The 57,671-nt window shown below is 33.4% G+C and carries 48 protein-coding genes and 1 riboswitch (2 of these 49 running past the window's edge); of the genes, 22 read left to right on the forward strand and 26 right to left on the reverse strand.

Translation table 11 applies throughout. From position 1 onward, the window contains the following. The 5 genes from B0A66_RS08885 to B0A66_RS08905 all read right to left on the reverse strand — a co-directional run. Nucleotides 1–793: the start of a TonB-dependent receptor gene (locus B0A66_RS08885; protein WP_089049493.1), read on the reverse strand. Its footprint begins 1,985 nt before the window's first position; 793 of the gene's 2,778 nt are visible here — the first part of the coding sequence; its start codon is at nt 791–793; the stop codon falls past the left edge of the window. A 5-nt stretch (nt 794–798) separates the two neighbouring features. Next, nucleotides 799–1,545, reverse strand: coding sequence for a hypothetical protein (locus B0A66_RS08890; protein WP_089049494.1), 747 nt, complete (start codon nt 1,543–1,545; stop codon nt 799–801). 180 nt (nt 1,546–1,725) lie between these two features. After that, the gene (locus tag B0A66_RS08895; RefSeq protein ID WP_089049495.1) at nt 1,726–3,861 is read right to left on the reverse strand and encodes a polyribonucleotide nucleotidyltransferase; all 2,136 of its coding nucleotides are present in this window, start codon (nt 3,859–3,861) and stop codon (nt 1,726–1,728) included. 175 nt (nt 3,862–4,036) lie between these two features. Next, on the reverse strand, nt 4,037–4,303 hold the full coding sequence (rpsO, locus tag B0A66_RS08900) for a 30S ribosomal protein S15 (protein WP_041516556.1): 267 nt from the start codon (nt 4,301–4,303) through the stop codon (nt 4,037–4,039). 164 nt (nt 4,304–4,467) lie between these two features. Next, nucleotides 4,468–4,923, reverse strand: coding sequence for a GAF domain-containing protein (locus B0A66_RS08905; RefSeq protein WP_089049496.1), 456 nt, complete (start codon nt 4,921–4,923; stop codon nt 4,468–4,470). A 71-nt stretch (nt 4,924–4,994) separates the two neighbouring features. Here B0A66_RS08905 and xrtF point away from each other — a divergent pair, with 71 nt between their 5' ends. From xrtF to B0A66_RS08935, 6 genes are all read left to right on the forward strand, one after another. Next, nucleotides 4,995–5,531, forward strand: a complete 537-nt coding sequence (gene xrtF, locus B0A66_RS08910) for an exosortase family protein XrtF (RefSeq protein WP_089049497.1) — start codon at nt 4,995–4,997, stop codon at nt 5,529–5,531. Continuing rightward, complete coding sequence (locus B0A66_RS08915; RefSeq protein WP_089049498.1) at nt 5,521–5,967, forward strand: exosortase F system-associated membrane protein; 447 nt, start codon at nt 5,521–5,523, stop codon at nt 5,965–5,967. The genes xrtF and B0A66_RS08915 overlap by 11 nt, the downstream gene beginning before the upstream one ends. A gap of 45 nt (nt 5,968–6,012) precedes the next feature. Then, nucleotides 6,013–6,411 (forward strand): HYC_CC_PP family protein, encoded by a 399-nt coding sequence (locus B0A66_RS08920; protein WP_089049499.1) that lies wholly within the window; start codon nt 6,013–6,015, stop codon nt 6,409–6,411. A gap of 115 nt (nt 6,412–6,526) precedes the next feature. After that, complete coding sequence (locus tag B0A66_RS08925) at nt 6,527–8,533, forward strand: TonB-dependent receptor plug domain-containing protein (protein WP_089049500.1); 2,007 nt, start codon at nt 6,527–6,529, stop codon at nt 8,531–8,533. A 29-nt stretch (nt 8,534–8,562) separates the two neighbouring features. Continuing rightward, entirely contained in the window at nt 8,563–8,904 is a 342-nt protein-coding gene (locus B0A66_RS08930) for a heavy-metal-associated domain-containing protein (protein WP_089049501.1), read from the forward strand. A 131-nt stretch (nt 8,905–9,035) separates the two neighbouring features. After that, nucleotides 9,036–9,716, forward strand: a complete 681-nt coding sequence (locus B0A66_RS08935) for a DedA family protein (protein WP_089049502.1) — start codon at nt 9,036–9,038, stop codon at nt 9,714–9,716. Between the two features lie 187 nt (nt 9,717–9,903). Here the strand turns inward: B0A66_RS08935 and rodA are convergent, their stop codons facing one another. The 6 genes from rodA to purH all read right to left on the reverse strand — a co-directional run bounded on the left by rodA (nt 9,904) and on the right by purH (nt 17,170). Beyond that, nucleotides 9,904–11,139 (reverse strand): rod shape-determining protein RodA, encoded by a 1,236-nt coding sequence (gene rodA / locus B0A66_RS08940; protein ID WP_089049503.1) that lies wholly within the window; start codon nt 11,137–11,139, stop codon nt 9,904–9,906. 15 nt (nt 11,140–11,154) lie between these two features. Beyond that, the gene (mrdA, locus tag B0A66_RS08945) at nt 11,155–13,125 is read right to left on the reverse strand and encodes a penicillin-binding protein 2 (protein ID WP_089049504.1); all 1,971 of its coding nucleotides are present in this window, start codon (nt 13,123–13,125) and stop codon (nt 11,155–11,157) included. Further along, nucleotides 13,122–13,628: a rod shape-determining protein MreD gene (locus B0A66_RS08950; protein ID WP_089049505.1), complete on the reverse strand. Its 507-nt coding sequence runs from the start codon at nt 13,626–13,628 to the stop codon at nt 13,122–13,124. Before B0A66_RS08950 ends, mrdA begins: the two co-directional genes overlap by 4 nt. After that, complete coding sequence (mreC, locus tag B0A66_RS08955; protein ID WP_089049506.1) at nt 13,621–14,445, reverse strand: rod shape-determining protein MreC; 825 nt, start codon at nt 14,443–14,445, stop codon at nt 13,621–13,623. Before mreC ends, B0A66_RS08950 begins: the two co-directional genes overlap by 8 nt. Before the next feature lie 112 nt (nt 14,446–14,557). Continuing rightward, nucleotides 14,558–15,586 (reverse strand): rod shape-determining protein, encoded by a 1,029-nt coding sequence (locus B0A66_RS08960; RefSeq protein WP_008466528.1) that lies wholly within the window; start codon nt 15,584–15,586, stop codon nt 14,558–14,560. Nucleotides 15,587–15,643: 57 nt separating this feature from the next. Further along, a complete protein-coding gene (gene purH, locus B0A66_RS08965; RefSeq protein WP_089049507.1) occupies nt 15,644–17,170 on the reverse strand; it encodes a bifunctional phosphoribosylaminoimidazolecarboxamide formyltransferase/IMP cyclohydrolase in 1,527 nt (508 codons plus the stop codon). Nucleotides 17,171–17,334: 164 nt separating this feature from the next. Here purH and B0A66_RS08970 point away from each other — a divergent pair, with 164 nt between their 5' ends. After that, nucleotides 17,335–18,582 (forward strand): ABC transporter permease, encoded by a 1,248-nt coding sequence (locus tag B0A66_RS08970; RefSeq protein ID WP_089049508.1) that lies wholly within the window; start codon nt 17,335–17,337, stop codon nt 18,580–18,582. Between the two features lie 135 nt (nt 18,583–18,717). On the opposite strand, the gene accD is transcribed toward B0A66_RS08970, so the two are convergent. The 3 genes from accD to tamL all read right to left on the reverse strand — a co-directional run bounded on the left by accD (nt 18,718) and on the right by tamL (nt 23,341). Then, nucleotides 18,718–19,572, reverse strand: coding sequence for an acetyl-CoA carboxylase, carboxyltransferase subunit beta (gene accD, locus B0A66_RS08975; protein ID WP_089049509.1), 855 nt, complete (start codon nt 19,570–19,572; stop codon nt 18,718–18,720). An 84-nt stretch (nt 19,573–19,656) separates the two neighbouring features. Next, the gene (gene fbaA / locus B0A66_RS08980; RefSeq protein ID WP_055097190.1) at nt 19,657–20,724 is read right to left on the reverse strand and encodes a class II fructose-bisphosphate aldolase; all 1,068 of its coding nucleotides are present in this window, start codon (nt 20,722–20,724) and stop codon (nt 19,657–19,659) included. Nucleotides 20,725–20,785: 61 nt separating this feature from the next. Then, entirely contained in the window at nt 20,786–23,341 is a 2,556-nt protein-coding gene (gene tamL / locus B0A66_RS08985) for a translocation and assembly module lipoprotein TamL (protein ID WP_089049510.1), read from the reverse strand. A 37-nt stretch (nt 23,342–23,378) separates the two neighbouring features. Between tamL and B0A66_RS08990 the strand changes: the two genes are divergently transcribed. Further along, nucleotides 23,379–24,107 (forward strand): RNA methyltransferase, encoded by a 729-nt coding sequence (locus B0A66_RS08990; protein ID WP_089049511.1) that lies wholly within the window; start codon nt 23,379–23,381, stop codon nt 24,105–24,107. A 9-nt stretch (nt 24,108–24,116) separates the two neighbouring features. Here the strand turns inward: B0A66_RS08990 and porT are convergent, their stop codons facing one another. From porT to B0A66_RS09010, 4 genes are all read right to left on the reverse strand, one after another. Further along, nucleotides 24,117–24,824, reverse strand: coding sequence for a type IX secretion/gliding motility protein PorT/SprT (porT, locus tag B0A66_RS08995; RefSeq protein ID WP_089049512.1), 708 nt, complete (start codon nt 24,822–24,824; stop codon nt 24,117–24,119). Between the two features lies 1 nt (nt 24,825). Then, nucleotides 24,826–25,557: a bifunctional demethylmenaquinone methyltransferase/2-methoxy-6-polyprenyl-1,4-benzoquinol methylase UbiE gene (gene ubiE, locus B0A66_RS09000; protein ID WP_089049513.1), complete on the reverse strand. Its 732-nt coding sequence runs from the start codon at nt 25,555–25,557 to the stop codon at nt 24,826–24,828. A 609-nt stretch (nt 25,558–26,166) separates the two neighbouring features. Further along, a complete protein-coding gene (locus B0A66_RS09005) occupies nt 26,167–26,649 on the reverse strand; it encodes a dihydrofolate reductase (RefSeq protein ID WP_089049514.1) in 483 nt (160 codons plus the stop codon). Nucleotides 26,650–26,660: 11 nt separating this feature from the next. Beyond that, on the reverse strand, nt 26,661–27,008 hold the full coding sequence (locus B0A66_RS09010; RefSeq protein WP_089049515.1) for a 2TM domain-containing protein: 348 nt from the start codon (nt 27,006–27,008) through the stop codon (nt 26,661–26,663). Nucleotides 27,009–27,249: 241 nt separating this feature from the next. Here B0A66_RS09010 and B0A66_RS09015 point away from each other — a divergent pair, with 241 nt between their 5' ends. Next, nucleotides 27,250–27,546 carry an isoamylase early set domain-containing protein gene (locus tag B0A66_RS09015; RefSeq protein ID WP_089049573.1) on the forward strand — a complete coding sequence of 99 codons (297 nt, stop codon included), beginning with the start codon at nt 27,250–27,252 and terminating at the stop codon, nt 27,544–27,546. Between the two features lie 31 nt (nt 27,547–27,577). On the opposite strand, the gene B0A66_RS09020 is transcribed toward B0A66_RS09015, so the two are convergent. The 4 genes from B0A66_RS09020 to B0A66_RS09035 form a co-directional block, all read right to left on the reverse strand. Continuing rightward, the gene (locus B0A66_RS09020) at nt 27,578–28,429 is read right to left on the reverse strand and encodes a thymidylate synthase (protein WP_089049516.1); all 852 of its coding nucleotides are present in this window, start codon (nt 28,427–28,429) and stop codon (nt 27,578–27,580) included. Between the two features lie 186 nt (nt 28,430–28,615). Continuing rightward, nucleotides 28,616–29,239 carry a bifunctional nuclease family protein gene (locus B0A66_RS09025; protein ID WP_089049517.1) on the reverse strand — a complete coding sequence of 208 codons (624 nt, stop codon included), beginning with the start codon at nt 29,237–29,239 and terminating at the stop codon, nt 28,616–28,618. A gap of 167 nt (nt 29,240–29,406) precedes the next feature. Next, a complete protein-coding gene (locus B0A66_RS09030) occupies nt 29,407–30,375 on the reverse strand; it encodes an electron transfer flavoprotein subunit alpha/FixB family protein (RefSeq protein WP_089049518.1) in 969 nt (322 codons plus the stop codon). Between the two features lie 143 nt (nt 30,376–30,518). Beyond that, entirely contained in the window at nt 30,519–31,265 is a 747-nt protein-coding gene (locus B0A66_RS09035) for an electron transfer flavoprotein subunit beta/FixA family protein (RefSeq protein WP_089049519.1), read from the reverse strand. 482 nt (nt 31,266–31,747) lie between these two features. Between B0A66_RS09035 and B0A66_RS09040 the strand changes: the two genes are divergently transcribed. The 4 genes from B0A66_RS09040 to B0A66_RS09055 all read left to right on the forward strand — a co-directional run bounded on the left by B0A66_RS09040 (nt 31,748) and on the right by B0A66_RS09055 (nt 38,816). Beyond that, entirely contained in the window at nt 31,748–32,725 is a 978-nt protein-coding gene (locus B0A66_RS09040; RefSeq protein ID WP_089049520.1) for a pyruvate dehydrogenase complex E1 component subunit beta, read from the forward strand. A 67-nt stretch (nt 32,726–32,792) separates the two neighbouring features. Then, complete coding sequence (locus B0A66_RS09045; RefSeq protein ID WP_089049521.1) at nt 32,793–35,294, forward strand: DUF5686 and carboxypeptidase-like regulatory domain-containing protein; 2,502 nt, start codon at nt 32,793–32,795, stop codon at nt 35,292–35,294. 423 nt (nt 35,295–35,717) lie between these two features. Next, complete coding sequence (locus tag B0A66_RS09050) at nt 35,718–36,248, forward strand: inorganic diphosphatase (RefSeq protein WP_089049522.1); 531 nt, start codon at nt 35,718–35,720, stop codon at nt 36,246–36,248. Between the two features lie 114 nt (nt 36,249–36,362). Next, nucleotides 36,363–38,816, forward strand: coding sequence for a sodium-translocating pyrophosphatase (locus B0A66_RS09055; RefSeq protein WP_089049523.1), 2,454 nt, complete (start codon nt 36,363–36,365; stop codon nt 38,814–38,816). A gap of 72 nt (nt 38,817–38,888) precedes the next feature. Here B0A66_RS09055 and B0A66_RS09060 read toward each other — a convergent pair whose 3' ends face one another. Together B0A66_RS09060 and B0A66_RS09065 are read right to left on the reverse strand one after the other, a co-directional pair. After that, a complete protein-coding gene (locus B0A66_RS09060; protein ID WP_089049524.1) occupies nt 38,889–39,503 on the reverse strand; it encodes a deoxynucleoside kinase in 615 nt (204 codons plus the stop codon). Then, nucleotides 39,503–40,315 carry a hypothetical protein gene (locus B0A66_RS09065; protein WP_089049525.1) on the reverse strand — a complete coding sequence of 271 codons (813 nt, stop codon included), beginning with the start codon at nt 40,313–40,315 and terminating at the stop codon, nt 39,503–39,505. The genes B0A66_RS09060 and B0A66_RS09065 overlap by 1 nt, the downstream gene beginning before the upstream one ends. 234 nt (nt 40,316–40,549) lie before the next feature. On the opposite strand from B0A66_RS09065, the gene B0A66_RS09070 reads away from it, so the two are divergent. The 3 genes from B0A66_RS09070 (at nt 40,550) to B0A66_RS09080 (ending at nt 46,501) form a co-directional block, all read left to right on the forward strand. Beyond that, a complete protein-coding gene (locus B0A66_RS09070; protein ID WP_089049526.1) occupies nt 40,550–41,455 on the forward strand; it encodes a GLPGLI family protein in 906 nt (301 codons plus the stop codon). 39 nt (nt 41,456–41,494) lie between these two features. Continuing rightward, a complete protein-coding gene (locus tag B0A66_RS09075; RefSeq protein ID WP_089049527.1) occupies nt 41,495–44,182 on the forward strand; it encodes a TonB-dependent receptor in 2,688 nt (895 codons plus the stop codon). 90 nt (nt 44,183–44,272) lie between these two features. Then, nucleotides 44,273–46,501 (forward strand): hypothetical protein, encoded by a 2,229-nt coding sequence (locus B0A66_RS09080; RefSeq protein WP_089049528.1) that lies wholly within the window; start codon nt 44,273–44,275, stop codon nt 46,499–46,501. Between the two features lie 62 nt (nt 46,502–46,563). Here the strand turns inward: B0A66_RS09080 and B0A66_RS09085 are convergent, their stop codons facing one another. Continuing rightward, the gene (locus B0A66_RS09085; protein ID WP_089049529.1) at nt 46,564–48,327 is read right to left on the reverse strand and encodes a DUF4153 domain-containing protein; all 1,764 of its coding nucleotides are present in this window, start codon (nt 48,325–48,327) and stop codon (nt 46,564–46,566) included. 161 nt (nt 48,328–48,488) lie between these two features. Next, on the reverse strand, nt 48,489–49,739 hold the full coding sequence (gene metK / locus B0A66_RS09090) for a methionine adenosyltransferase (RefSeq protein ID WP_089049530.1): 1,251 nt from the start codon (nt 49,737–49,739) through the stop codon (nt 48,489–48,491). Between the two features lie 532 nt (nt 49,740–50,271). On the opposite strand from metK, the gene B0A66_RS09095 reads away from it, so the two are divergent. The 6 genes from B0A66_RS09095 to B0A66_RS09120 form a co-directional block, all read left to right on the forward strand. Then, the gene (locus tag B0A66_RS09095) at nt 50,272–53,118 is read left to right on the forward strand and encodes a TonB-dependent receptor plug domain-containing protein (protein WP_089049531.1); all 2,847 of its coding nucleotides are present in this window, start codon (nt 50,272–50,274) and stop codon (nt 53,116–53,118) included. A gap of 440 nt (nt 53,119–53,558) precedes the next feature. Continuing rightward, on the forward strand, nt 53,559–53,738 hold the full coding sequence (locus B0A66_RS09100; protein ID WP_089049532.1) for a hypothetical protein: 180 nt from the start codon (nt 53,559–53,561) through the stop codon (nt 53,736–53,738). Nucleotides 53,739–53,795: 57 nt separating this feature from the next. Further along, entirely contained in the window at nt 53,796–55,100 is a 1,305-nt protein-coding gene (locus tag B0A66_RS09105) for an O-acetylhomoserine aminocarboxypropyltransferase/cysteine synthase family protein (RefSeq protein WP_089049533.1), read from the forward strand. 91 nt (nt 55,101–55,191) lie between these two features. Continuing rightward, nucleotides 55,192–56,280, forward strand: coding sequence for a homoserine dehydrogenase family protein (locus tag B0A66_RS09110; protein ID WP_089049534.1), 1,089 nt, complete (start codon nt 55,192–55,194; stop codon nt 56,278–56,280). 629 nt (nt 56,281–56,909) lie between these two features. Beyond that, nucleotides 56,910–57,110: a hypothetical protein gene (locus tag B0A66_RS09115; protein ID WP_089049535.1), complete on the forward strand. Its 201-nt coding sequence runs from the start codon at nt 56,910–56,912 to the stop codon at nt 57,108–57,110. Nucleotides 57,111–57,309: 199 nt separating this feature from the next. Continuing rightward, a riboswitch (SAM riboswitch) is annotated at nt 57,310–57,418 on the forward strand. 78 nt (nt 57,419–57,496) lie between these two features. Then, on the forward strand, nt 57,497–57,671 hold the beginning of the coding sequence (locus tag B0A66_RS09120; RefSeq protein WP_244283419.1) for an alpha/beta fold hydrolase. The gene runs 809 nt beyond the window's last position; 175 of the gene's 984 nt are visible here — the first part of the coding sequence; it begins with the start codon at nt 57,497–57,499; its stop codon lies off the right edge, out of view.

Genomic DNA, 57,671 nt, shown 5'->3' on the forward strand with positions numbered 1-57,671 from the left:
CTAAGCCAGAAACAGTTGTTTCTGTTGCTCTTTGGCCTTTCTTTTTAATAACAACTTCGTCTAACTGATTTGATTTGTCATTAATATTAAGATCTAAATTTCCATCGTCATACAGAATTACCGTTTTCGAAATTTCTTTATGGCTTAGTGATTTAATTTCTATAATATTCAGACCTCTTGGTAATTGTAAGCTATATTGACCATCTACATCAGTAGATGTACTGATGTTTTTGTTTTTTACCTTTATATAAATACCAGGTTCCGTTTTGTTGGTTTCTTCATTTCGTATCGTTCCGGTAAGTTTGAAGCTTTTTTTAGAAGACTCTTTATTTTCTTTACCTATAAATATAACAGAAGATTTTTTAGTAACACTGTAGCTATTCAAAGAATCGTATTGCTGATAAAAAACAGGATTGTCAGGATTATTATTCGAATTGCTTTCTGCTGGAGAATCTGAAAAATAATTCGCAGGTAAATCGCTATGAATGATATTGTTTAAGGTCAGGATTACTTTGTTTTTTACAACAATAAAATTTAGATCAGTTTTGTTTAGAATTTTATCTAGAACTTCGTCAACGGTTACATTTGTGTAAGTGCCCGAAACAAGTGTTTTGTTAGACTCTAGCCAAACTGGATCAAAGTAAAACTTATAAGATGTAGCCGATTCAATTGCTTTTATTGCTGTCAATAAGGTATCATCCTTAAATGTAACCGATATTTTGTCATTTGAATTTTGAGCAAATGAAAAATTAAATGATGTCAAAATGAATAAGGCGAGTATAATTTTTTTCATTAATCTTAGTTATTTTGGTTAGAAAGAGAGTTGTAAATAAATTTCATTAAATTGGTCATGAATTTATTTAAATCAGACTTTTTAACTTCTCTATTCATTATGTAAAACTCGTTGATTTGTTTTTTCTTGTCCGGAAAGATTTGGATAATTTCACTTTTACTATTTACCGTATACAGCTTTTTATGGTAGGCTAACAGGTAATTATTGCTGCGTTTGAATTTGTAGAATATGCCATCTTCCTTGACTATTTTTTGCATTAATTTGCTATGCTTGATGAAAAAAACAAAATCCTCGCTGCTTTCTGAGGTTTCATAATAGCCGGTTGTTAAGTTAGGCGAATTATATTGCCCTTTTTTTAGTTTTACAAAATTGCGATCGTATAATGAAAAAGCGTCTACTTTTTCAGTGACAAGGCTTATTCCGATATGTTCAGAGGCTCCGTATGGATTTAATACAAGTATATCACGATAGATGTCATACTTTAGTGCAGTTTCGTAATAAGTCTGCCCTTCAAAAGTTAAAGTTCCTTTTGTAAATACATCTTCATCAAAATAAAGCGTATTGTCGTCCAAAGTCTTGTACGGATTGGTATGAAGTGCTCCGTTATTGATGTCAAGATTTTGTTTGCCAAGTGTTGTGTCGAACCAGTTATAAAGTGATGTATTATTGTTGGTTTGGCTATGGATGTTGTAAATATTTAAAGATAATCCAAATAAAATAAGGAATGCAGATTTTTTTTGATAATTTTTCAAAGGATTGATTGGTTTTTTTGATTTGTTTTGGATGATTCCAAAAGTATCAAAAAAAAGTTATTTGTATAACATTTATCTGTTAAAATGTAATAATATGTTTATGATTTAAAATTAAAAACGCCAATTCAAATTTTGAATTGGCGTTTTCTATAAATAAACCTTTAGTAAACTAAGATCTGATTACTCTTTTTTGTCCTCACGTGGAGGTCTTGGAATAAGTGCTTTTCTTGACACTTTTTCTTTTTTAGTTTTAGGATCTACTCCTAAGTATTTAACTTGAAATACATCGCCCATGTTTACTACATCAGTAACATTTTCAGTGCGTTCCCAAGCTAATTCAGATACGTGAAGTAATACTTCATTTCCTGGTGCAGCAGCATATTCTACTACAGCTCCAAAGTCAAGCATTTTAATTACTTTAACTTCGTAAGCTTCTCCCATTTGTGGTTTGAAAGTAATAGATTGGATTTTTGCCAATACCGCTTCAATTCCAGCAGGATCTGTACCTAAAATTTCGATAACACCTTGCTCATCAACTTCGTTGATTACGATAGTTGTACCAGTAGCTTTTTGTAATTCCTGAATTACTTTTCCACCAGGTCCAATTAATGCTCCAATAAAGTTTCCAGGGATAGTTCTCGTGATGATTTTTGGAGAATGTGCTTTCACGTCTGCTCTTGGAGCAGCAATAGTTTCAGTTAATTTTCCTAAAATGTGTAAACGTCCTTCGCGTGCTTGCCCAAGAGCTTGCTCCATGATGTCGTAACGTAAACCATCAATTTTGATATCCATTTGACAAGCTGTAATACCGTCTGCAGTTCCGGTTACTTTAAAGTCCATATCTCCTAAGTGATCTTCATCTCCTAAGATATCTGACAATACAGCAAATTTCTCACCGTCAGTAATTAATCCCATAGCAATTCCAGAAACTGGTTTTACCATTTGAATTCCAGCATCCATTAATGCCATTGTTCCAGCACAAACAGTTGCCATTGAAGAAGAACCGTTAGATTCTAAAACTTCAGAAACAACACGAATTGTATAAGGACAATCAGCAGGAATCATATTTTTTAATGCTCTTTGAGCCAGGTTACCGTGACCAACTTCTCTTCTTGAAGTTCCTCTTAGTGGTTTTGCTTCACCAGTTGAGAAAGGAGGGAAGTTATAGTGTAAGTAGAACTTTTCTTCACCTTGTTCAGATGGAGAATCAATTTGGTTTGCTTCTCTTGAAGTTCCTAAAGTTACTGTAGCTAATGCTTGAGTTTCTCCACGTGTAAATAATGAAGATCCGTGAACTCTTGGTAAATAATCAGTTTCGCACCAGATTGGTCTAATGTCTGTAGTTTTTCTACCATCTAAACGAACACCTAATTCTAAAACGACATTACGAACAGCTTCTTTGTTCGTTTTGTAGAAGTATTTAGAAACTAAATCTCCATCAGCGATTAATTCTTCTTCAGTAAATAAAGCTTTAACTTCTTCTTTTACTTCAGCAAATGCAGCGCTTCTTTCGTGTTTCGCAGAACCAACTTTTGCGATAGCATAAATTTTATCGTATGCTGCAGCTTTTACTTTTTTGTAAATTTCTTCGTTTTCTTTCTCACCTTCGTAAGTACGAATTTCTTTTTTACCAAAAGCAGCTTGTAAGCGGTACTGTGCTTCGATTTGAACTTTTATAGCTTCGTGAGCAAATTTGATAGCTTCTACCATTTCTGCTTCTGAGATTTCTTTCATTTCTCCTTCAACCATTGCAACTGAATCCAAAGAAGCTCCAATCATCATGTCGATATCAGATTTTTCTAAGTCTTCTCTGCTTGGGTTAATCACAAATTTTCCGTCGATACGTGCAACACGTACTTCAGAAATTAAGTTGTGAAAAGGAATGTCTGAAACAGCTAATGCAGCAGATGCAGCTAAACCAGCTAAAGCATCAGGCATAACAGTTTCGTCATGAGACATTAATTGAATCATAACTTGTGTTTCAGCATGGTAATCGTCTGGGAAAAGCGGACGTAAAACACGGTCAACTAATCTCATTGTTAATACTTCGCTATCGCTTGGACGTGCTTCTCTTTTAAAGAAACCTCCTGGAAAACGACCAGCTGCTGCAAATTTTTCGCGGTAATCTACCGTTAATGGTAAAAAGTCAACCGCTGGGTTAGCGCTACGTGCTGATACTGCTGTTGCAAGTATCATTGTATCGCCCATTCTCACTACTACAGAACCATCAGCTTGTTTTGCTAAGCGTCCTGTCTCGATTGTGATGCTTCTGCCATCACCTAAATCGATTTTTTCTACAAATAATTGTGGAATCATAAATTTTTTCCTTATTGGTTATACAATGGGTTTTAGTTGTGTTGTAGTTGTTGTGTGTAGTTGTTGTTTCTAAAACCCAATGAAAAACCAAACTTTTTTTCTTTTAAAAATGCTTGTAATCTTAATAATATGTAAAAACAAAAAGAGGCACTTTCGCACCTCTTTTCTATATTGATTATTTTCTGATATTCAATACTTTGATAATCTCACGATATCTGTTGATCTCTTTCTTTTTCAAGTAATCTAACAACGATCTTCTTTTACCTACTAGTAATACTAATGAACGCTCAGTGTTGTAATCATGACGATTTTTTTTCAAGTGCTCAGTTAAGTGACTAATTCTGTAAGTAAACAATGCGATTTGAGCTTCTGCTTTTCCAGTGTTTGTTGCTTCACCGTGTTGTGCAAAAATCTCTTCTTTCTTTTCTTTAGTTAAATACATTCCAATATTATTTAATGATTTTTATGTATGTCGTACATCTTTTGTAAGACCGTGCAAAATTACATATTTTTTTTGAAAAAATAAATTTATAGAATGAAAAAATTAAAGATTAAATAATTTAGACCTAAAATACTATTTTTTCGGCTTTAAAAATGCCTCTTTTTTTAATATAATTTAGCAACTTCTTGATTAACAAACTCCAGAAATCTTTCGTCAGCTTCAGTAAACGGATCGATAACATGGCTGTCAATATCAATTTGACCAATGTTTTGCCCGTTAACAAATAAAGGAACAACAATTTCTGATTTTACGGTAAAGCTGCAGGCAATATAATTGTCTTGGGCAGCAACATCAGGAACTACAAAGTTAGCATTGCTCTCTGCAACCTGACCACAAATTCCTTTTCCAAAAGGGATAACGGTATGATCCGTTTCAGCACCAACATAAGGTCCTAAATGCAATGTTTTGTTTTCGTGATTGGCAAAATAAAATCCTACCCAGTTATAATATTCTATATTTTCGTTTAATAATTGACAAATTGCCAATAATTTTTCGTCTCTAACTATATTTGTATCAGCAATAATAGCGCTTACTTTTGGTTGTAATTCCTGAAATGTCATAATGTGAAATTTTTATACAAAAGTATTTAAAGCTGAACTTAAAAAATACATAAATTTGAAAAAAAAATCCTTTGAAAAAATATTTAATACAATTTAAACCTTTTCTGATTTTTATAGGTACTTTTTTCAGTGCATATATTATCCTTACATTAGTTTATAAGCTTTACTTAAACAGTTTTGATGCCAATGATATAGATGGTATAAGTACTATTGTAGGCTATAATGTCGATCAGCTAATGCAAGCTTTTAATTGTGATATTATGACACGTAAAAGTACAACACATCCATGTATTGAGGTATGGTACAATAAAACGTATATCGTTAGAATTGTTGAAGGTTGTAATGCTGTTAGCGTTATTATATTATTTATTTCTTTCGTTATTGCTTTTTCAGGAAAATTTAAAACGACTCTCTTTTTTATTTTATTTGGAGTTTTACTAATTTACGTTTTAAATGTAGCCCGTATTGCTTTGTTGGCAGTGCTATTATATCATTTTCCTCAGAATGAACACATTTTACATGGTGTTCTCTTTCCGTTGATTATTTATGGGTTTGTTTTTATTTTGTGGGTAATCTGGATCAATAAATTTTCTAAATATGCTAAATAGGATAAAGGAGCAAAAAGTCAAGGTGTTCGTAACAGTTGTAGTTGTGATATGCTTTGGGTTTATTAGAGCTTTTGAAAAACAGCTTTTTTACGATCCTTTTTTAGATTATTTTGATTCTGATTTTAAAGGTGCTCCTTTTCCTGAAGTTGATGCTTTTAAACTTTTTGGAGGACTTTTGTTTCGTTATCTTTTAAATAGTATTCTTTCAATTGTATTAATTTACTCATTGTTTCGGGATATTGATATGTTTAAGTTTAGTATTCTCTTGTATTTCTTTTTTTTAGTATTGCTTTTCGGAATGTTTTTTTTAATTCTGGAATTTTATCCTGAAGGGAATTGGCTTCTTTTTTATGTGAGAAGATTTATAATTCAGCCCATATTTGTACTATTATTTATTCCTGCATTTTATTATCAGCAAGAAAATTTAAAAAAATAACTTATTTTTTAGATTTTTCTCATCTCATTTCAATAATTTTGTAAAATGAGTATGAAAAAGTGCACAGTATTATTTTTAGCGGTCCTATTGTTGGTTTCCAACATTGGGTTTGCTTTTGATGTGCATTATTGTGGAGGCAAAATTGCTTCGGTATCTTTGAATACTACCGCTTCTGCAGCTCCTGAAAAGAAATGTTGTGGTAAAGCAGAGAAAAAATCATCTTGTTGTAAAGACAAAGTGGTTCATTTTGAAAAAAAATCAGATGACGCTACTTTAAAGATATTCTTTTTTCAATTAGCCTTTCCAGCTGTAATTCAGGAATTCAACCCGATTGTTTTTTTAGCGATTCCAAATTTCAAAAAAAATCAAATCATTTCGTATTACTCTGATGCGAATGCGCCCCCCTTATTTAAGTTATACAGTCAATACATTTTTTACGCCTGATTTTAATGTTTAGAGTTCAAGTTCTTTAAGAACTTGTGATGTGCTATTTGATAGTTTCTAATTTGTTTAGAAAAAATCAGATGCAAAAATCTATTCAACATTAAAATCTTTTTTTATGCAAAAAAATATAATGCTTTTCGTTATGTTTTTGCTTTCTGTTTCTGTTTTTTCGCAAGAAGATTTAGAGGAAGTAAAAATTGTTAAAAAGCAAAAGGGAATTAAAAAATCCTATACGTTAACAGCAAATACAACTGTTATTACAAGCAAAGAACTGCTTAAAGCAGCCTGTTGCAACTTGGCCGAAAGTTTTGAAACCAATCCGTCTATAGATGTAAATTTTTCTGACGCTTTAACCGGTACAAAACAAATAAAAATGCTTGGGCTAACTAGTCCTTATTTAATGATTACTGAGGAAAACATTCCTTCAGTTCGAGGAGCTTCTCAGGCTTATGGATTGTCCTTTACACCGGGAACCTGGATCGAAAGTGTTCAGATAACAAAAGGTGCAGGAAGTGTTATTAATGGTTATGAAAGTATTTCGGGACAAATAAATACCGAACTTTTAAAACCTATAAATGATATTCCGTTTTTTCTTAATGCTTATGGTTCGACAGATTCCCGTTTTGAATTGAATACTCATTTCAATAAAAAACTATCTGATAAATGGTCTACGAGTTTATTTCTGCACGGAAATGCCCGTGTTGCCAAAAACGACATGAACAATGACGGTTTTTTAGATAATCCACTTGGCAAGCAGGTTAATATTTTGAATCGATATCAATTTTATGATGCGGAAAGTGGTTTGGTGAGTTTTATCAATTTCAGATATATGAATGATAAAAAACAAACAGGTGAAGTAAATTTTGATCCTGATCGAGATCGCGGAACGACCAATTCCTGGGGTTCGGAAATCAATACAGAACGTTTTGATGTTTCTACAAAAATTGGATATGTTTTTCCGGATATGCCTTATCAGAGTATTGGTTTTCAAAATGCTTTTAATACGCACAATCAAAACTCTTATTTTGGTTTAAATCAGTATGACATTAAACAAAATAGTTTTTATTCGAATTTAATTTTCAATTCGATTATTGACAATACGATGAATAAGTTCACAACCGGATTAAATTTTAGTTATGATCAGTATCAGGAGTTTGTTAATGTAAATGATTACAGCAGAATTGACAATTCCGTTGGAGCATTCTTTGAATACACTTATGATAATACAGACAATTTTAGTGTGATTTTAGGAGGAAGAGTTGATAATCATAATCGTTTAGGTGTTTTTGTAACACCGCGTTTACACATGCGATACAATCCGTGGAAAAATGGTGTGATTCGTTTCTCTGCAGGAAGAGGAAAGCGCTCGGCCAATATTTTTGCTGAAAACCAGCAGCTTTTTGCAAGTTCACGAACTTTTTCGATTTTAGATAATTACGGAAAAGTGTATGGATTAAATCCGGAAATTGCTTGGAATTATGGAGTGAGTTTTTCGCAGAAATTTAAAATTTTCAATAAAAATGCCGATGCAGGTTTTGATTTCTATAGAACCGATTTCCAAAATCAGGCCGTTGTAGATGTAATGCAAAGTCCGCAGGAAGTTCTTTTCTATAATCTAAAAGGAAAATCTTTTGCGAATAGTTTTCAGTTTGAATTTAATTACGAGTTAATTCATAATTTAAATTTAAGAACAGCTTACAAGTACTACGATATTCAAACAGATTACTTAAAAGGAACATTTCAGCGACCTCTTCAGGCAAAACATCGTTTTTTAGGGAATTTGGAATACGAAACCAATTTAAAAGATGATAAACAATGGAAGTTCGATTACACGCTTAATTGGTCCGGAAAACAACAATTGCCGTATACAGCAAGTAATCCTTCTCAAGATCAATTCCCGGAATTTTCGCCTTCTTATGCAGTTATGAATGTTCAGGTAACACGAGTTTTTTCTCCTGTTTTTGAGGTATATATAGGTGGAGAAAATATTGGAAATTACAAACAACAAAAAGCAATCTTAGGAGCAGATGATCCCTTTGGTCCAAACTTTGATGCCTCAATTGCGTATGCACCTATTTTTGGACAAATGTATTACGCGGGATTACGATTTAAAATAAAATAAGAAATTTATAAACTTTAATATTAGACAAAATGAACAAGATAATTTTAATTGCAATGATTAGTTTTTTAGGATTTTCAGCTCAGGCTCAAACTAAAAAGAATAAGAACTTAAAGTATACTACAGAAGTAAACGGTAATTGCGAACAGTGTAAAAAACGTATTGAAAAAGCGGCTTACGCAGTTCCGGGAGTTAAAACAGCTTCTTGGGATGTGAGTACACATCAGCTTGCTGTTATTTTAAATGAAGAGAAATGTTCTCCAGCTGATTTAAACGCTGCAATTGCTAAAGCTGGACATGATACTAAGGAAGTTAAGGCGACTCAATCTGATTATGATAATCTACATAGTTGTTGCAAGTATGATAGAGAATAATAACTTAAGCCCGGGTTTTTTTAACCTGGGCTTTTTTAATAGTTAATTTATCTTTAAAATACCGTATTTTATTGTTGTTTGACCAAATTATTGTTAATTTCACCAGCTAACAAATGTAACCAAACCATTTTATGAATAATTTTGATTGGACCCAGTTAATCAACCCTGAATTTTATATTACTTTTACTATCGGAGGTGTCCAAATTGGGTTATATATTGTCTTGTTTATAGTATTTGCCGAGACAGGACTTTTTGCAGGATTTTTTCTACCAGGAGATAGTTTACTTTTTCTAGCTGGTATTTACAGCAGGGATTTAGTTCAAAATGTAGTTTACATTCCAAGTAACTTTTTAAATGTACTATTACTTTCTACATTGGTTGCTGTAATGGGAGTTTTAGGGAATATGACCGGCTATTGGTTTGGTTCAAAAAGCGGTTATTATTTATTTAAAAAAGAAGATTCTTTCTGGTTTAAGAAAAAATATTTGTTACAATCTAAAGATTTCTTTGAAAAATATGGTGGTAAGGCTATTATTTATGCTCGTTTCCTTCCTATTTTCAGAACATTTGCTCCAATCATCGCAGGTATCGTTTCAATGGATAAAAAGAAGTTTATGTTCTATAACGTGTTAAGTTCTTTCCTGTGGTCCTTTATATTGATATTTTCCGGACATTATTTGTATGGAATATTTTTAAAGCAAGGGATAGATCTTAAACACCATATAGAGTATATCATCATCATTATAGTTATTATTTCTACTTTTCCGGTACTATTAAAGCTTTTAAAAAAGACTCCAAAAGAGAAAATATAATTACAACTTACAATGCATAAAAAAAGTCCGAAGTTTTAAACTTCGGACTTTTTTTTTAGTATTCAGTGTTCAGTTAAAAATTGTTCAGTAAACTGATCACTAAAAAGCTGAACACTGAACACTTTTATATACTTTTATGTAGTTTCAGATAGTCGTAGATGTTTGCCCTTTATAGGATATGTTAATCTTACCACTCATTTACTTTGTTGGCATCCATTTTTAAGAAAATGAAGAGTAGAATAGTGAATCCCCAAAGTCCGGAGCCTCCGTATGAAAAGAAAGGAAGCGGAACTCCAATGGTAGGGAAGATTCCAACAACCATCGCTATATTTACGAAAAAGTGAGTAAACAAAATTCCGGCAACACAGTAGCCGTAAACCCTGCTAAACTTTGTCTTTTGTCTTTCGGCGAGATAAATTACTCTTAAAAGAAGTCCTGCAAAAAGAACGATAACAACCAGTGAACCTGCAAATCCCCATTCTTCACCAACAGTTGTAAAGATGTAATCGGTATGCTGCTCTGGTACGAATCCACCTTTTGTCTGAGTTCCTTCAAGAAAACCTTTGCCAACCCAGCCTCCAGAACCAATAGCGATCTCAGATTGATTGGTGTTGTATCCAATACCTTTCATGTCGACAGTCTTTCCTAATAAGATATTAAAACGGTCTCTATGGTGTTTTTTAAATACATTATCAAATACATAGTCTACAGAGAAAACGAATGCTGAAATGAGACCTAAGAAAGCAAGACTTAAAAGAATGTTGCGGTCTACGGCTCTTCCTTTAAAATGTATAATTAATAAAATAGAAAGCGCAATTAATATTACTACGTAAGGTTCTAAAACAAGTGTAAGCACAAATAATACTACAGCAATAAATCCAGTCCATACATACCAGGAAGGTAGTCCTTCTCTAAACAATACAATAATAAAAATACTGTATATCAAGGCGCTTCCGGGATCGGGTTGCGGTAATATTAAAAGTACGGGCAAAAACACGATTGCTAAAGCCTGAATCTGTCGGTTGGTTTCTTTTAAATTGATTTGACTATCACTTAAAAATTTTGCTAATGCCAGTGCAGTTGCAGCCTTTGCAAACTCCGATGGCTGTATGGTGAAGCTTCCAATAGCATACCAACATCTTTGACCTGCAATTGTTTTTCCGAACAAGAATAACCCTGCAAGCGATAGTAACGATACACCAAAAATGATACTGGCGTATTTTTCATAAAATTTTCCATCAACAAAAAGCACAACAAATATTAAAGGAATAGTACATCCAATAAATATTAATTGTTTTTGATAAGTACCGTCTGTAGATAATAAAGAAGAAGAATATATATTTAGCCAGCCCAGTACTACTAAGGCTATATAAATAAAGATACTTATCCAGTCAATATTATTTTTTACACTTTGATTTTTCATTTGAAATAATCTTTGTTAGTTCTTTTTAGTGGTGTCTACAGCAGTTTTTTTAATTTCTTCTTTTGGAGTTTTAACGACCGTTTTAGGAGTGACAATTTTAGCTCTTAAAACAGAGTCCATAGGAGTTGATTCTATGGCGCTGGCTTCTTTTATACCACCTAATTTTGCATACTCGCTAATTAAACTTTTATTTAAAACCCGAACTTCTAAATCAGTTCTCGAAATTTTCTTTTTAAGATATTTTTCTATCATTAAGCTGGCAATTGGTCCTGCAACTGTCGCACCAAAACCTCCATTTTCAATCATGATTGCAATGGCAATTTTAGGATTGTCTTTAGGGGCAAACGCTACAAATATAGAGTGATCCTTTAGTTTTGTTCTAACACCATTAATTTTTGCATAGTTTTCGGCAGTACCTGTTTTTCCGCAAATATCAATTCCTTCTACTCTTAATGCATAAGCCGTACCTTTGTTATAAACGTCAAACAAACCACTTATAACGGGAGGAAAGTACTTCTTATCGATAGTAGTTTCGTGTTTTGTTGTAAATTTTGCATCTATATTTTTACCTTCAATTTTTTTAATGATGTGAGGAGTGTAATAATATCCCTGATTTGCTACTGTTGCCATCATATTGGCAAGTTGGATAGGAGTCATTAAAACTTCTCCCTGACCAATCGAGTTAGAGACAATGGTTGTGCTTCTCCAGCCGCCGTTTGGGTATATTTTTTTATACGTTTTAGAAGTGGGAATGTTTCCTTTTTTACCTGTTGGTAAATCGTATCCCATAAATTGTCCTAAACCAAAACTTTTTACGTGATTGCTCCAAACGTCAACAGCTTGTCCTGGATTTGCAAATTTGTTGATAGTCAACATATATGCTTGTGCAAAATAGGTATTACAAGAATTGTAGATACCATTGTGCAATTGATGGGGACCAGAACCGTGACATTTCATAAAACGTCCTCTACCGTAACTAAATCCATGATGACACATAAATGTAGTTTGTTCATTTACAACTCCTTCCTGAAGCGCAACTAAACCGGTAAGGATTTTAAATGGAGAACCAGGTGGGTATTCTGCAAGAAGTCCTCTGTCGTATAAAGGTTTTGCGATAGAATCATGATATAAAAGCGTGTAGTTTTTAGATCTTTGTCTTCCAACTAAAATACCCGGATCGTAAGACGGTGCTGTAACTAATGCTAGAATTTCTCCTGATTTAGGTTCAATGGCAACAATTCCACCTCGTTTATTGATCATTAATTCTTCACCATACTTTTGAAGCTCGGCATCGATAGTTAAATTAATATCTTCGCCCGCTACTGCAATAGTATCGTATTTTCCATCTTTATAAGAACCAATTTCTCGGTTGTATTTATCTTTCTGAATGTATTTTACACCTTTTATACCACGTAGAATTTCTTCGTAACTTTCTTCTACACCTTGTTTTCCAATTAAATCTCCACTATTGTAGTACGGATTTTGAGAAATAAGTTTGTCATTTACCTGTGTGATAAAACCAAAGATGTTTGCGCCATAATCTACTTCGTAATCACGAAGTGATCTTTTCTGAAAATAGAAACCTTCATATTTTCTTATTTTCTCCTGAAAAGCCGCAAACTCAGATTTATTAAGTTGTGATAAAAATACAGAAGGTAATCGGGGACTATAAACTTTTGCCTTGGCAACTCTTTTATAATATTCTTCTTTTGTGATGTTTAACAATGCACAAAATTCCGCCACATTAAGATCTTTTTTAATGTCACGCGGAATAACCATAATGTCATAAGATGCCTGGTTGGCAACTAATAATTTCCCATTTCGATCATAGATATAACCTCTTTCCGGATAATCATAAGCCTTTTTTATCGCATTATTATCTGATTTTAACTTAAAGGAATCATCGATAATTTGCAAATAGAATATCCTGATCACTAGCAATGATGCTGCAATAATAATTAAAGAGGGCAGCAGAATTTTTCTCATCGTCTATTGGGCTTAATAAGATATATTATAATGATTGAAATAATTATGGTAAAAATTGAACTAAACAAAGTTCGGAGTAAGACGTCTACAATAAATCTAAACTGAAACGCTAAAAGCACAAATAGTATAATATGATGCAATACTACCGATACTAAAATAAACGAAAATCTTTCCGGAGTAAGAGAGTCATTTAATTTTATTGTTTGATATTCGTAACTCAGTCCAAATGAAAATTTAAAAATGTATGGTCTGTAATAAGCAAGAATCACGCAGGCTGTAGCATGAATTCCGCCCGAGTTACAAAACATATCCATGGTTAATCCCAGTAAAAAACTAGAAAAAATAAGACTTGATCTGTTACTGTTAACAGGATAAAGAATGATAAATAAAATGTAAGGAAAAGGGCTTATGTAACCTAAGAAATTCATGTTGTTGAAAATAACAACCTGAATTGCCAGAAACACAATAAATCGAAAAATATTGACTAACAATGCGCTATTCATCTTTTCCCTTTTTTTCTAAATTAATCACTTCTTCTCTGTCCTTGCTTTTAATAATGTATACGTGTCCTAAGTTCGTCATGTCATTAAACAGTTTAACGTTTATAACATAAAAACTTGTTTTGTCCTGAATATATATTTTATCAATGGTTCCAACATTAATTCCTTCTGGGAAAATTACAGATTGTCCTCCGGTAACAATGGTGTCACCTTTTTTAATCGAAGCCAATCTTGGAACATCAACTAACTGAACAAATCCTGTACTTTTGCCATCCCAGGTTAAAGAACCAAAATGGTTTGATTTTTTTATTTTCGCATTAATCTGCGATTTCATATTCAAAATACTAACTACAGTAGAATATCTTGGTGACGTATTATCTACCACACCAATAATACCTAAACTATTAATTACACCCATATCTTGTTTAACTCCGTCATTTCTTCCGGAATTTAATGTGATGTAATTTTCGTGCGTATTGTACGAATTATGAATAACTTTTGAAACAATGATATCAGCAGGTTTTACTCCTTTTATACTATCAGCCAAAGGTATTTTTGTGGTGTCTTCTTTGTTAAATAAAAGACTTTTTAATCTTGCGTTTTCAAGTACCAGCTCGTCATTTTCGGTTCTTAAATTCAAATATTCGTTTACGTGATTGATTCTTTCATAAACACCTCCGCTTAAAAAATTAGCTGAACTGATTACTCTGCTTCGATGAAAAGAATGGGATTGAATTGTTAGTGCCAACGAAATACCTAAAAGCAGCAAAAACAGCAATCGATTACTGTTTCTTATAATAAAATTAAAAATTTGCTGCATTTCTTGTTTGGTTATTTTGTTTCAGGATATGCTTTTGTGTTCCAATTTTATTAGAGTCAAATGATTTAATTTGACTCTAATAAAAATATATTGTTTATAATGTTCAGCTATCTTATTTGATTAAGATACTTTTGAATTTCGCAATGTTTTTAAGAGCCATTCCTGTACCACGAACTACTGCTCTTAATGGATCTTCAGCAATGTAAACAGGTAAATCTGTTTTTTGAGAAATACGTTTATCCAAACCTCTTAGCATTGATCCTCCACCAGCTAAATAAATACCAGTGTTATAGATGTCTGCTGCTAATTCAGGAGGAGTCTGAGATAATGTTTCCATTACCGCGTCTTCAATACGCTGAATAGATTTGTCTAAAGCTTTAGCAATTTCACGGTACGAAACATCTACTTGTTTTGGTTTACCCGTAAGCAAATCTCTACCTTGAACAGACATATCCTCAGGAGGTCCGTCTAAATCTTCAATAGCTGCTCCAATTTGAATTTTAATTTTTTCTGCAGTACTTTCTCCCACAAATAGATTGTGTTGTGTACGCATATAGTAAACGATATCATTGGTAAAAACGTCACCTGCAATTTTTACAGATTTGTCACATACAATTCCGCCTAATGCAATAACTGCAATTTCGGTTGTACCACCTCCAATATCAACAATCATATTTCCTTTTGGTTGCATGATATCAATACCAATACCAATTGCAGCTGCCATAGGCTCATGAATTAAGTAAACTTCTTTTCCGTTTACTCTTTCACAAGATTCTTTTACAGCTCTCATCTCCACTTCGGTAATACCAGAAGGAATACAAACGACCATTCTTAAAGCTGGCGTAAACATTCTTTTCTTTAATGCCGGTATACTTTTAATGAACATATTGATCATTTTTTCTGAAGCATCAAAATCTGCAATTACACCATCCTTCAATGGCCTTATGGTCTTGATGTTTTCATGTGTTTTACCTTGCATCATATTAGCTTCTTTACCAACAGCAATGATCTTGCCTGATACTCTATCACGCGCTACTATGGAAGGACTATCAATAACAACTTTATCATTGTGAATGATTAAAGTGTTTGCGGTACCAAGGTCTATCGCGATATCCTCAGTCATGAAATCAAAAAATCCCATAAGTCTTTATAAGGGTTAAAAATGTTAAAAATTATTTATCGAACAAAGTTAAACAAATTAATGTTTAAAATGACGTGTTCCCGTAAATACCATTGCAAGATTATTTTCATTGCAGTAATTAATACTTAACTCGTCTTTGATTGAACCTCCAGGCTGAATTACAGCAGTGATTCCGGCTTTCTTTGCTAATTCTACACAATCCGGAAATGGGAAAAATGCATCACTCGCCATTGAAGCGCCAGTTAAATCAAATCCAAAAGCTTTTGCTTTATCTACAGCTTGTACTAAAGCATCTACTCTTGATGTCTGACCTGTTCCAGAAGATATTAAAGTTCCGTTCTTTGCAAATACAATTGTATTTGATTTTGTGTTTTTACAAATTTTAGATGCAAATATCAAATCTTCTATTTCCTGTGCAGTAGGCTCAGTAGTTGTAACGGTTTTTAAATGTTCTTTATTATCCGTAATATTATTTTTATCCTGAATTAACAAACCATTAAGACATGTTCTTACTTGTCTTGACGGTAATTCAATTTCATTTTGTACTAATATTATTCTGTTTTTCTTTTCTTGTAAAACGGCAATTGCTTCATCATCATACGCAGGAGCAATAACTACTTCGCAGAATAATTTATTTATTTCTTCTGCAGTTGCCAGATCGATTTTAGTATTTGCAATCAAAACACCTCCAAAGGCAGATGTTGGATCACAGGCTAAAGCCGCTAAATACGCTTCGCTAATTGTTTTTCTTGAAGCTAACCCACAAGCATTATTATGTTTTAAAATAGCAAATGTTGGTCCGTCTGTTTTGAACTCATTAATCAAGTTTACTGCAGCGTCAACATCTAGTAAGTTGTTGTAAGATAACTCTTTTCCGTGAACTTTTTTGAACATTGCATCAAAATCTCCAAAGAAAAATCCTTTTTGATGAGGGTTTTCTCCGTATCTCAATACTTGACCATCAGCAATGCTTTCTTTGTAAATCGTCTCATCTGTATTGAAATAATTAAAGATAGCACCATCATAATGAGAAGAAACATGAAAAGCTTTAGTAGCAAACAATCTTCTGTTTTCTAGAGTTGTAGCTCCATTTTGCTCTGTGATTAAATCTAAAAGTAAGCTGTATTCGTTTACAGAAGCAACAATTACAGTGTCTTTGAAATTTTTTGCACCGGCACGAATTAATGAAATCCCACCAATGTCAATTTTTTCTATAATATCCTGCTCGCTTGCACCAGAAGCAACAGTTTTTTCAAAAGGATACAAATCAACAATTACTAAATCAATTTGAGGAATGTCAAATTCTTTCATTTGCGCAACGTCACTTTCGTTGTCCTGACGATTTAAAATTCCACCAAAAATTTTCGGATGTAACGTTTTAACTCTTCCTCCAAGAATTTCAGGAAAAGAAGTAATATCTTCAACCGGAACTACTGGAATTCCAAGGTTTTTAATGAAATCTTCAGTTCCTCCTGTAGAGTAAAGTGTTACGTTTTGCTCGTGTAATTTTCTAACGATTGGCTCAAGTCCATCTTTAGAAAAAACAGATATTAATGCCGATTGTATTGTTTTAGTTGTGCTCATTGTGTAGTTATGATTTTCAGACTGCAAAAGTAGTTTTTTTAAATATTATTTTAAAGAAATTAATGTAACATTATCTTAAAAATAACTACTCATCAGTAAGTTAATTTTTATTAGGTTTTTGATTTTAATTTATTGAATTTTACTTTGTTGAAAAAAACGAATATATGCTGGTTTATCTAAGGTTATTGAAAGAAAGTCTGAGCTTTGCAATAAATGCTCTGCGAAATAATAAATTACGTACACTACTCTCCTTGTTGGGCGTAACGATTGGTATTTTTTCGATTATTGCAGTGCTTGCTGCAGTTGATTCTTTAGATAGAAAAATTTCTAAAGATTTGAGCAGCTTAGATAAAAATACAATTTATTTAATGAAATATTGTTTTGGACCTTCAGAAATTCCACAATGGAAGAGAGAGCAGTTTCCAAATGTAAAATATGATGAATATATTAGTTTAAAAAATTCGCTTACTAACACAGATCAGGTTGCTTATCAGTTTTTTGTAAATAAAGAAACTATAAAATACGATTCTAAAACGGTGAGTGATGTAAATATTGTTCCGGCATCTAATGAAATTGTAGAAATTGAAGGTTTGAATGTTGATAATGGACGTTTTTATACTGAATCTGAATCAAATTCCGGAACGGCAGTAATTGTCTTAGGATATGATATTGCTGAAGGGCTGTTTGGAGGATCAGAACCGGTTGGAAAAAGCATTCGGTTATACGGACAACGTTTTACCGTAATTGGTGTAATAGCGAAGCAGGGAGCAGGTTTTTTTGGTGATAGTAATGATACTTCGGTTTATATACCCACAAACTTCTTACGTCGTATGTATGGGGACAATGATGCCATGACTCCTGTTATTGTATTAAAACCGGTAAAAGGTGTCGATATGGATGCTTATAAAGCTCAGGTTGCTCAAAAACTACGAGCAATCCGTGGAATGAAAGCAGGGGAGATGGATAACTTTTTTATTAATGTACTTTCTGGTTTTACAGATTTTATCGATGGAATTCTGGGGCAGATGAATGTTGTAGGATGGGTGATTAGTGGATTCTCTCTTTTGGTAGGAGGTTTTGGAATTGCCAATATTATGTTTGTTTCTGTGAAAGAACGTACCAATTTAATTGGGATTCAAAAATCATTGGGAGCTAAAAATCGTTTCATCTTATTTCAATTTTTATTCGAAGCTGTAATTCTGTCTGTTATTGGTGGAATCATTGGCTTGTTGTTGGTCTGGGGTATTTCTCTTGCTTTAACTCAATTACTCGATTTTGAGTTTGTTTTAAGTCTTGGAAATATCTTACTAGGAACTGGAATTTCAGCCATAATTGGACTAATCTCAGGTATTCTGCCAGCTATTTCAGCGGCAAATCTTGATCCTGTTGAGGCTATTAGAACTGGAATGTAGTTTTTTTTTAAGCTTCTGAGAGACTGAGTTGCAAAGGTTCTGAGTTTTTTATTTCAAATGATAATGCTATTTAAAAATAAAAAATCCCATTCGCTGTAAAGCCAATGGGATATTGTGTTTTTAGAAGTTTGAAAACTATCTAATTGTATTGTTTTGAATCAAATCGATATAAAGATTGATCTTATCTTTCAATTCTTTTCTAGGCGTGATAAAGTCTAAGAATCCGTGCTCTAAAAGAAACTCAGCGGTTTGAAAACCTTCTGGTAAATCTTTTCCCGTAGTATCACGTACAACACGAGGACCTGCAAAACCAATCAAAGCACCTGGTTCAGAGATGTTGATATCTCCTAACATTGCGTATGATGCAGTTGTTCCTCCTGTAGTTGGATCAGTACATAAAGAAATGTATGGTAAACCAGCTTCGGCAAGCTGTGCTAATTTTACAGATGTTTTTGCTAATTGCATTAATGAATAAGCAGCTTCCATCATACGAGCTCCACCAGATTTAGAAATCATTACAAAAGGCAATTTGTTTTTGATAGCATGATCAATACCTCTTGCGATTTTCTCCCCTACAACCGCTCCCATAGATCCACCAATAAAGGCGAAGTCCATACAGCAAATTACAAGTTCTTTTCCTTTAGATTTTCCAACTCCTGTACGAACAGCGTCTTTAAGATGAGTTTTTTCCATTACATCTTTCAATCGCTCTGCATATTTTTTTGTATCCACAAAATGCAAAGGATCTTTTGACGTCATGTTTTTATCTAACTCAACAAATTCATTGTTGTCGAATAAAATTTCGAAATAGGTTGCGCTTCCAATTCTAACGTGAAAATCATCTTCAGGACTAACAAATAAGTTTCGGGCTAATTCATCAGCATCAATAATTTTTCCAGTAGGAGATTTGTACCACAATCCTTTCGGAACGTCCATCTTATCTTCTGTAGCAGTTGTAATCCCTTTTTCTTGTCTTTTAAACCAAGCCATTTTTTTTAGATTTTAGATTTTAGACTGTAGATTTTAGATTTTAGAGTCCAAGGAATCTAAAATCTAAAATCTGAAATCTAAAATTTATAGTGTATTTACGTTATTCAAGTCAGCAAAAGCTTGCTCAAGTCTTGTATTGAATGTTACTTCACTTTCACGTACCCATTTTCTTGGGTCATAATATTTTTTGTTAGGAACATCAGAACCTTCTGGGTTACCAATTTGAGTTTTTAAATAGTCAATGTTTTTAACCATATAATCACGAATTCCTTCAGTGTATGCAAATTGTAAATCTGTATCAATGTTCATTTTGATAACTCCGTATCCAATTGCTTCTCTGATTTCTTCAAGTGTAGAACCTGAACCTCCGTGGAAAACGAAATCTACCGGGTTAGCACCAGTGTTGAATTTGTTTTGAACGAAATCTTGAGAATTTTTAAGGATTTTTGGAGTTAATTTTACGTTTCCTGGCTTGTAAACACCGTGAACGTTTCCAAAAGCAGCTGCAATTGTGAATTTTGGACTTACTTTAGATAATTCTTCGTAAGCATAAGCTACTTCTTCTGGTTGAGTATATAATTTAGAGCTGTCAACATCAGAGTTGTCTACACCATCTTCTTCACCACCTGTAATACCAAGTTCGATTTCTAATGTCATACCCATTTTGCTCATTCTTGCTAAGTACTCTTTGCAGATTTCAATGTTTTCTTCGATTGGCTCCTCAGACAAATCGATCATGTGAGAACTGAATAAAGGTTTTCCTGTTTCTGCAAAATGTTTTTCAGAAGCATCTAATAAACCGTCGATCCAAGGTAATAATTTTTTAGCGCAGTGGTCTGTATGTAAAATTACAGTTGCACCGTAAGCTTCTGCTAAAGTGTGAATATGTTTTGCTCCTGCAATTCCACCAGCGATTGCTGATTTCTCGTTTGCGTTAGACAATCCTTTTCCAGCGTTAAATTGTGCTCCTCCGTTTGAAAATTGAATGATAACTGGCGCATTTAGTTTCGCTGCAGTTTCAAGAACTCCATTGATAGTACTAGACCCCGTAACATTTACTGCCGGAAGTGCAAATCCTTTTTCTTTTGCATAATTAAAAATTTCCTGTACCTGATCACCTGTAGCTACTCCCGGTTTGATATTGTGTGCCATGTTTAATTTGTTTTATAGTTGATTTTAGTTTTTAGGTTGCAAAAATAAGAATTAATTAGCATTAGAACGGATAATTTATTCCAAAATTTAAAACCGAACGTCCAAAATTATATTCTCTGAACCATCTTTCATCTGCTGCACGTCCCGGATTATGGGTCTTAAACCCTAAATCTAATCGAATAACAAAGAAGCTTAAATCGTATCGTAAACCAAATCCTGTACCTAAAGCAATTTCTTCTAAATCGTTTACGTTGGAGAATTTTGCCTTCTCATCGATAACATTATCGAGTACATTCCAGATATTTCCGGCATCTGCAAAGATAGCTCCTTTAACATCGCCAAATATTTTGAAACGAAATTCGGCACTAAATGCAATTTTCATATTGGCCTCGTTAAAATCGTTCATTGCATTAGTGCTTCCGGGACCTAATGAGTAGGGTTGCCAGGCACGATTATCATTTGAACCTCCTCCATAATAACTTCGAGAGAACGGAATATAATTTGAATTACCAAACGGAATTGCAATTCCGAAAAAGCTTCTTACTGCCAGTACTTTTTCTTTACCAAAATCCCAATGTTTAATATAGTCAAATTCAGCTTTAACATATTCAGAATATTCCAGATTTAATAATTCATAATTGTCTCTGGAATTTTTAGGCAGACTGGCAATATTTGAAAAAGCTGTTAGTAAAGTTCCTGCAGATTCTACTTTAGTTTTAAACTGATAAAAAGTATTATCAGCCAAATCTTTTTTGGTTGTTTTGGTAAATGTATAACTTGTTGACAGGATAAAGTCATTTTCTGTCAAACGCATTCTTCTTTCTTCAATACTTTCTATGGTTCGGAAATCCGGATCATTTGGAGTCAATGCTGTATTGCCGCTAGTAACATCACTTGTAAAACCGCTTGTTCCTTCAGAAATAATCAGGTCGCCATTTTCGTTTAAGTTAGCGGGGTTATTATTGTAAAAACTAGCCAGGCTATTTAGTTCGCGGTAAGACGATGTATATACTCTGTAATAATTGGCGGGATTTAAGTTACGAACAAACTGAACATTTAGTAAATCAAGTTTTGCAGTATTATTTCGTTTTGGAGACCAGTTATAGGCGATTCCTCCGGTAAAGTTTTCTTTATCTAAACCAATATTGCGTTGTTTTGTAAAACCTGACGTAATGCTGGTAGATGGAATCATACTTTTTGGAATGATTTTTTCAGTTCCAAAAGGCAGTAAGATTCTTGGGAAGTTTAATTTCAAGTCAACTCCATATTCAGAAACATTGAAGAAATTATTGTTTGGATTTGCCATGTCCTTGGAAGAACCAATGTTTAAACGGGTAGAGATTTCTAAAGTTTCTGCACGATTAAATACGTTACGGATTGTTTCTGAAATACTGGCACCTATTCCAAATTCCTGAATGTTAGAATGCGTTACATCCAAAGAGGTTCCGAAGCTGTATTTTTTTCGGGGTGTTAAATAAACATTTGCAATTAGCGATTGTGCCGTTGGATCACGTTTGTCTATTTCATATTGTATAGATGGATAGTTAAAAATCTTTAAATTATTTAAATATCTTGATGTAAGAGTTGTTCTAAAATCGGCGAAGGTGCTTCCTTTAGAAACGAATATCGCATCTGTTATTGCTCTGGGTTTGTATTTTAATTTCTTATAACTGTACAAGTTGAAGTTGTTGTATGTTGTACTGTCGGTAATTTTAGATTTGGCATTAGTAGGAGAGTAATCCGTATAAATGTTCACATCACTAATTTTATATAGTTTAAAAGGCTCCGTTCTGCTGGAGTCTTTTTCCTGAATGGTATTGTTGTTTATAATTAAATTAAGGTCAGCCTTGTTTTTTTTGCCAATAGTATCAATGTTAAATGATACATAAGTTGGCTGAAAGTAATAAGCTCCGTGATTTCTGAAATATGTTGTGATACGGCTTTTTTCTTCTTCTAGGTCAGAAGTTTTGTATTGCTTGCCGGATTTTATAAGAGATGGTTCTCTTGATGTTTTATATAAAGAATCTAGTGCAGGCGTTGAAATTGTAGTTCTAATAGAATCTATTATAAAACCTGGGCCAGTTGTGATGTTGTAATTTACCGCTGCTTTTTTTCTGGAAATACTGTCAATAGTATAATCCGTTTTTACATTAAAGAAACCATTATTAAAGTAATAGTATTTTAATCGCACTAAAGATTTTTGCGTTTTAGCCGTGTCTATGATTACAGGAGCTTCTCCTGTATTTTTTAGGAATTCATGAATACCTTTGTATAAAAATGATTGTCCAAGTCGATCTACTTGTTTTGCAGATAATATTTTAGCCTGGCGCTCATATTTTCCTGGATTATTTTTAAATTTTGCCTGATAAGTAGAGTCGGGATTTAAGTTGGCTAAATTATATAAATTCAAACGCAGCTTGTATCCTAACAATGTACCATTGGGTTTTTGATACATCTGATTAGAAGCAATTTCATCACTACTTGATTTTCCATTTACAATAATATTGTTTTTAGTAAGAAGTTTTTTTCCGTCCGGAACTCTTTTTACCGCATTACAAGCAGAAATAAATATTGCTATTAGGATAAATGCTATTATTTTTGTGGAATTCTTTTTCAAGTGTTCTAAAATATTTAATTCAAAAGTACATTATTTTATGGTTAGTAAAAACCAAATAAAACTTATATCAAGTTTACATCAAAAAAAGCAACGTTTTATTAATCAATTATTTTTTGCCGAAGGCGTAAAAGTAATTCAGGAACTTTTGCAATCCAATTTTGAATTAGATCATTTATATACGACACAGAATGATTTTGACACTGTTCTGTCTTCAAAACGTACGCTTATCAATGATCAGGAACTCAAAAAAATAAGTGCATTAACAACTCCAAATACGTGTTTAGCAGTTTTCAGGATGCCTGCCGAAAATAAAATTAACGATTCAGGTCTGATTGTCGCTTTAGATGATATTCGTGATCCCGGGAATTTAGGAACGATTTTACGTCTTTGCGACTGGTTTGGCATTAAACAAATTATTTGCTCTAAAGAAACCGTTGACATTTATAATCCAAAAGTAGTACAAGCGACAATGGGTTCTATTACAAGAGTAAATGTTAATTATGTTGATTTGAAAACTTTTTTAACGCAAACAAAGCTGCCCGTTTTTGGAACTTTTATGGATGGCGAGAATATTTATCAATCTCATTTGCCAAAAGAAGGGATCATTATTATGGGTAATGAAGCCAATGGCATTTCTGAAGAGATCGAAAAAACGGTTACAAGCCGACTAACAATTCCACGATTTGGAGAGCTGCAAAAAACAGAAAGTTTAAATGTAGCTACTGCAACAGCAATTATTCTTAGTGAATTTAAACGGAATAGTTAATACTTTGTTTTAGTGAAAAGTAAAATTTATTAAAATTGCTCTCGATTTCATAGAGTCAATATTCCCAGTCCATGGACTATTTGGATCATTGTCTCTTATTAATTCGTCACCTATACCAAACATACCTCTAATAGACGGAGAAAAGATAAAATACTCAGAGAAAATATCAACCCCAAACCCAACTTCGTAAGCATTGGTCCAAGGTTTTACTCTGAATTTTTGCTGCGAATTATCATCGTCAGATTTTGAGTTACTCGATAAGTTTAATGTTGTTGATAATCCTCCAACTAAATAAGGACGAATATTTCCGGTACGTAATGCTGAAAACTTTAATAATAAAGGAAAATGTATGTACGTACTGTTTACTTCTCTTAAAACATCATTTTGCGAAGTGAAGTTTGGATAATATAAATCGCGTTTTGTATAGTATAAACCTGGTTCAAAACGCAAATTTATATACTCCTGAAGTCTCAGGTCGCCCACAATTCCGACATTGAAACCGGTTGTTTTTTTGACCTGAATATCCTGATTCATTACATTTTTATAATCAAATTTAAAGTCGAAACTGTTAAAGCCCAGATAAAACCCAAAATACACACGCTGTTTTTGCCAGTTTTCGAGATTAATAATAGGATCTTTGCTAAACATACTTTTAGCAAATTGCGAATATCCTTGCGTCGTAACGACTAATAAAATTAAGATTACTGTTTTTTTCATACTATTTTTTAGAAGCAGAATAAATGGTTGCAACTCCAAACGTTTGCGGCATAGCCACAACATCTATAAACCCAATTTTTCTTAAAATATTGTTTAAGGCTTCTCCATAAGGAAAAGCAGCAGCAGACTCAGATAAATATCCGTAAGCTGAATTATCTTTAGAAAATAATTTCCCGATAAGAGGAAGTATGTTTTTAGTATAAAAACCATATCCTTGTTTATATGGAGTTTTGTCCGGAACCGAAGTTTCTAAAATAACAAATACGCCGTTTGGCTTTAAAACTCTTAATATTTCACCAAACCCTTTTTCCAGATTTTCGAAGTTTCTAACGCCAAAACCAACCGTTATAGCATCAAAATAATTATCCTCAAACGGAATTTTTTCAGAATCACCTAAAACTAAATCAATAACATTTGATAATTTTTTTTCGGCAACCTTTTTCTTTCCAACTTCAAGCATTCCTGCTGAAATATCTAAACCAATAATTTTTTGAGCATTTGTTTTTGCCATCAAAATAGCAAGGTCACCTGTTCCTGTTGCGATGTCAAGAACGATTTGTGGTTTTTTATCTGAAACTATCTTTAATACTTTTTTGCGCCATTTAGTGTCAATTCCAAATGAGATTACACGGTTCAGACTATCATAGTTACCTGAGATAGTATCAAACATTTGAGCTACTTGTTCTTTTTTGCCTAAAGTAGAATCTTTATACGGAGTTATGTTTTCAGTCATTTTTTTTATTTACGCAAATATAATACAATCTGAGTTAACTGTAAATGAGTTTTTTTATTTGTAAATCAAATGTTTCCGAAATAGTTTTTGGTTTTCCAGAGCTCGTTTTTTTTGCGCTATCACGGTAAGTGGGTATTTTTAAAAAATCACGGTAAGTGGGTATTGCAGTACTGAGATTTTAAAGGCATTTTTGTAATGTTAAATATTTGGAAATTATAATGATGGATAGCTATTTAGGCTAAAATCAAGTGATACTTTTTTGCACGGGTTTCATTTGTTCTTGTAAGTAGTTTGAAATGTTACATTGCGTCGGGTAGGTAGTGCCAATGTAATATCTTTTAAAAGTGCATAACACGTTCTTAGGATTAAATTTGTTTTTGGAAATTTTAATTTTTCTTCCGCCTTTTTAATAGCCTTCGTGGTATTTGGTTATTAAAAAGGTTTTTGAGATCTTCTCTCAAATTTTGAATATTAAGTTAGTTTTAGTAGGTTAATTATGCAGATATCCTTAACGTCTGTATTAGTATTCAATTCTCCAGACTATTTCCTGAGTTCAGTCTTAAGCTTGACATCATTATAGTAAAAACATCCTCTTTTTTGAGGATGTTTTTATTTTTTAATGTAAGTCTCATAAGTGTAATCGTAAAGATGCTTTTCATCCTTAAAATTCTCTTCACTTTCAACCAATTGCCATTCCTTTAAATTGATTTTCGGAAAAAAGGTGTCGGCTTCAAAAGTATGGTGTACTTTAGTTATTTCGATAATATCAGTATAAGGTAAGCCAAGATTGTAAATTTCTCCTCCTCCAATAATATAAGAATCCTCATTTTCAGGACAAAGTTCAATTGCTTTTTCTATACTATCTACAACGATGCATCCTTCTGGTTTGTAATCGCTTTGTCTCGTTATAACAATGTGAGTTCTGTTGGGTAAAGGTTTAGGGAAACTTTCAAAAGTTTTTCTACCCATAATGATGTGATGATTAGTCGTTAGTGCTTTAAATCTTTTAAAGTCATTTGGCAAGTGCCATACTAAATCATTATTTTTTCCCAGTGCGTTGTTTTCGGCAACAGCCGCTATCATTATAATCATGGTAATTTCAACTAAATTTTATTTTCGGTATCATCATTTATTTTAGATTCTAATTGACTGATCCTTTTTTGCTGCAATGCAACAAGTCTGTCAATTTGTTCTCTTTCCCAATTTTTATTCATAAATCGGTCTGTAATGTAGACTTTTATGAAGTGAAGTATAAAGATAAAGAGCCATATTGTTATAGCCCAAACACACCAATTTTGATTACTACTGGTAATTCCAAAATCAAAAAAACGGTTTGCAATAAATAAAAACAGAGTACCTAGAAGGAAAAGGACGAAATGAAAATATAATATTTTTTTTTGTCTAAGTCTTCTTCGGGCATATTCGTATTGCTCGTGCACATCTTTTTCCATAAGCTCTAAATAATGAGATTATAAAGTTAGAATTTATTTTGAAATCTCCCTTAATTTGTATGTACAATATTTGTCTTAAAAAACCATAAGAATCTGAAATGCAAAATTTAAGGCCTGATTAATTGTTGATCTTGCTAAAACCGCACTCGCTTTTTGCTATTATCACAAAACTGACTTACACATGCAAACCGTGATATGAATTTGTGTAATTTAGTCGTATTAATCTTAAAATTAATTGGTTATGTCCTTAAAGAAACAATTTGTAAAAACAAAGCCCGTTTGTAAAGTTACTTTTTCTGTTGATGCCAAAGAAGCAAATTCTGCCGCAGTAGTAGGCGATTTTAATAACTGGAATGCCGAAGAAGGAACCTTAAGTAAGCTAAAGAACGGCACCTTTAAAGCTACTTATGATCTTGTTAAAGATGCCATTTATGAATTTAAATATGTTGTTGACGGACACTATATTAATGAACCGGAAGCGGACTCTCATAAATGGAATGACTTTGCCGGAAGTGAGAATAGTGTTTTAGTGGTATAAAAAAATCCGCTTATTAGGCGGATTTAGTAAATTATACAGCTACACTTCCTTTTATCCCAGCATGTGGTTCGTAATCAACAAGTGTGAAATCATTATAATCAAAATCAAAGATATTTTTGATCTCAGGATTTAAAATCATTTTTGGCAACGGTTTTGGTTCGCGTGTTAATTGCAATTCCAGCTGTTCAAAATGATTGTTGTAAATATGCGCATCACCGAAGGTATGAATAAAATCGCCCGCATCTAAATCGCAGACCTGAGCAATCATCATCGTCAACAAAGCATAAGAAGCAATGTTAAACGGAACGCCTAAGAATATATCAGCGCTTCGTTGGTAGAGTTGACAAGATAATTTTCCTTTTGTTTCTCCTTTTTCAATATCAGGACTACTTACATAAAACTGAAAAAAAGCATGACACGGAGGTAAAGCCGCTTTATTGTTGCTTACGTTTTCTTCAAATGATTTAGAAGTATCCGGCAGAACAGATGGGTTCCATGCAGAAACCAGCATTCTTCGGCTATTTGGGTTTGTTTTTAACTCCGTAATTAATTCAGAAATCTGATCAATTTCTTCGCTATTCCAATTACGCCATTGGTGACCATAAACGGGACCTAAATCTCCATTTGAATCTGCCCAGGCATCCCATATTTTTACTCCATTTTCCTGAAGATATTTTATATTGGTATCGCCATTTAAAAACCAAAGCAGTTCGTATATGATCGATTTTAAATGTAATTTTTTGGTCGTAACCATCGGAAAACCTTCGCTTAGATCAAAACGCATCTGGTAGCCAAAAACACTTTTTGTTCCTGTTCCTGTTCGGTCTCCTTTTTGACAGCCGTTTTCTAAAACGTGTTGTACTAAGTCTAAGTATTGCTTCATTATTGCTTTAGGCTATAGGCTGTAAGCTTTAGGCTTTTTCCTAAATACTTACAAACTTGTTTTTTTGTTTTTTGCTGTAAGCGTTAGGCAATAGGCTTTAAGCTTGCCTGTCGCTTACAACTTAGCTCTTAATATCTTTGCATATAGCCTACAGCTTAAAGCCTACAGCCTATAGCATGAAAAAAATTATCTTTTCGAGATTTCGTCTCTGATTTTAGCTGCTTTTTCGTAATCTTCCTGAGAAACGGCCTGATCTAAAAGCTCGTTTAATTCTTGCAAAGAATGATTCGAGTACATATCCCCGGATTGGTTGCTCTCTTCCTCATGTCCAAAAGTTTCCGGATTAGAAAGTACATCGTCTATTTCCTGAGAACCTGAATCCGTTTCGGCAGTATTTGATTTTAAATAAATACCAGCCTTGTCCAAAATATTTTTATAAGTAAAAATAGGAGCATTGAATCGTAATGCTAATGCAATAGCATCAGATGTTCTTGCGTCTATGATTTCTTCTATTTTATCTCTTTCGCAAATTAAACTGGAGTAAAAAACACCATCAACAAGTTTGTGAATGATAACCTGTTTTACAACAATATCAAATCTTTCTGCGAAGTTTTTAAACAGGTCGTGTGTTAATGGGCGAGGAGGTTTTATTTCTTTTTCTAAGGCAATTGCTATAGATTGAGCTTCAAAAGCACCAATAACAATTGGCAGTTTTCTTTCTCCATCAACTTCATTCAAAATTAAGGCATAAGCGCCATTCTGAGTTTGACTATAGGAAATTCCTTTTATAGATAATTTTACTAGACTCATATATGTGGGTAAAAAGAGGCTGTTAATACCTCCATTTTAATACTTTTTTTGATTTAAAAATAAAGGTGCAATTTTAGTCAAAAAATATGGAACAAAAAAGCCACCTAAAGCAAAGATACAATTATCTTGTTTTTAGGCAGCTATATTTTTATAGAGAATTTCTTAAATTAAGAATGTTGTGCTTTAAAGGCTTTTAATTTTTCAATTAATTGAGGAACAATCTCAAAAGCATCTCCAACAATACCGTAATCAGCTACTTTAAAGAAAGGCGCTTCAGCATCATTATTGATTACTACTTTTACTTTAGAAGAGTTAATACCTGCAATATGCTGAATAGCACCGGAAATACCAACTGCGATATATAAATTAGTAGCAACAGGTTTTCCTGTTTGTCCTACGTGCTCACCGTGAGGTCTCCATCCTAAGTCAGAAACAGGTTTAGAACAAGCTGTTGCAGCTCCAAGTACTGAAGCTAGTTCTTCGATCATTCCCCAGTTTTCAGGTCCTTTTAGTCCACGTCCGCCAGACACTACAACATCAGCATCAGCGATAGAAACTTTTCCTGTTACTTTTTCCACAGATTCTACTTTTACTCCAAAGTCACCTTCTCCAATAGTTGGATTAAAGTCTTCTTCAGTTGCAGATCCTGCATTTTCGAAAATACCGTAAGAGTTTTTAGCCAGACCAAGAACTTTTACATCAGTATTGATTTCAGTAATGTTGAAAGCCTTGTTAGAAAAAGCATTTCTTTTTACCTGAAAAGGAGATGTGCTAACAGGTAATCCCACAACGTTTGATGCAAAACCGGCATTTAATGCTACTGCAACTAATGATGAAAGATAAATACTATCTGTAGTCGAAGAAAGTAAAACTACTTTTGTAGCTTCTTTTTCAGCAGCTTGTTTAATAACGTCAGCGTATGCTTTTGCAGTAAAACCAGCCAATTTATCGTTGGTTACTTTTAATACTTTGTCAACGCCGTACTTAGATAACTCGCTTACATCACTGATATTTACAGTTAATGCTGTTACAGTTGTTCCTAAAGATTCTGCCACTTTTTTAGCATAAGAAGCTAATTCAAAAGCAACTTTTTTAAATTTTCCTTCTGCAGATTCTGCATATATTAATATTGACATAATAATTTTAGATTTTAGGTTTAGATTTCAGATTTTTAAGTTGAAATCTAAAAAGATTATTGATTTTAGATTTTGAAGTGAATCAAATGCTTATTTTAGATCTAGTATTGCGATTTGCAATCTAAAATCTAAAGTCTGCAATCTTAAATCACTTTAGCCTCGTTGTGTAATAAATTAATTAACTCGTCCAAATTGTCAGGAGAAATTAATTTTACTGCTGATTTTGGAGCTGGTTTTTCAAATTTCACTGCTTTTGTATTTACAGAAGCATCAACTGGTTCAAGAATCGTAAGTGCTTTTGTTCTTGCAGTCATAATTCCTCTCATGTTTGGAATACGAAGATCTTTTTCTTCAACAAGACCTTTTTGACCTCCAATGATTAAAGGTAATGAAGTGCTTACTGTTTCTTTTCCTCCGTCGATTTCGCGAACAGCTTTTACACTAGTTCCATCAACAGTAACAGATGTGCATGAATTTAAAAAGTTTATATCTAAAATTCCGGCAATCATTCCAGGAACCATTCCACCGTTATAGTCTAAAGATTCTTTTCCTGCAATTACCAAGTCATAACCTCCGTTTTTGATCACTTCAGCCAATTGTTTAGCAACAAAAAAACCATCTGTTGGATTTGCATTTACGCGAATAGCTTCATTAGCACCAATTGCCAAAGCTTTACGCAAAGTTGGTTCAGTATCAGGACCTCCAACGTTTACTACAGTTACAGTAGCACCTTGTTGCTCCTGAAACCAAATAGCACGAGTTAAACCAAACTCATCATTAGGGTTTATTACATATTGTACACCATTGGTATCAAATTCTGAGTCACCATTGGAGAAGTTAATTTTTGAAGTAGTATCAGGCACATGGCTGATGCAAACTAATATTTTCATAAGTATATATTTTATAATTTATAATATGCTTTCACAAATTTAGAAATTAAAATCGGAATAATATACTATGCGTGCATAATATTTTTAAAAACTATTACGTTTTCGGAGATTGTTGAAAATTGACCGCTTTTCGTAAGAAATTAATAATGTTGAAATAATTATTTGCTCTGATTATGAGTGGTTTTTGGTAAATGAAGAGTTGTTAATCACAGTTTTGATATAATATAAAGAAGAAGAATATTTTAAGAAAAGACATTCATGATTAGGAATAAAACAAAAAACAAACAGTTTGTGAAAGAAAGTCTTAGTAATACTCAGAATATTTTCATTACATCGATTTCGTAATAGGTAAAATAATCTTTTAAAAGTTAAAACCTAATGCAATGGGTAACTTCATGTGATTTATATCCTAATTTATGCTTTTAAGTTATTTAAAATAATTATTTTTGCTCTTCAGAAAAAATCCAACATACAAAATTAATATGAGAACAATACAATTTAGAGAGGCCATTTGTGAAGCTATGAGCGAAGAAATGCGTCACGATGAATCCATATATTTAATGGGCGAAGAAGTTGCAGAATATAATGGAGCATACAAAGCTTCTAAAGGAATGCTTGCTGAGTTTGGAGAAAAAAGAGTAATCGATACTCCAATTGCTGAACTTGGTTTTACAGGAATTGCAGTAGGATCAGCGATGAATGGTTGTCGTCCTATTGTAGAGTACATGACTTTCAACTTCTGTTTAGTAGGTATTGATCAAATTATAAATAATGCTGCTAAAATGCGTCAAATGACAGGAGGACAATTTAATGTGCCTATCGTTTTTCGTGGACCAACTGCTTCTGCAGGTCAATTAGGAGCTACTCACTCACAAGCTTTAGAAAACTGGTTTGCTAACACTCCGGGACTAAAAGTAGTTGTACCTTCTACACCTTATGATGCAAAAGGACTTTTAAAATCTGCAATTCGCGATAATGATCCGGTAATTTTCATGGAATCAGAGCAAATGTATGGTGATAAAGGCGAAGTGCCAGACGGAGAATATACAATTCCATTAGGAGTTGCTGATGTTAAACGTGAAGGAAAAGATGTAACTATTGTGTCTTTTGGAAAAATCATTAAAGAAGCTTTTATCGCTGCTGATGAGTTAGAGAAAGAAGGAATCTCTTGTGAAATTATTGATTTAAGAACAGTTCGTCCTATGGATAAAGATGCTATTCTTGCTTCAGTTAAAAAAACAAATCGTTTAGTAATTTTAGAAGAAGCATGGCCATTTGCAAGTATTTCTTCTGAAATCACATATATCGTTCAGGAACAAGCATTCGATTTTCTTGATGCTCCTATTCAACGTATTACAACAGCTGATACACCTGCGCCTTACTCTCCTGTTTTACTTAAAGATTGGTTGCCAAACGCTGGTGATGTGGTAAAAGCAGTTAAAAAAGTAATGTACAAGTAGTCAATATACAATATTTAGAAAGCTTCATCATTCGTAGTAATTGATGAAGTTTTTTTTTTGCCGGCTTATGAAAAGAATAATTTTACTCAGTTTATTTTTTATATTCGCATTTGCGAGTATTATTACTGCTCAAACTAAAGTAAGCGGAATTGTTTTAGATAAAACAAATCTGCCTATTCCTTTTGCCAATGTTGTTTTCAAAGGTTCAAATACAGGAATAGTTGCTAATGAAGATGGTCGTTTTTATCTCGAATCACCAAATAATTATACTGCTCTGCTTATTAGTTCAGCGGGATTTTCAGATAAAGAAGTCAATTTAGAAAAAGCGGTAAATTACGATTTTAAAATAATTCTAAGCGAAGCAGAAGCTCTAAATGAAGTCGTAATTTTTACGGGAAAAACATCAAAAAAAAATAATCCTGCAATAGATATATTGAGAAAAATTTGGGAACGAAAGCGCAAGAACGGTTTGTACCAATTCAATCAATATCAGATGCAGAAGTACGAGAAAGTCGAGTTTGATATGAACACGATTGATAGTGCTTTAATAAAAAGCAAACTATTCAAAGGAATGGAGTTTGTTTTTAATCATGTTGATACTTCAGAGGTTACAGGAAAAACGTATTTGCCTATTTTTATCAGCGAATCTGTTTATGATGTTTACGGCGACAATAAAATTAAGAAGACAAAAGAAAATATTACCGGAAACAAAACCTCAGGGTTTAGTGGTAATCAGCAAATTTTATCTTTCATAAAAGATCTTTATTCAGATTATAATATTTACGACAATCACCTAAAGTTTTTTGATAAAAGTTTTACAAGCCCATTATCAAAAACCGGGATTGATGTTTATAATTATGTATTGAAGGACAGTGCGTATATCGATAAAAAATGGTGTTTTAATATCGTTTTTTATCCAAGGCGTAAAAATGAATTAACTTTTAAAGGTGATTTTTGGGTTAATGATACCACTTTTGCCATTAAAAAAATTAATATGGCAGTTACCAAAAGTGCCAATATTAACTGGGTAAAAGATATTTATATTGAGCAGGAATTTGAGGTAGAAAATGATTCTGTTTTTCTGTTGACACGTGATTACATGATGTCTGATTTTGCTTTAAACAAAAAAGAAGAATCAAAAGGAGTTTATGGAAAAAGAACCACTTTGTTTAGAAATCATAAATTCAATCTTCAGAAACCGGAAAAATTTTATAAAGAAGAAGTCAATTTTATAGACAATGCTGTTTATGACCGGCCAGAAGATTTTTGGGCAGAGAATCGATTCGAGAAGCTCAATAAGGACGAAGCAGGAATTTATAAAATGCTCGATACACTTCAAACAGTCAAGAAATTCAAACAGCTTTACAGTTTAGTTTCAATTTTAGGAAGTGGTTATGTAGAATTCAAAAATTTTGATTTTGGTCCCGTCTTTTCTACATTCGGTTATAACGAAGTCGAAGGGTTACGATTAAGGGCAGGAGGACGAACATATTTTGGACCAAATGATCCTTGGCGTATACAGGGTTACACTGCTTACGGTTTTGATGATAATAAATTTAAATACGGTGTTTCTGGAAAATGGATGGTCGATAAAAAAAATCGAATCATTATTTCAGGAGGAAACAGGCGTGACATTGAGCAAATTGGTGCCAGCTTAACGACAACAAATGATATTCTGGGACGAAGTTTTGCGTCATCTGCTTTGTTTACAACGGGAAGTAACGGAAAATTAACGAATATTAATTTGAGCAACGTTTCGTTTGAAATGGAACCGATGAAAAATTTTATTTTCTCAGCTGGAATTTCATACCGAACATTAGAATCAGCCTCGAAAACCTTTAGTTTAGATTATTATAAAACGTTACCGACAGCTCAGGATCCTGTAGGTGTTATAGCAAGTGATGTAAAACAATTTGAAGCCAATATTCAATTTGAGTTTATGCCAAATCGTAAAACAATTGGTTACGGAGTAGAGCGAAAATTGGTTAGTAGTCCTTTTAGTCAATTCTTCGTGAATTTTAGTTACGGTCTTAAAGGTGTTTTAGATAGCGATTTTGCGTACGAAAGAATTCAATTGTATTATAAACAGCCTATTATTATTGGGCCATTAGGAAGATCAAATGTAATTCTGGAAACAGGAAAAACGTTTGGTACTATTCCGTTAGGCTTAATGAATGTGATTCCCGGAAACCAGACTTATTTTACAATAGAGAATACATTTAGTAATTTGAATTTCTACGAATTTGTAACAGATCAATATACTACATTACAATGGAATCATGATTTTGGAGGAAGATTATTCGCCAGAATTCCGTTTATGAGAAAATTAAACTGGAGAGAATTTATTGGTGCCAGAGCTGTTCATGGAACTATTTCTGATGCTAATCGTGCAATTAATGCTTCAGGATTGCCATACAACGCTCCGGAAAAAGTATATTGGGAATACAACGCCGGAATTGGAAATATTTTCAAAGTCTTCCGTATCGATTTTTCGTGGAGAGGAAATTACTTAAACATGCCGGATGCACATAAATTCGCAGTAAAAGGATCGTTCGGATTCTATTTTTAAAAAAAAATAAACTTTACGCTTAGCTAGTCTAAGCTTTTATAGAGCCAGCGGCTCGAAGATATTGTAGAGCCGGATTTTAATCCGGCTTTATCAATTTAAAGAGACAAAGGAGATCCATAGGATCGGTCCATATTATTAGCGCTAAAAAAAGAAGATCAAAATGGATCGTTCCTATGGAGCTTTGGTTGCAATAAATTTGTTAACGGGTAATTTGAAATTGACTAGTGCTACATAACGCAGTTTAAATCATTTTTTGTCCCATTTTTTAGTTGCACGTATTAATGAAAGAGGCGAAAGCAAAAAATTACGTACTAATCGCTTGTTTCTTAAAACTTAATGAAGATATTACACTGTTTTTTATTGTAAAAGACGATTCTTTAGTTACTTTTGCAGTCGAAAATATAGAAATTATAAAAAACAAAAATGACCGCAGACAAACTAACAACTTTCGATGTATTAATCGAAATACCAAGAGGAAGCAGAAATAAATACGAGTACGATTTCGAAATCAAAAGAATGCGTTTTGACAGAATGTTATTTTCTTCAATGATGTATCCTGCAGATTACGGATTTATTCCTGAAACTTTAGCTCTTGATGGTGATCCTTTAGACGTTTTGGTTTTAGTAAATGAGCCAACTTTCCCTGGATGTGTTATGGAAGTAAAACCAATTGGTGTTTTCCATATGGCAGATGACAAAGGACCAGATGAAAAAATTATTTGTGTACCTGTTTCTGATCCAATCTGGAATTCTTTAACAGACCTTTCAGACATGAATCCTCACTTGGTAAAAGAAATCGAACATTTCTTCCAGGTTTATAAAGATCTTGAAAACAAAAAAGTTGATGTAGAAGGATGGGGAGATGTAAACGAAGCTTTTGCAATTATTGCTGAGTGCACGAAGCGTTTTGATGATATCGAAAACAAACCAGCAGGATTATTTAGTATTAAATAATTTTTTGCCTTCATAATTTATAAAAAAGCAATATTCCAACAGGAGTATTGCTTTTTTTTGTTTAAATTCGTAAGACTTAGTTTATTGATTATTAACCAAAACCACTATAATATTATGAATGCATTTATGATTTACTTGCCAATTATTATGGCAATTGTTGGATTACTTTTCATGGGAATAAAAAGGACTTGGGTTTTAAAACAAGATGCAGGTGACGGCAAGATGAAAGAGATTTCAGATCACATCTACGAAGGGGCAATTGCCTTCTTAAAAGCCGAATACCGATTACTAACCTTCTTTGTAATTGGTGCAAGTTTAGTCTTAGCCGGAATTTCTTTTATAGTTCCTACCACACATATATTAATCGTAATTGCTTTTGTTTTTGGTGCCTTCTTTTCTGCTTTGGCGGGAAATATGGGAATGAAAATTGCCACCAAAACAAATGTTAGAACCACTCAGGCTGCCCGCACCAGTTTACCGCAGGCATTAAAGGTTTCTTTTGGAGGCGGAACCGTAATGGGACTTGGAGTTGCAGGTTTAGCTGTTTTGGGATTGACAGGATTCTTTATTATTTTCTTTCACTTTTTTATGAATGGTGTTTGGGAAGGCGCAATTATAGATGGTGTTTCAAGAACTCCGTCAGAATTGATGACTATTGTTCTGGAGACCTTGGCAGGATTTTCTTTAGGAGCAGAATCAATCGCTTTGTTTGCCAGAGTTGGTGGCGGAATTTATACTAAAGCTGCTGATGTTGGAGCCGATTTAGTTGGTAAGGTTGAAGCAGGAATTCCTGAAGATGATCCTCGTAATCCGGCCACAATTGCAGATAACGTAGGAGATAATGTCGGTGACGTTGCAGGAATGGGAGCCGATTTGTTTGGTTCGTATGTAGCAACCGTTTTAGCTGCTATGGTTTTAGGAAACTATGTAATTAAAGACATGGGCGGAAACATTCAGGATGCTTTTGGCGGTATAGGTCCGATTTTATTACCAATGGCCATTGCAGGTTTCGGAATTTTGTTTTCAATTATTGGAACAATGCTTGTGAAAATTTCAGATGATAATGCCAAAGAAGCACAAGTACAAAAAGCACTAAATATAGGAAACTGGGTTTCGATTGTTTTAACGGCAATTGCCTGTTTCTTTTTAGTACAATATATGTTGCCGGAAACAATGCAAATGAGTTTTTTTGGTGAAGGAGCAAAAGCCATTTCATCAATGCGTGTTTTCTATGCTACAATCGTTGGTTTAATTGTGGGTGGTGCTATTTCATCAGTTACAGAATATTATACAGGATTAGGTACAAAACCCGTTATGGCAATTGTACAAAAATCATCTACAGGAGCAGGGACAAATGTAATAGCAGGTTTAGCAACCGGAATGATTTCTACTTTTCCAACTGTACTTTTATTTGCAGCTGCAATATGGATCTCGTATGCTTTAGCAGGATTTTATGGCGTTGCCTTAGCAGCATCTGCAATGATGGCAACAACAGCAATGCAATTGGCAATTGATGCTTTTGGACCTATCTCAGATAATGCAGGAGGAATTGCAGAAATGAGCGAATTACCAAAAGAAGTTCGTACCAGAACCGATATTCTGGATTCAGTAGGAAATACAACCGCAGCAACCGGAAAAGGATTTGCAATTGCTTCAGCAGCTTTAACGTCATTAGCTTTATTTGCGGCCTATGTAACTTTTACAGGAATAGACGGAATCAATATTTTTAAAGCACCTGTTTTAGCCATGTTATTTGTTGGTGGAATGATTCCGGTAGTATTTTCCGCTTTAGCGATGAATTCAGTAGGAAAAGCGGCGATGGATATGGTTTATGAGGTACGCCGTCAGTTTAAGGAAATTCCCGGTATTATGGAAGGAACCGGAAAACCGGAATATGGAAAATGTGTAGAAATTTCAACCAAAGCAGCGTTGCGTGAAATGATGTTGCCTGGAATTCTAACAATTGGTTTCCCTATTGCGATTGTTTTGTTAGGAAAACTGGTTTATGCAGACAACAATCAATTAATAGCTGAAATGCTTGGAGGTTATATGGCAGGAGTTACTGTTTCAGGAGTGCTTTGGGCTGTTTTTCAAAACAATGCCGGAGGTGCTTGGGATAATGCTAAAAAATCTTTTGAAGCTGGAGTTTTAATTAATGGAGAGATGACCTATAAAGGTTCAGATGCGCATAAAGCCGCTGTAACCGGAGATACCGTTGGAGATCCGTTTAAAGATACATCAGGACCATCTATGAATATTCTAATCAAATTAACATGTTTAATAGGGTTAGTCATCGCGCCTATTTTGGGTGATGGACATTCTTCTACCATAATAGCGAAAAAAAGTGCTTGTTGTGTAAAAATGAATGCACATGCTGACGGTCTTCATGAAAAAACAGATTGCTTTGATACCAGCAAATACGATAAAAAGCGTGTTGAGGTTAATTTAACAACCACTAACGGTGTAACAGTCGGAACCGTAACCAAAACAGAAAATGGAAAAACAACCACAGAAGTTTTTGAAGGAACGGAAGAAGATGTAAAAGCAAAAATTGAATCAACAAAGTGATAAGCACTTGATAACGACAAACAAAAATGCCTCTAGAAATAGAGGCATTTTTTATTTCGAATAAATTGATGTCTAGAATAAACCGTTAAGTTCAGCATCAATTCTATTAATGATGTTACCTAAATCTTCCGGATTGTCAACAAAGTTTATATTGTCAACATCAATGATTAAAAGTTTTCCTTTTGTATACGTTTGTATCCAGGCTTCGTATCTTTCGTTCAGACGGCTTAAATAATCAATAGAAATAGAGTTTTCGTATTCACGTCCGCGTTTATGAATTTGTCCCACTAAATTAGGAATAGAACTTCTTAAGTAAATTAATAAATCCGGAGCCTTTACCATTGTTTCCATTAGTTCAAACAAAGAAGTATAATTCTCAAAATCACGGCTGGTCATTAATCCCATCGAATACAAGTTGGGTGCAAAAATATGCGCATCCTCATAAATGGTTCTGTCCTGAACAATCTTTTTACCACTTTCACGAATTTGCAATACCTGACGAAAACGACTGTTTAAGAAATAAATCTGTAAGTTAAATGACCAACGCTCCATTTGGTGGTAAAAGTCATCTAAATAAGGATTATCAACTACATCTTCAAAATGAGGCTCCCATTTAAAATGTTTCGCTAATAATTTGGTCAGCGTAGTTTTTCCAGCGCCTATATTTCCTGCTATTGCTATGTGCATTACGGTGTTACGATTTTATAAATTGAAATTTCTCTAGATGTAAAAATAGATAAAATTTGGTCTTTGTAACAGAATTTATCAAAGGTTTTTTCTAAAATTTCAATTTCAGAAATTACGTTCAAATTTGGCTCCTTCATAACGTTGTAATACAGTAAATTATTTTTGCTGAAAATATATTGCTGCTGATTTATAATTTCAATAGCATCAAAATCCGGCATTTTTCCCAATGAAGTTGTTTTTCCAAAAATATCGCAAGAGAAGCGGTTGTTGTTTTTATCAATCCAAAAAAAGGTATTAAAATCAGTTTGATAATATTGTATGTTTTCTGTTAAAGGAGTAGAAACCGTTTTATATTCATTTTTCAAATAATCAAAAAGTCCTATTTGCTGGTTCAGCGCATTGTAAACCCAAAGCTGATTCTGAGTAGACATTCCAATGGCAGAAACAACAATTGGAATAGTATTTTGGGAAAAATTAATCTCCGTAATCTTATTAAGCTGGTTGTCCAGTAAAACAACACTATTGAAATCTTCATAAAACAAAACGATTTTAAGAGGATTTAGAATATCTACTTTTGTAATGTTCCCCAATGAAACATTTTTGTATTCAAAAGTTTCTTTTCCCTTGATTTTACTAAAAACATTGTTTTTTATTTGATAATAATAGCCAAAAGAATCATATCCCAAAAAGTTATCAGCATTGATTTTAAGATGCGAAATAGGGGTTGGAGTTATTTTTGTTTGCGCAAAAGCCGCTGATAAAGAGCAAGATATAAAAAATGAAAATAAAATTTTTCGCAGCGTTTTGCTCATGAGATCAGGATTTATAAAAAAGCCAAATTACAAAAAAAAGGGCGTTAGAATACGCTAAAACAGATCTTTGTTGCGTTTTGATATAGCAATTTTAGCTAATCTCAACAGTCTTTTAAATAAGCACTTTAGTCTATCGCTATACAGTATTCATATATTTAATTTTTAGGATCATAAAATTAATAATACATTTGAATGTAAGTTTTATCGGATTTACTACATTCTAAAAATAAACCAATGAAAAAGATAGCATATTATTTATTCTTCCTGCTCGTTTTTAGTCAGATGCAGGCACAAAAAGATTTTCAGGGAATGGCTGTTTATGAGTCGAAAACGCAAGCTCCCAAAATTGATGGAATACGAAGTGGAAACAGAGATATTACGCCTGAGATGCAAAAAACCATAGAGGAACGTATGAAACAAATGCTGGAAAAAACGTTTGTTCTTAATTTTGATAAATCAGCTTCTATCTACAAAGAAGAAGAAAAACTCGAAGCGCCCGGTCAGCAAGGCGGTGGTATGCGAATGATGATGAACTCTATGATGGGCGGTGGCGGAACTTTTTATAAAGATGTAAAAAGTAAATCGTATACCGTAGATAAGGAATTTATGGGAAAAGAGTTTTTAGTTACTGATTCTTTACCTCAATTAAAATGGAAATTAGAAGCTGAAACCAAATTGATTGGCGGCTACACCTGCTACAAAGCAACTGCAGTAAAAGAAGCCAGTAAAACAGATTTTAGAAATTTCAGACCTAAAAATCCAGATGATAAAAAGGCAGCAAAGAAAGCCGACGAAACGAAAAAAACATCGGCTGAAACCAAAACCAATTTCGAAGATAATTTTGAGATGCCAAAAGAAATAGCCATTACAGCTTGGTATACGCCGGATATTCCAGTAAGTCAGGGACCTGAAAATTATTGGGGATTACCTGGATTGATTTTAGAAATCAATGATGGAAAAACAGTTATTTTATGCTCTAAAGTTGTGTTGAATGCAAAAGACAAAGTAACCATAAAACCATCTACAAAAGGCAAAGTTGTTTCTCAAAAGGATTATGACGAAACGGTTATCAAAAAAATGGAAGAGTTTAGAGAAATGAATCGCGGTCGCGCCGGAGGACCGCCCATGATGGGAAGATAATTCTATACGCAATATTTACTTATTATAAATGCCTTCAAAATGAACAAATTACTTTGGTTCCTTGCTTTTTTATTGACTTCTGTTTCCTATTCTCAAAGCATTCGTTTTGATGGATTTATTCAGGATGAACAAAAGAATGCTTTAGAAATGGCCAATATTATGGCAATCAATAATGCTACTAAAGCAATGGATTCATACGGAATTACAAATGATAAAGGTAAGTTTCAGCTCACCTTAAAACCCAATGCTTCTTATGCAATTAAGGTGAGTTATCTGGGAATGAAATCTAAAGAAATTACACTTACTACCAAAACAGAAAATATTAATCAGAACATCGTCATGGACGATGCCGGAATAGAACTCGAAGGTGTCGAAATTGTTCGTGAAATGCCCGTTTCTATAAAAGGCGATACGATTGTTTATAATGCCGATTCCTTTAAATCAGGAACAGAAAGAAAACTCGAAGATGTACTAAAAAAATTACCGGGAGTTGAGGTTAATGCTGATGGAGAAATTGAAGTAGAGGGCAAAAAAGTGAGTAAATTGATGGTAGAAGGAAAGGATTTCTTTGATGGAGATACCAAATTGGGTGTCAAAAATATTCCTGCTGATGCCATTGATAAAATTCAGGTTTTACGAAATTACAATGAGATTGGAGCTTTAAAAGGATTAGAAAACGATCAGGACAATCTTGCTATGAATATTAAACTGAAAGAAGGGAAAAAGAACTTTTGGTTTGGTGATATGACAGCAGGAACAGGAGTAGGAGAGCTGGACAGCAGATACATCATTAACCCGAAACTGTTTTATTACAGTCCAAAATACAGCATAAATTTAATTACAAATTTTAATAACATAGGCGAATTACCGCTCACAGCTCAGGACTATTTTAAATTCACTGGTGGATTTAGAAATATGATGAAAAAGGGAGGAAGCAATTTTAATGTTTCATCGAATGATTTAGGAATTTCGATTTTAAGAAATAATCGTGCTAAGGAAATCGAAACGAAATTTGGAGCCACAAACTTTGCTTACTCTGTAAACAAAAAATGGAACATTAGCGGTTTCGGAATTCTTTCTTCTTCAAAAACTAATCTCGAGACCAACTCACAAACGACGATTTTAGATTCTGGAGATCAGCAAAAAAGAGACGAGGTAACACATCAAAAAAATAATTTGGGGCTTTTTAAACTAAGTTCGAGCTACAAGCCCAATACAAAATTGCAGTTCGATTATGATGTTTTGACCAAATTATCAAAGCAGGATGAAGATACTGATTTGTTGCGGGAATCCGTAGTCAATAATTTTTCGGTTACAGAAAACATTTTAACAACCAAAAAGCAAAATCCAACGTCTATCAATCAAAATTTGAGTTTGTATTACACACAAAGTGATAAAAACATTTTTGCGTTCGAAATGCAGCATTTGTATCAGGATGAAAACCCGTTTTACAATGCCAATTTAAGATCACAGCCTTTTGATATGACAGGTTACATATCAGGGCAGAACAGAAATGATCTGAATCAGGATCGATTTGTAAAAACCAATAAGATAGATGCTAAATTAGATTATTACTATATGGTTACGCCAAAAAGTAATATCAACATTACGTTGGGAAATACTTACTCACACCAAAATTTTGATTCGAACATTTTTCAGATCTTAGATAATGGAGATAAAAATGATTTGAATGGGAATGAGAATAAGAACAATGTAAACTATAATTTTAATGATACCTTTTTAGGTCTTCATTATAAAATATTGACAGGAAAGTTTACACTGACACCAGGAGTTAGCCTGCATTCGTATCAAATGGAAAACACGCAATTGGGAACAGGTTTTGCTCAAAACTTCATGAAATTCCTGCCCGATTTTTTTGCATTGTATCAAATAAAAAAAGCAGAAACGCTAACTTATAATTTTTCATTGTCCAATGATTTTACAGATATTAATCAATTGGCTTCGGGATATGTATTGTCAGATTACAGCAGTTTGTTTAGAGGAAATCGTTTTTTAGAAAATGCGACTTCACAAGTTCATACGCTGCGTTATTTCAAATATAATATGTTCAATTTTGAAAATATTTTTGCAAATGCAACCTATACCAAAAAGACGGATGCAATAAAAACACAGGCAGATTTTACAGGAATTAATCAATCATCGACACCATACAATTCTAATTTGGCTGATGAAACCTTTACAGGAATTGGAAATTATGGAAGATCGTTTTTGAGAAATTATAAAGCCTCTGTAAATGCAGTTTTGAACTGGTCAAAATTCAACAACATTCAGAATAACGTTTTGGCAACAACAGAAAGTTTTAGTCAAAGTTATACCGTAAAAGCTTCAACAAACTATAAAAACTTACCGAATATCGAGTTTGGATATAACGCTTTAATAAACAAATACAGCGGTTCGACATTCTACACAGACAAGCCTTTTGCGAGATTAGATTATTATTTTCTGAATAGTTTTTCGTTTGTTTCTGAATATGAGTTTTACCATTATTACAACGGAAGCAAATCGGTGAATAACGAATATGATTTTTTAAGCGCCAGTTTAATTTATCAAAAGAAAGACAGTAAATGGGAATATAAACTTGCTGCAACGAATTTGTTGAATACAAAATTCCTAAACGATGACAGTTTTTCGCAGTTTTCTACCCGCGTATCTCAATATGCAGTACAGCCGCGCTACATCATTTTTTCAATGAAATATAATTTATAAAGAAAATTCAGCTTTTAAAATTTTTAGCATCTTGTTTTCATTAAGAAACAAATATCTTTGTTATTGATATTAATAGCCAAAACTTATTTTATGTGCAATTTCAAATGGACTTTCCTATTGCTTTTTTGTGTCCTGACGACTTCTTTTTCTCAGACCAAAACGATAGAAAAGGGAACTTATATTTCGACTAACAAAAGTCAAAAAATCAAACTAAATTTATTAGAAGATAACAAATACGATTTGGTTTTTTATTCGGGAGAATACAAGATCAAAGGCGATTCACTATTGTTTTCTCAAAAAGATAAAAGTGAAAATGCTTTTAATGTAACCTTCAATAAAGGTAAAAAGGCAGATAAAATAAAAGTAAAGTTTGTAGATCCGTCTTATTATTCCTTTTATATCGGTACACAAAACGGGAATGGACCAATTAATTACACCAGACTTTCAGACATTAAAAGTAAGGTAGATCCGGAATGGAAAAGTTTAGATGTCGAATTTGATTTAGAAACACCTGCTGAATTCTTGTACTTAGTGTACGAGAAGTATCAGGAAGAAAGTCAGATTTCGAAATTTGCAATTCCAAAAGATGCTTCAGAAATAGTGATTAAATACGAGTTGGATGCTTTAGTTAATATGAATCTTGTTGGTGTTTTTGATAAAAAAAACAATGAGTTGAAAATATCTGAAAATGGTGCACAGAATCCCTTAGTTTTTATAAACGCAAAGGATGTAAAACCAGAAGAAACTCAGAATGCCAAATCGATTACAAATGAAAAAGTTTTAAACTGGTCTTATCCGGGGAAAGAACCATTAGTAAGTGATGACTTTGGGACAGATTTTGCAGTAGACAGCAATTCTACGTATCAGAATTCTAATTTCAACTTTAAATTTAAGATTGCAGATAATCTAAAAACAGCACTTTCAGACACTAAGGCTTCTAAAAGTAAGTTTTTAGTGGTTGGTGTTGATACTAAAAATCCTGCTGCTAAAACAGACTTTGCTGCTTTTATAAAAGGTTTAGAAGAACAGGTTAGTTATAGCATGTACAATGGTTATGATCCTCAGTACGATGTTTTCAATTATTACCTGGCAACAGCCAACGATAAAAAATGGCTAAAAACCAATGCTATTACAAATGATCCAAGTGTTATTGTTTTAAATGGTGACGGAGAAATTTTAGCAACTGCAAAATCGAATTTGTTAGACAAAAAATCAGAGTTTAGCTATTACGATAATTTTTATAAAAGCCTGCAGGTAACCAGCGCGTTTTATGGTTTTAAAAAAGTACAGACCAATAAAAAAGCTACAGATGCTGACTTAATCACCGCTTTTCATAATGTTGCCATAACTGAATTGCCATACGATTATAACTACAGTACAGATAGCACTTATGCTGACGAAGTGACGTATTTTAAAAACGTAAAAGTAAGTCTGGACAAAAAAGAAATTAATCAGCTTTGGAAAAAAGTAATTGAAGCACATCAAAAAGATACAAAACCAAATAGATTATTGGTAGAAACCATTCTGAAAGAAATTAAAAATCAAGGGTTTTACAAGCATTTTTTTAATGAAGACAAAGTACTAAACGATACCGATTTCCTGTCAATAGATTACTTACTAAAACATTACGATGCTATTCAGCAATGGAATGTTCAGAATGAGCAGGGAGAAAATGTTTTAGCGATAGGAAACTTAAGTGCAGAAATTGCAAATGCATTACAACAAAGCACTTACATTCCACAAGAAGGAGTTGAAGGAACTGCTAATCAGGACAAAACAAATGCAGTTTATAAAAAAATGATTGCTGCCGGAAAAGGAAATTATGATTGTTACAGAAATTATTTCGCGTTTTTAACTTCAGAAAGCGAACAAAAAGGAGATGATACACCTTTAATGAAAGAATTCAGTGCTTACTTTGACACGTACTTATCACCAGAGAAAGGAAATGTAATTCAGCGATTAGACGACATGTATGCTAATGTGGGAACAGATTACCAATATATGTATGGAGACTGGACTTCATTTAAAGATTACCATTCTAACTTAGCTAATTCTGTTGCCTGGGCAGTTACCCTAAAGCCGGAAAATGCCAGTTATATTAAAGCGGCTATTGCCTGGTCTGAGTACAGTTTACTGATTACCAAAAATAATTCATATTACTTAGATACTTTGGCTCAATTGTATTACAAAGACGGTCAAAAAAACAAAGCAATCGAAACACAGCAGCTAGCCGTTAAATTTATAAGTAGTGTTTTTGACGAACAAACAGCCACTGAAATTCGCGAAACCTTATCTAAAATGCAAAACGGAACGTATTAGATTTTAAATAAATTTCAATAAAAACAAACCCCGACAAAATTTTACGTTGTCGGGGTTTACTTTTATTCCTTGATCCCTACCATGATCTTGATTTGGTAGTTTTGTACAATCTTTTTATTGTTTTCAAATCTACCATTTAGACTAATGTAATCAAGGCTGATTCTATATTTAGGAGTTTCTACTTTCTGTATGATTTTTTCATCTGAATTTCCATGTACTTTAAAGTCAGGATTCTGATTTACAAAATCTCTAATATTTAGTATCACCATATCCTGATTGATTTTTAATTGGATAATTCCGTTTTTTCGATAAGCAGCAATAGAATAGTTTTTGTTTTCAATTTTTGTACAATTATCACATTGAAAATCTTCATTACTATTTACAACAAAAGCGATATCGTATCCGTGAATATTCTCCAGTTGATAATTTCCATAATAATAGTAATAGAAATTAGTATCATCACCTTGTTGATCGTAATACGATTTGTAATCATATCCTAAAGCACCCACTATGGCATAAACATCGGGTGCTTTATCTTTTTTAAGAAGCTTTTCTAATTTGGTTTTTGCGTACGGAACCATTACTTCAACGTCGTAATTATTTTTAAGAAACAAAACAATACTGCTTAAATCTTTTACCTCTTCAAAGGTTAGTTTTTGCTTTTCGCTTTTTTGTATGTAAGTTTCAAATCGGGACAATTGACTGTATTTTGAAACAGAATCAGCACTTTGCGGTCCACAAATAGAGAACAGTCCGGCAATACACAAACTAATAGGTATAAATTTTATTTTTGGCTGTTTTAGAATTAAAAAATAAGCAACCACGATCAATAGCCAGATAGATAATAATAAAACATAATAGCGCTCGTGCGTAAAGCCATAAAGAGAAATTCTGTAGAGAATAGCCCAATACAATAATCCTAATAGTGGAATAAGTAAAAAATAAAACCAGCGATTGTACGTTCGGATCCAAAGATTACCGTTTTCGTTTGCGATGGGATGAATTAATAAAAAAGATAAAATCCCGCTAATGGCAAAAACTAAGACAAGATAAGATACCCAGCCAACAGGTAATTCAGTAAAAATTACAATCTGAGCTTCGTAACAAAGTAAGATAACGAGATAAATACTAATTAAAGGAAGCAAAACAAATTGAGTAAAATTCTTAAGTCCCTTTGGGTAATTTAATACTAAAGGTTCTTCCGCATTATTGGTTTCCGGAACTCCGCTTAAAAAGAAAATGGTATTAAAGATTCCGGCGATGCTTACAAACACGTAACCGTAAATATTACGTGGCATTGTGTAAAGAAATAGTTCTTCGATGGCCAAAATCGCCAAAGCCAATCCACAATAAAGTACTCCGCTGTACAATCCTGCCGTTAATATTTTTAGAAACAATTGTTTATTAAATTCCCAAAATTCATCTTGATTGTAGGCTTTTGGTATAAAGCCGGCAAACGAAACGAGTAAATGCAAAGCAATATTAAGTGCTATAAACTCCATACCTTCAACAGGCGTAATATCTGTACTAAAGCTGGAAATAAAAGCAGTAATCAGGCATCCTAAAACAATACTTGCAGCATAACGATACAATTGACTTTTTTTAGCAGTTTCAAAATATAAGCTCACAGAAAGAAAGGACACCAGGCATAACGAGCACGTCATTATAGCTTTGATGCAAAATTCTTTGGGATCATCGTATTTTTTTTCAACAAGAAGAATAGCGAAAACAGTTCCTGTAATAGCGGTTAGCGTTTCTAACGGAAATCTCAGAATGGTTCTTTTTATGCCGTGAAGTATTTTTTGCAGAGAAGGAAGTTTGCTCATTTTTTAGGTAGGTTATTTTGAACTAAAGGAAAGAAAATACCGTCTAAAAAGCAAATAAAATACCCCGAAGTCTAAAGGTTTAGAAATCGGGGTATTTATAAGTAAGATTAAAAAATGTAGACTCGAAAGTCTGAGAAATTAATAATCGTATGAATTAAAAATTACAATCCAAATGCAGCTTTTACTTTGTCAACAAAATCAAGTTTTTCCCAAGTAAATAATTCTACAGTAACTGTTTTTTCATGTCCTCCCGGAGCAGAAAAAGTTTTAGTAACCACTTCTGGTTTACGTCCCATGTGTCCGTAAGCAGCAGTTTCACTATAGATAGGATTTCTTAATTTTAAACGTTGTTCGATGAAGTAAGGACGCATATCAAAAAGTTCTTGTACTTTTTTAGCGATTTCACCGTTCGTTAAATTTACTTTAGAAGTTCCGTAAGTTTCAATGAAGATTCCCATTGGCTCAGCAACTCCAATTGCATAAGAAACCTGTACTAAAATTTCGTCAGCAACACCAGCTGCAACTAAGTTTTTAGCGATATGACGTGTAGCATAAGCAGCACTTCTGTCTACTTTACTAGGATCTTTTCCAGAGAAAGCACCACCACCGTGAGCTCCTTTACCACCGTAAGTATCAACGATGATTTTTCTTCCTGTTAAACCAGTATCACCGTGAGGTCCTCCAATAACGAATTTTCCTGTTGGGTTAATATGGTAGTTGATTTTATCATTAAATAAATGAGCGTGCGTAGGGTTTTTAGCAATGATTCTTGGAATCAAGATATCGATGATGTCTTTTTTGATTTTAGCTAACATTGTAGCCTCTTCATCAAAATCATCGTGTTGTGTAGAGATAACAATCGCATCAATACGAGTTGGTTTGTTATCATCACTGTATTCTAAAGTTACTTGTGATTTAGCATCAGGACGTAAATACGTAATCTCTTTGTTTTCGCGTCTTAAGATCGCTAATTCCTGCAATAATTTATGAGATAAATCAAGTGCCAATGGCATGTAGTTTTCAGTTTCGTTAGTTGCGTAACCAAACATCATACCTTGGTCTCCTGCACCTTGCTCTTCTGGCTTAGCTCTGTCAACACCTTGGTTAATATCTGCTGATTGCTCATGAATTGCTGAAAGAATTCCACAAGAATTCGCTTCGAACATATATTCACTTTTAGTATATCCGATTTTACGGATTACTTCACGAGCGATTTGCTGAACATCAAGATAGGTATTAGATTTTACCTCACCGGCCAAAATTACCTGACCAGTTGTAACTAAAGTTTCGCATGCTACTTTTGAGTCAGCATCAAATGCCAAGAAGTTATCAATTAATGCATCCGAAATTTGATCTGCAACTTTGTCTGGATGCCCTTCACTAACAGATTCTGACGTAAATAAATAAGCCATAATAATTTTTTAGATTAAATTAAATGAGGAAAAATAATTGCTAAAAAAGGCTAAAGGAGAGTTTCTGCTTTAGCATTTTTTACTACTGAAATCAAATTTCTCAGTATTCATAATGAAGGTAGTCCATTATGAAGAGGTTGCAATCAGTTCAAATTTTTCCTCCGTATTCGCGTGCAAAGTTATAAAACCATTTTGATTTGCAAATCAAAGTTCTGTATTTTTTTATTTTAATGTGCAGAAATTTAACATAGCACAGTAATTTGATAGGGTAATAGAATTATTTTTAGTTTTTATTTGGCTGATTAAAAAATAGTTCGCACATTTGCCACTCCAGAAAAATAGAACAAAAATGAAATTAACAGTATGTATGATGTCTTGTAAGATGCCGGAGCTTTCCGCAGAGACGCTATTGTAGTTTTTTTTTCAAACATATATATAGAACCTCTGCTAACCGCAGAGGTTTTTTTTATTTCAAAAAACAACGAAACTGTAAAATTTTAGAAACAAAATAGTAACTAATCAAAATAAAATAATGAAAAAAAATGTATTTGTAGTTTTAGGTCTTGTGGCTTTTTCAGCAGCTTATGCACAGGAAAACGTTACGCAAAAAGATACTTTACAAACCAATGAATTATCAGAAGTGTCCATTATAGGGTCAAGAGGTAAAAATCGTGTAAAGACCGATGTACCTGTGCCAATTGATATTTTTAATATTGCCGATATTACAAAAGGGGCGCCTCAAACCAGCGTTAACCAGATTTTAAATTACGTAGCACCTTCCTTTACCAGTAACCCTACTTCAACAGCAGACGGAACAGACCACGTTGATCCGGCACAATTAAGAGGTTTAGGACCAGACCAGGTTTTAATTCTGGTAAACGGTAAACGAAGACACACAAGTTCGCTGGTAAACATTAACGGTTCACCGGGAAGAGGTTCAGTAGGAACAGATTTAAATGCTATTCCGTCTTTTGCCATTGAAAGAATTGAGGTTCTGCGAGATGGAGCAGCAGCACAATATGGTTCTGATGCTATTGCGGGTGTTATCAATATAGTACTAAAAAAGAACGCTAAGTATTTATCAGGAGATGTGCAGTACGGAGCCAACTTGTCTTCAGGTTCTAATAATTTTAGAGGAGGAGCAGATGGAGAAACGGTACAAGCTGACTTAAATTACGGAACATCATTAGGTAAAGAAGGCAGTTTTCTAAACCTTACTGGAAGCGTTGTTACCAGACAGGCAACCAGCAGAGCAGGAATCAGAAACAATGCTATTTTTAATGGTTATAACGCTGTAGAGTATAGAGCAGCACAAAACGGTGTAGATGTAAACTCACTATTTAGCAACATCAACGCAACGCCAAATTCAGGACAGATTATAAGCACTTTGCAGCAATATGCGCCACAGGTAAGTTATTTTACTCCGGCTCAGCAAACCGCTATTTCGTCTGCAACAACCATTGCACAATTGCAGACAGCGTTAAATTTTGATGCAACCAATAATGAAATCGGTTACAGAGGACAACAGAGAAGCGACTATAATATGAGTGTTGGACAGTCGCAATTGGCTTCAGGACAACTTTATTACAATGCACAATATCCAATCAATGACGTAACATCTGTGTACTCTTTTGGTGGATTCTCACATAGAAACGGAAAATCGTATGCTTTTAACCGACTTCCAAATGGAGCTGGAACTTTTACACAAGTTTCTGCTAACGGATTTTTGCCGGAAATCGAATCTGCTATCTTAGATGCTTCTGCAGCAGTTGGAGTAACTACTAAATTATTCGGATTTGATACTGATATTAGTTCAAACTTGGGTTCAAACTCATTTAAGTATGATGTAAACAATAGTATCAATGCTACTTTAGGAACCAATTCACCTTCTAGTTTTTATGCCGGTAAAGTTTCGTTTTTACAAAGTACGACCAATTTAGATTTAACTAAAAAGTTCGATGTGTTGTCTGGATTAAACGTAGCCTTTGGTGGAGAATTCAGATATGAAAATTATCAGATCAAATCGGGAGAAGAAGCTTCTTACGGATTATATGATACCAATGGCGATTTAGTTTCGGGAATCTTACCAAGCAATTCACCTTTAATTGTAACAGACTTTTTTGGAAACAAACGTGGAGCAGGAGCGCAGGGGTTCTCAGGATTTCAACCTTCTGATGCTAAAGAAAAAGACAGAAAAAGTGGTGCAGCTTATGTAGATTTAGAATTGAACGTAACAGAAAAATGGCTTTTGAACGGAGCAGCGCGTTTCGAGAACTTTTCAGATTTTGGAAGTAAAGTGATCTTCAAATTAGCGTCTCTTTTAAAACTGACAGATAATATTAACTGGAGAATTTCAGGACAAACAGGATTTAGAGCACCTTCATTACAACAAAAATATTTTGAAGCAAGTTCAACTCAATTTATAAGTGGTTCACCTTATCAGGTAGGTTATTTTACTAACGATTCTGAAGCTGCGAAAAGTATTGGAGTGGAAAACTTAAAGCCGGAAACATCAAAAAGTATTAGTACAGGATTTACATTCAAAATTCCAGATGCCAATCTTACGATCTCAACAGATGCTTACTTTACAAGAATAGACGACAGAGTAGTGTTAACGGGGCAATATACAAGACCAACAGATGCACAAATCTCGGCAGGAACATCGCAAACACAAATAGATGCGTTGACATTGTTCCAACAAGCCTTTGATTTAAAAGGAGTGGAAAGAGCTTCGTTCTGGACCAACGGAATCAACTCTGAAACAAAAGGTTTTGATGTTGTAGTTTCACATAAATATAATGTAATTCAGGATTTTACAATCAGAAATGATTTTGCACTAAGTTATAATACAACAAAAAGAGTAGGAGCATTAAATGTGCCGCAATCTATTATCGATGCAGGTGGCGATCCATATATTTATTCGTTCTTTCCGGAGTCAAGCAGAATTTATTTAGAAGAAGCAATTCCAAAATTAAAAGCCAATCTTACGACAACCTTCAATATCAAAAAGTTAGACATTTATTTAAGAAACAGCTATTTTGGTAAAGTAACAGATCCGGGAGCAACGGATGTTAATTTAGACGGATCATCTTCTGTTTACGAGCATCCGGAATACAGCGCAAAAATAGTTACAGACTTATCTTTAGGATATCAGATCAGCGAAAACTTCAGACTAACACTTGGGGTTAATAATATAGGAGACGTTTATCCGGACAGAAACAATCCTGCAACGCCTGCCTTTACGAATACAACACCAACATTGTCTCCGGCACCAAGCGTAGATTTGACAAACGCGAATCAGTTTGCCTATTCAAGAGCCGTTTCTCAATTTGGATTAAACGGAAGATTTGGTTTCGCACGTTTAAGTTTTAAATTCTAAGAAAGAAACACGAATTTCGCTAATTGTCACTAATTCATTTGTGAAATTAATATCACAAACAAAATTAACCACTAGGATTTGTGCAAATTGGTGAAATTCGTGTTTAAAACTTATTTATATATGTGTCAAGATTATAGGGTTTAAAAGAGTCTACAAGCTTTTTATAATCTTTTAAATGTTAAATATTAATTTTTGTTTTGGTAGTTAAATAAATACTTATTATATTTACTCTATCAAATTAGTCGAATTAAAATAAACTTAAAAAAATGAACGCAATAGCAAACAAAATGATGATATGTTGTATAATGCCAAAGTGCATCCCACATTTGCTATTGCCAAAAGTAGAAGAGTAGATCTTTGTTATAGAGTTAACAACTATTAAGCCCTTTTGGTAGCCATCCGAAAGGGCTTTTTTTATTTCGTAACCTAATATAACAATCATGTCGACTTTAATTAAAAATACAGAAACGATTCAATCTCTAAAAATAGATACAGAAAACATTTTTAACCACGAAGAAGGTGAAAAAGAAGGAGTAGCAAGAGAGGTAATTTTTAGAAGAGAATCAAACTCAATACTATTTCAAATGTATGCAGACGAAGAGGAAGATTTTTTTATATAACCAAACATATAACTAACCGTTTAAAAATATTAACAATACCTAAAAAACTAAGAAATCATGAGTACACAAAAATTTGCAACCAACGCCCTTCATGCCGGACACGATGTAACTAAAAACGGAAGCACCAGAGCTGTGCCTATTTACCAAACATCATCTTATGTATTTAATGACTCAGATCATGCTGCTAATTTATTTGGTCTTGCTGAATCAGGATTTATCTACACACGATTAAATAACCCAACAAATGATGTTCTGGAACAGCGATTGGCAGCTTTAGAAGGCGGAATTGCAGCAGTAGTGACAGCGTCAGGTGCATCAGCAATTGCAACTACATTTCTAACGTTATTAAAAACAGGAGATCATATTGTAGCCTCTAACAGTTTGTACGGAGGAACGTATAACCTGCTAAAAGTAACATTGCCAAGATTAGGTATTACAACAACTTTTGTAGATCCTTCACAACCGGAAAACTTCACAAAAGCAGCAAAAGAAAATACAAGAGCCTTTTTTGCAGAATCATTAGGGAATCCAAAACTAGATGTATTGGATCTGAAAGCTATTGCTTCGGAAGCTCAAAAATTTAAAGTGCCGTTTATTGTAGACAATACAGTAGCTACTCCTTATTTACTAAAACCAATTGAATACGGCGCTAACATAGTAATTCATTCCTTAACCAAATATATATCAGGTAACGGAACTTCATTAGGAGGCGTTATTATCGACGCCGGAACTTTTGACTGGTCTAACGGAAAATTTCCTGAATTTACAGAACCATCTGCCGGATATCACGGATTGGTATATCATGAAGCGTTAGGAAATGCAGCATTTATAGCAAAAGCGAGAATTGAAGGACTACGTGATTTTGGTTCAGCTTTAAGTCCGTTTAATGCTTTTCAGATTATTCAGGGATTAGAAACATTACCAATTCGTATCAAGAAGCACAGCGAAAATGCTTTGGCTTTAGCAGAATGGTTAGAAAAACAAGATAAGGTAGTCTGGGTAAATTACCCGGGGTTAAAATCAAATAAATATTATGATTTAGCGAAAGAATATTTGCCGGAAGGACAAAGTGGAGTAATCACCTTTGGTTTAAAAGGAGGCTTTGATGCAGCAAAAAAAGTAGTCGATCAGACAAAACTATTTTCGCTCTTAGCAAACATTGGAGATACAAAATCGCTAATTATCCATCCGGCAAGCACAACACACCAACAGCTTACAGATGAGGAGCAAATCGAAACGGGTGTTTCAAAAGATTTGGTTAGACTTTCTGTAGGTATTGAGGATATTGAAGACTTAATTGCTGATTTGCAAACCGTTTTTACAAACGTAACGCAGTCACAATATAGTACCAATAAAAATTAAGGTTTTTTTGTTTTTTGTTTGAAAAATTGCCTTTAGCAATGTGAGTTTTGCTAGAGGTGATTTTTTATGATTTCATTTAACACTATATATTATGTCAAAGCTTAAAATAAATATCATTCTTTTTGGTATCGGAAATATCGGAAGCACATTAATCAATCAGATTATCGAAAGTCAGGAGTTTTTTCTGGAAAGCAGGAATATCGATTTTCATTTTCCGATTATTACCAATTCGACAGTAGCCTTTTTTGAAAAAGAAGGTGTAGGATATGCCTGGGAAACCAATTTTGTACAATTAGCAGTTCCTTTTAAAGTAGAGGATATTATTGAATTTGCAAAAGAAAATGAATTTGAGAATTTAATAGCTGTTGACGCTACAGCTAGTGACGAGCTCATAGGTCATTACAACACCTTGATTCAAAACGGTTTTAATATCGTAGCAGTCAATAAAAAGGCGAATACGTTACCAATCGATCTTTATAAAGAATTGAGAGAGAATCTGAAAAAATACGACAAGGAGTTTTTGTATGAAACGTCAGTAGATACAGGATTTCCGGTATTGCAAACCTTAAGAGATTTGTATTATTCAGGAGAGAAAATAACCAAAATACGAGGTGTTTTTTCCGATAATCTTAGTTATGTTTTTAATCGTTTCTCTAATGAAGAGGGAACTTTTTCATCTGTGCTAAAAGATGCAAGTTTGCTGGGCTTAATGCGTTCGACTTTTAAAGAAGATTTGTCCGGCAACGACACGGCAAGAAAACTGTTGATTTTGACACGGGAAATTGGAAAAGATTTTGAATTGGCAGATATAAAAATCAATTCGCTGATTCATCCTGAGCATCTTGAAAAAAATGGAATTTTAAACAAAGAAGCTATCGATCGACATTTTAAAATTGCAAAGATTACACAGGCAGATAACCACGTTTTAAGATATATAGGAGAATTTGATGTTCAAAAAAATACATTAGAAGTAAAATTAGTTTCAGAACCGCTAACGTCAGCCATTGGCCAGCTAAAAGGATCCGATACTATTTTTGAAATTTACACACAATCTTATTCAAATGTTCCCATCGTAATTCAAAGTGCATCAGCATGTAAACAGGCAATTTCAAGAGGAATAATAACCGATATTTTGAAAGTAGCAGAGAAAATCAAAAATAAAGAAGCAGTCTGGCTGTAAAACACTGGAGAAGTTTTAATAAATGTTCTTTGATAAACTGATTTGTGGAAATAGTTTTAAGATAAAATATCGCGTAATGTAAGTTTTTGCTTAAATTTTTCTGAACAAAATTTTTGTAAGATGTTTTATATCGATAAAAATCACTTTTTTGTCGGATTTTCGTATTAATATTATGTTTTTTATTTGTTTAGTAGAATTTTATTTTAGATATTTGTAAAACCAAAAGCTGCTGAACCAAAAGATCTTAAAGGTTGACGAAATAAGTCATTCCAATTTGATTAAAACGAGTAGAATGCCGATTCTTTAAATTGTAAGAACAACAATGAAGATAAAGCAAAACTTCTCTCGGTAATTTTGAAGGCTTTTTTAAAGATAGAAAAATGAAACAATTTTATAAAATAACAAATAAATCGCAGGCAAAGTCCCTTCAGATGAACAAGATGTTCACTGTCGCATCTATTTGCGTATACGTCTGCTGATTCCAAAAGAATTTTTAAAGTTTACAATAAAACTTAAACCCTTTTGGTATATCGATCCAAAAGGGTTTTTTTATTTTTTTGGATCAAGCTAAACATCAAAAATAAACGAAGAATAAAAATAATACAGAAACGAACTAAAACTTAAATATCATGAGCGCAACAAACATCTTTACAAGAGCATTTTCTAAATTGAAAAACAAAGGGACAAAAGCAAACAACCCACCACCAACAAATGAATTAGCACATCCAAGTTTCGGAATCAACGAGACAGAAAAAAATACAGCGATAAAAGCAGCAAATTCATTATTGTTTTTGATGTATTCAAAAGAGAATGAAACACTTTTTATCTAAATTGAAAAGTATCGCAAAATAGGTTGCAAACCTGCTTAATTTTACTGGGCTTCTAGTTCGGTAAATTTTTGCGTATAATAGTTTTTAGTAGTTTTCGTTTGAATTATATTTAAGAAATTGAACAATCAGGTTCGATAAAATTTGTTTGTTTAAGAAAATAGTAGTTTATTTGCACCATTAAGTTCAAAAACGTATTGAAATGTTATAAAGAAAGGACGAGGGATTAGACCCGATGAATCCTTAGCAACCCTTCGTTAATTCGAAGAAGGTGCTGCATTCTACCACGCCCAAACGTGGAAAGATAACAACAAGAATTTTTCTAGTTTCGTTCTAGACTTTCTTTTTAATATTTCCAGATACAAATCAATAATACAATAGATTTGAAATTGGAAAATATACCAAACCCTTTAATCATACAAAATTTCACCACAGAAAATGGTGCACTTTATCATTCGTTACCTTTAAGCTTTGCTGTCTTTGGTTTACCATTGCACAGCGCACCAATTGTTTTGGTCAATCATGCTTTAACGGGTAATGCTGAGGTTGCAGGTGAAAATGGTT

The organism is Flavobacterium hercynium (assembly GCF_002217285.1).
Classification (GTDB): domain Bacteria; phylum Bacteroidota; class Bacteroidia; order Flavobacteriales; family Flavobacteriaceae; genus Flavobacterium; species Flavobacterium hercynium.

Excerpts from the sequence above, each read along its gene's own strand:
- B0A66_RS08895 (WP_089049495.1), bottom strand. The coding sequence starts at position 3,861 with ATGATTCCACAATTATTTGTAGAAAAAATCGATTTAGGTGATGGCAGA.
- rpsO (WP_041516556.1), bottom strand. The coding sequence starts at position 4,303 with ATGTATTTAACTAAAGAAAAGAAAGAAGAGATTTTTGCACAACACGGT.
- B0A66_RS08905 (WP_089049496.1), bottom strand. The coding sequence starts at position 4,923 with ATGACATTTCAGGAATTACAACCAAAAGTAAGCGCTATTATTGCTGAT.
- B0A66_RS08915 (WP_089049498.1), top strand. The coding sequence starts at position 5,521 with ATGCTAAATAGGATAAAGGAGCAAAAAGTCAAGGTGTTCGTAACAGTT.
- B0A66_RS08920 (WP_089049499.1), top strand. The coding sequence starts at position 6,013 with ATGAGTATGAAAAAGTGCACAGTATTATTTTTAGCGGTCCTATTGTTG.
- B0A66_RS08925 (WP_089049500.1), top strand. The coding sequence starts at position 6,527 with ATGCAAAAAAATATAATGCTTTTCGTTATGTTTTTGCTTTCTGTTTCT.
- B0A66_RS08930 (WP_089049501.1), top strand. The coding sequence starts at position 8,563 with ATGAACAAGATAATTTTAATTGCAATGATTAGTTTTTTAGGATTTTCA.
- B0A66_RS08935 (WP_089049502.1), top strand. The coding sequence starts at position 9,036 with ATGAATAATTTTGATTGGACCCAGTTAATCAACCCTGAATTTTATATT.
- rodA (WP_089049503.1), bottom strand. The coding sequence starts at position 11,139 with ATGAAAAATCAAAGTGTAAAAAATAATATTGACTGGATAAGTATCTTT.
- mrdA (WP_089049504.1), bottom strand. The coding sequence starts at position 13,125 with ATGAGAAAAATTCTGCTGCCCTCTTTAATTATTATTGCAGCATCATTG.
- B0A66_RS08950 (WP_089049505.1), bottom strand. The coding sequence starts at position 13,628 with ATGAATAGCGCATTGTTAGTCAATATTTTTCGATTTATTGTGTTTCTG.
- mreC (WP_089049506.1), bottom strand. The coding sequence starts at position 14,445 with ATGCAGCAAATTTTTAATTTTATTATAAGAAACAGTAATCGATTGCTG.
- B0A66_RS08960 (WP_008466528.1), bottom strand. The coding sequence starts at position 15,586 with ATGGGATTTTTTGATTTCATGACTGAGGATATCGCGATAGACCTTGGT.
- purH (WP_089049507.1), bottom strand. The coding sequence starts at position 17,170 with ATGAGCACAACTAAAACAATACAATCGGCATTAATATCTGTTTTTTCT.
- B0A66_RS08970 (WP_089049508.1), top strand. The coding sequence starts at position 17,335 with ATGCTGGTTTATCTAAGGTTATTGAAAGAAAGTCTGAGCTTTGCAATA.
- accD (WP_089049509.1), bottom strand. The coding sequence starts at position 19,572 with ATGGCTTGGTTTAAAAGACAAGAAAAAGGGATTACAACTGCTACAGAA.
- fbaA (WP_055097190.1), bottom strand. The coding sequence starts at position 20,724 with ATGGCACACAATATCAAACCGGGAGTAGCTACAGGTGATCAGGTACAG.
- B0A66_RS08990 (WP_089049511.1), top strand. The coding sequence starts at position 23,379 with ATGGTTAGTAAAAACCAAATAAAACTTATATCAAGTTTACATCAAAAA.
- porT (WP_089049512.1), bottom strand. The coding sequence starts at position 24,824 with ATGAAAAAAACAGTAATCTTAATTTTATTAGTCGTTACGACGCAAGGA.
- ubiE (WP_089049513.1), bottom strand. The coding sequence starts at position 25,557 with ATGACTGAAAACATAACTCCGTATAAAGATTCTACTTTAGGCAAAAAA.
- B0A66_RS09005 (WP_089049514.1), bottom strand. The coding sequence starts at position 26,649 with ATGATTATAATGATAGCGGCTGTTGCCGAAAACAACGCACTGGGAAAA.
- B0A66_RS09010 (WP_089049515.1), bottom strand. The coding sequence starts at position 27,008 with ATGGAAAAAGATGTGCACGAGCAATACGAATATGCCCGAAGAAGACTT.
- B0A66_RS09015 (WP_089049573.1), top strand. The coding sequence starts at position 27,250 with ATGTCCTTAAAGAAACAATTTGTAAAAACAAAGCCCGTTTGTAAAGTT.
- B0A66_RS09020 (WP_089049516.1), bottom strand. The coding sequence starts at position 28,429 with ATGAAGCAATACTTAGACTTAGTACAACACGTTTTAGAAAACGGCTGT.
- B0A66_RS09025 (WP_089049517.1), bottom strand. The coding sequence starts at position 29,239 with ATGAGTCTAGTAAAATTATCTATAAAAGGAATTTCCTATAGTCAAACT.
- B0A66_RS09030 (WP_089049518.1), bottom strand. The coding sequence starts at position 30,375 with ATGTCAATATTAATATATGCAGAATCTGCAGAAGGAAAATTTAAAAAA.
- B0A66_RS09035 (WP_089049519.1), bottom strand. The coding sequence starts at position 31,265 with ATGAAAATATTAGTTTGCATCAGCCATGTGCCTGATACTACTTCAAAA.
- B0A66_RS09040 (WP_089049520.1), top strand. The coding sequence starts at position 31,748 with ATGAGAACAATACAATTTAGAGAGGCCATTTGTGAAGCTATGAGCGAA.
- B0A66_RS09045 (WP_089049521.1), top strand. The coding sequence starts at position 32,793 with ATGAAAAGAATAATTTTACTCAGTTTATTTTTTATATTCGCATTTGCG.
- B0A66_RS09050 (WP_089049522.1), top strand. The coding sequence starts at position 35,718 with ATGACCGCAGACAAACTAACAACTTTCGATGTATTAATCGAAATACCA.
- B0A66_RS09055 (WP_089049523.1), top strand. The coding sequence starts at position 36,363 with ATGAATGCATTTATGATTTACTTGCCAATTATTATGGCAATTGTTGGA.
- B0A66_RS09060 (WP_089049524.1), bottom strand. The coding sequence starts at position 39,503 with ATGCACATAGCAATAGCAGGAAATATAGGCGCTGGAAAAACTACGCTG.
- B0A66_RS09065 (WP_089049525.1), bottom strand. The coding sequence starts at position 40,315 with ATGAGCAAAACGCTGCGAAAAATTTTATTTTCATTTTTTATATCTTGC.
- B0A66_RS09070 (WP_089049526.1), top strand. The coding sequence starts at position 40,550 with ATGAAAAAGATAGCATATTATTTATTCTTCCTGCTCGTTTTTAGTCAG.
- B0A66_RS09075 (WP_089049527.1), top strand. The coding sequence starts at position 41,495 with ATGAACAAATTACTTTGGTTCCTTGCTTTTTTATTGACTTCTGTTTCC.
- B0A66_RS09080 (WP_089049528.1), top strand. The coding sequence starts at position 44,273 with ATGTGCAATTTCAAATGGACTTTCCTATTGCTTTTTTGTGTCCTGACG.
- B0A66_RS09085 (WP_089049529.1), bottom strand. The coding sequence starts at position 48,327 with ATGAGCAAACTTCCTTCTCTGCAAAAAATACTTCACGGCATAAAAAGA.
- metK (WP_089049530.1), bottom strand. The coding sequence starts at position 49,739 with ATGGCTTATTTATTTACGTCAGAATCTGTTAGTGAAGGGCATCCAGAC.
- B0A66_RS09095 (WP_089049531.1), top strand. The coding sequence starts at position 50,272 with ATGAAAAAAAATGTATTTGTAGTTTTAGGTCTTGTGGCTTTTTCAGCA.
- B0A66_RS09100 (WP_089049532.1), top strand. The coding sequence starts at position 53,559 with ATGTCGACTTTAATTAAAAATACAGAAACGATTCAATCTCTAAAAATA.
- B0A66_RS09105 (WP_089049533.1), top strand. The coding sequence starts at position 53,796 with ATGAGTACACAAAAATTTGCAACCAACGCCCTTCATGCCGGACACGAT.
- B0A66_RS09110 (WP_089049534.1), top strand. The coding sequence starts at position 55,192 with ATGTCAAAGCTTAAAATAAATATCATTCTTTTTGGTATCGGAAATATC.
- B0A66_RS09115 (WP_089049535.1), top strand. The coding sequence starts at position 56,910 with ATGAGCGCAACAAACATCTTTACAAGAGCATTTTCTAAATTGAAAAAC.